The organism is Rhizorhapis sp. SPR117 (assembly GCF_021742065.1).
Map to the genome: position 1 here is coordinate 1 of NZ_JAKKIE010000006.1, position 56,440 is coordinate 56,440.

The window sequence follows — 56,440 nt, forward strand, 5'->3', positions numbered from 1 at the left end:
CCGCCGACGAGATCCTCGCCGCCGTCAAACGCTTCTGCCAGAAAACAATGAAGCGAACTTCGGATTCAGGTGACTAGATCTCACCCATGATCACGTCTCGCCCGGTCGCTTTCAACCGGGCGACAAGATCTTCGATACAGGCATGCAGGGCCGCAGGCTCGGTCGCCCGCACCACAAAATTTGCACCCACCCGGCCCTCACGAAAAAACGGATAACTGCCGATCTGGCATCCCTCATGCGCCTTTTCCGTGTCTCCCAGAAGAAGGGAGACCTCGCTTTCGGCGACCCAGCAACCGACAGTTTCGGACAGCAGCGGCCTGCCTCCCTCCAGCGTCCCGCTCAAGGCATCAAGCATCAGCGCCGTAATATGCGGCACGCCTGCCATGATGAAGACATTGCCGACCCGGATCCCCGGCGCGCCCGACATGCGGTTTTCGATCAGATCCGCCCCATCGGGCACCCGCGCCATGCGCAGCCGCTGATCATTCAGCCCGCCCCGTTCCGCATAATAGCCCTCCAGCGCCGCCCGCGCCTTGGGATGGATCATTACGTCCACGCCCAGCGCCGCCGCAATTGCATCGACGGTGATGTCGTCATGCGTGGGTCCGATGCCGCCCGTCGTGAACAGATAGTCATTGCGCGCACGCAGAATATTCACCGCTTCGACGATCGCGTCCATGTCATCGGCGACGACCCTGACCTCCTTCAAACGGATGCCCTGCACATTCAGCCAAAGTGCGATCTGCGAGACATTCCGGTCCTGCGTCCGGCCAGACAGGATTTCATCCCCGATGACGATCAGGGCAGCGGTCCAGATGCGGTTCTCGATCATGACATGAACCCTTAGCGCGCCGAGACGCGAAGGCAAAGTGCCCTCTCGCAAAATCGCTCTGCCTATCTTATACTATGCCCATGACCGAATATATCACCGCTACGCAAGACAGCCCCGCCGCACGCTCCGGCGCGATCAAGCTCCACGACGCCGCCGCATTCGAAGGCATGCGCAAGGCCGGGCGGCTCGCCGCTGAAACGCTGGACGCACTCGTCCCCCATGTCGTGCCCGGCGTGACGACGCAGGAACTGGACGACATGGTCCGCGACCATATGCTGCGTGGCGGCGGCGTACCGGCAACGCTGGGCTATCGCGGCTATACGCACAGCAGCTGCATTTCGATCAACAATGTCATCTGTCACGGCATACCCGGCCCCAAACAGCTGAAGGACGGGGACATCGCCAATATCGACGTGACCGTCATCATCGATGGCTGGCACGGCGATACCAGCCGCATGTTCATCGTCGGCGATGCACCGATCAAGGCGCGGCGTCTGGTCGATGTCACCTATGAATGCCTGATGCTGGGCATCGAACAGGCGAAACCCGGCAATACGATGGGCGACATTGGCCATGCCATTCAACAGTTCGCCGAAAAGCACCGTTACGGCGTCGTCCGCGACTTTTGCGGCCACGGTCTGGGCCGTGTCTTTCACGATACGCCCGAAGTCGTGCATGTCGGCCGGCCCGGCACTGGCCCCGAACTCAAACCCGGCATGTTCTTCACCATCGAACCGATGATCAACATCGGCAAGCCCGGCGTCAAGATGATGGAAGACGGCTGGACCGCCGTCACCCGCGACCGCAGCCTGTCGGCGCAGTTCGAACACAGCATCGGGATTACCGAAACCGGCTGCGAAATTTTCACGAAGAGCCCGGCCGGGTTGGATCATCCGCCTTATTGAAGGACGGACAGAAAGGTCCTTGTCTGCTTTGTTGCCGGGTGCCGACAGTCAGCTATCGAACGATAAGGCATCAAACCAGACGTTGTCGGGTCGGCGCTGGTACCAGACTTTGCAACAAGAAAGCTGGGTCTGCGCGATGGATTGCGACTCTAGCTGGCGGAGGCTGTCTGGCCTCGCTATGTTGCAGTGATGCTTCGTTTACTCATCGACACATCGGTTTGGTTGGACCTTGCCGCCGACCATCGGCAGTTGCCAATCATCGATGCGCTCACCCAGATGGCAGAGTTGGACGAACTCGACTTGATCCTGCCTGTCACCATCATCGAGGAATTCGCTCGGAACAAGGAACGGGTGATCGCCGCCAGCAAGCGAAGCCTCTCCAGTCAATTCCGCGTGGTGCGCGAAGCCATTGTTAAGTTCGCGCCCCAGAACGAGCGCGATGAGGCCCTGCGGCAGTTGCACGAGGTCGACCACAGGATCGCAGTAGGTGGTGAGGCAGTAAACGAGGCAGTGGAGCAGATCGAGAAGCTGTTCGACAAAGCGTCCAAGATTGAGCCGACCCAGGCGGTGAAGGCGAGCGCGGCCGACCGGGCTGTGGCGAAGGCTGCTCCGTGCCATCGACAGCGCAACAGCATTACTGACGCCCTTCTGATTGAAACCTATATAGCCGCCCTTGCCGAACGGAGGGACGTCGACGACGAATACGGCTTCGTGACTCACAACACGCGTGACTTCAGCGAAGAGCAAGGCGACACCCGTGAGCCGCACCCCGACATCGCAGCGGCGTTCGACAGTGCAGACTCGCGCTATGCTACTAACCTCGCAGTCCTACTGAGCGCCTACGCGCCAGATTTGGTCGAGGAGGTACGGTTTGAGCGCGAGTGGAGTCAGGAGCCGCGCAGACTGTCCGAATTATTGGAAGCCGAACACAAGCTGTTCAAACAGGTCTGGTACAACCGAAAGTGGAACATCATTGCGCGCGTTGAAAAAGGGGACGAGCGCCTTGTCAGCCAAGATGAGTGGAACAAAGCAGCGCCAGTCGAGCGACGGAGCATGATGGTCAAGTCGTCTTGGGATGGAATGCTGGCTGCGATGAAGAGGACGGAGAAGGAGCTAGGCCCGGACGACAGCGGCCCGTGGGATGATTTTGAGTGGGGCATGTTGAACGGCAAGTTATCGGCATTGCGCTGGGTGATGGGCGACGAATGGGACATGCTGGACACGTGAGCAGCTACCGAAACCCTTCGCTCCCTGTAAGGTAACAACAATTACAAGCGCTATTTGCACCCTGCTGCTGAGTTGGTAAGCAAGCCCAATGGCCACTGACATGATAGCGCTGATCTCAGCCGGAATCGCCCTGCTTGCCGCCGGTGGCGCTTGGGGCGCTGTGTTCGTCAACCGCCGGAACGCCACCGACACAATAAAGACTCAGGTAAACATTGGAGCCCGTAACTCACGCGCTTCTGTGGTGAGCGCCAACCGTCAAAAATGGATCGCCTCCATCCGCGCGGACGTTGCCGACTTCATCGCCACCCGCCAGCAATTGCTATTGCTCGCCGGCTCAGGGAGCTTTCAGAAGGCGGGAATGGACGCACTGCACGCAGAGGAGCGTATGCTCCACAAGCACGCCGCAATGCTGCGGGCGCGTGTCGAAATGAGGTTGAATCTTGAGAAGGAAGAGGACCATGTCTCCCGGACGCCTGTGGAGGTCTCTGGAAGCTGAAATGGAGGCCCGAGCCGGAATCGAACCGGCGTGCAAGGATTTGCAGTCCTCTGCGTAACCACTCCGCCATCGGGCCTCGTCCCGTCTTTCGCCGGGAATGGGGCTGCTACTCCAGAAAAGCGTGCAGCGCAATCTGATTAGGCCCGTGGCGGTGCAAAAAACTGCGCTAAGCCGCTTGGCCTTGCGCGTCATTCGGATTAGACAGCATTTGAACTATCCAGTGTATTGAACTTGCAATACAGTTGTGCGAAGCGAGAGTGATCGTGACCGAGCAAAATTTCAAATCGATGCGTAATGCCATGGTGGAAAGCCAGCTTCGCACCAGTGACGTCAATGATCCGCGTGTCATAGCCGCGATGGCGAGCGTCCCTCGGGAAGCTTTTCTGCCGGTGGAGCGTCAGGCGCTGGCTTATATCGATCGGCCGGTAAGACTGTCCGATGGGCGCTGGCTCAATCCTCCGCTCAGCACGGGACGGCTTTTGACCGCGGCGGAGGTTGTGCCCGATGACACTGTCCTCGTGATCGGCGCCGCGACCGGATATAGCGCGGCGCTGTTGTCGCAGCTTGCCGCCTCCGTCGTCGCAGTGGAAGAAGATGAAGCCTTGCTGCCACGGGCGAAGGCCGTGCTGGCGGGTTATGGCAATGTCAGGCTCGTTCCTGGCGCTCTTCACCAGGGAGCGCGCAAAGATGGGCCTTATTCGCTGATCTTTATTGATGGTGCGGTCGAAGTGATTCCGCCCGCCATCATCAAGCAACTGGCCGAGGATGGCCGCCTTGTCAGTGCTATTGTCGATAAAGGGGTCACGCGTTTGTCCTTGGGTCGCAAGAGCGGCGGCGCATTCGGCATAAGCAGTTTTGCCGATTGCGAATCCGTTATCCTGCCGGGATTCACGAAGCCGGAAACCTTTAAATTTTGAGGCACAGCCTATGACAATGCGCCGCATTTCCATGTCGGGGTCAGTCGCGCTCCTTGCCCTTGTGCTTTCCTCGCAAGGGTCGGCTGAAACGTTGCGTGAGGCACTGGCAAAAGCATATCGCACCAACCCCACGTTGACCGGCGCGCGCGCCGGTCAACGGGCCAATGACGAGAATGTCCCGATCGAGAGAAGCCGCGGATTACCCGATCTGGGCTTGAATGGCGGCTATACCGAGAATGTGAAGAAATCGAGCAACAGCTTCACCTCGCCGACCCGTTTTGTACAGGGTGGAGTCACCCTTTCCGTACCAATATACAGGGGCGGGGCCGTCGCCAACAGCATGAAGGCCGCCAAGGCGCGCGTCGAGGCCGGACAGGCCGATCTGCGTGGCACCGAAGCCAGCATTTTCAGCGCGACCGTTGCCGCTTATATGGATGTGATCCGCGACAGCGCCATTGTGGGGCTGAACCAGTCGAACGTCCGGGCACTGGAAGTCAATCTGGAGGCGACGAAGGATCGCTTTGAGGTGGGTGACCTGACCCGCACCGACATTGCGCAATCCGAATCGCGCCTCGCCGTTGCGCGCAGCGATCTGCGGGCGGCAGAGGCGCGGCTGATTTCCAGCCGGGAAACCTATGTTCAGCTTGTCGGGGACACGCCGGACGATTTGCAGCCGCCACCGCCTTTGCCCAATTTGCCAACCTCACCCAATATGGCGGTCGATATTGCCGTCAATAATAATCCGGATATCGCCGCGGCAAAAAAGGCGCGGCAAGCGGCTGCCTATGAAGTGAATGTGGCGCGTGCGACGCGCATGCCGACCGTATCGGCAACGGCGGATGGCGGATATGTCGATTATCTGAACACGCTGGACAGTACATTCGCGCAACATGCCACCACGGCGACCGCTGGCGTTACGGCTACTTTTCCCTTGTTTCAGGGCGGTTATCCGGCTGCTTTGACCCGGCAGGCGCAGGCGCGTGAAAGTCAATCGATCGAACAGACGCTTGAGGTCGAACGGAGTGTGGTCGCCCAAACGCGCGCTGCCTATGCCAGTTATCAGGCGGCAAATGCCGTTATTGAATCCAGTCAGGTCGCGGTTGACGCCAGCAGTTTGTCGTTGGAGGGCGTGCGGGCCGAAAATACTGTTGGCACGCGGACAATCCTCGACATTTTGAATGCCGAGCAGGAATATCTCAATGCACAGGTGACGCTCGTATCGGCCCGGCGGGATGCATATGTGGCGGGCTTTTCGCTGTTGGCGGCCATGGGGCAGGCAGAGGCGAAGGATCTGGGGCTGGACGGCGGCGCATTATATGATCCGGTGACAAACTATGAACGTGTAAAAGGACGCATTTGGGATTGGGACGAAGACCCGGCGCCAGTGCCGCAATCCACGAGCACCGTTGACACGCCTGCGCAAAACTCCACAGTAGGGCCGTTGGACAAGGATTGAGGCGGGAACATGGGGGATATGACGAAAGAACCCTCGATGGAGGAGATACTTTCTTCCATCAAGCGCATCATTGCGGAAGAAAGCGAAACACCGAAATCCGGGCCTCGCAGCCCTTTGCGCGGTAAATCGAAGGCGAAACTATCGGCCCAGTCCGCCGACTCCGCCGATGAGGAAATGCGTGCGCTCGAGTCGGCTGATACCGATGACGATACCGATGAAATTCTGGAACTGACCGATGAGGTCGCGCCCGAAGTCGAGGGTCAGGAGGCTGAACTGCACGGTCAGCCGGAAATCGTGGGGGACATGTCTGTGGGAACCATCTTGTCCAATGAAACGGCTGCTGCCAGCCGGCATTCGCTTGCCGCATTGTCGGCGCTTCTTATTCGACCGGACGATGCACCGTCGAATACGCTGGAAGGATTGGTGCGCGACATGCTGCGCCCAATGCTGAAGGAGTGGCTGGACGCCAACCTGCCTGATCTGGTCGAAAAGATCGTGGCAAAGGAAATCGCACGCCTGAGCGACGGGTCGTTCTGACGGCCTGTCCGTCCGGTCTTCACCGCGTCAGAAAGTCTTCCAATATCCGCATAGCGCTTTCGGGCGCTTCGACTGGCAGCATGTGACCTGCGCCGTTCACCACTTCCACCCGCCCATCGGGTGCCGCGCTGGCGATGGCTTCATGTTCGGCAAGCGGAGCCCATTGATCCTCGCTGCCCGTGACGGCGAGCAATGGACAACTGATCTGCGCGGGCAAGGCGCTACGGTCGGGCCGGGTCAGCAACGCCTGTTGCTGGAGAGCAAATGTTTCGGGCGAGCAGCGTTCGAGCATTTCGGTGATACCGTGAACCAGCCCGGTATTTTGCCGGTTGGTTGGCGCCAGCATGGGCGGCAGCCAGTCCCGCGCGACTGCTGCCATGCCTTCTTTTTGCGCGGTTTCAACCAGTTGCATCCGCCCCGCGCGTTCGCTTTCGCTTGGGCCGCGCGCGCCGCTGTCGAATATGATCAGGCTGGCCAGGCGATAGGGCGCCATCGCCGCTATTTCCAGCGCCACGCGACCGCCCATGGAATGACCGATAACGACAAGCGATCCGACCGTGCCCGTCACGATCCGTTCCGCCATTTCCTCCAACGTGCCGCAACCATCCGTTCGGGCAATGGTGACAGGCGCGAGGCGACTTAACCCGCCGACCTGATGCCGCCAGATCCAACCGTCGTTCATCAGTCCAGGGATGAGAATGATCTGCATGGGGGTTGCCTTTCCCGGTATCCTTGCCTTTCAGTGTAACAGAAATGACGGTCCTTTCGTGAGTGGAATCATTGTCCCTATTTGACCTCGCCCGCGCAACCGCTAAAGCGCCATGTCATGACTAGTGAACTGCCAAAAACCTTCGACCCCGCCGCCATTGAAGCGCGCTGGTATTCGCATTGGGAAGAGAACGGATTGTTCCGTCCGGAACGCCCCGATGCTGTGCCCTTCACCATCGTCAATCCGCCGCCCAATGTGACAGGATCGCTCCATATCGGTCACGCACTGGACAACACATTGCAGGACATTGTCGTGCGGTACGAGCGGCTGCGTGGCAAGGATGCGCTGTGGGTCGTGGGCACCGACCATGCCGGTATCGCCACACAGATGGTGGTCGAGCGGCAGATGAATGCCAAGGGACAAAAGCGCACCGATTTCACCCGCGAGGAATTCATCGCCAAGGTCTGGGAGTGGAAAGAGGAAAGCGGCGGAGAGATCACCCGCCAGCTTCGCCGCCTGGGTGCGTCGATGGACTGGGCCAATGAACGTTTCACCATGGACGAAGGCTTTTCAAAGGCCGTCATCAAGGTGTTTGTCGAACTGTATAATCGCGGCTTGCTGTACCGTGACAAGCGGCTGGTCAATTGGGACCCCGGCCTGAAAACCGCGATTTCCGATCTGGAGGTTGAGACGAAGGAAGTGCAGGGCAAGTTCTGGCACTTCAAATATCCGCTGGAGGATGGTTCCGGGCATATCAGCGTCGCCACGACGCGGCCCGAAACCATGCTGGCCGATATGGCCGTCGCGGTGAACCCGACGGATGATCGGTACAAGGCGCTGATCGGCCAAAATGTCCGCCTGCCCATTACCGGACGGCTGGTGCCCATCGTCGCGGACGAACATGCCGATCCCGAACTGGGTTCGGGCGCGGTGAAGATCACGCCGGGGCATGACTTCAACGATTTCGAGGTCGGCAAGCGGGCAGGGTTCAAGCCCGCCGATATGCTTAACATGCTGGATGCCGATGCGAAGGTGGTTCAGTGCGGGGGCATTCCGGAAGAATTGCTCGGTCTTGATCGCGTCGAGGCGCGCGGGATCGTTATTGGCATGATCGAGGATGCCGGCCTGTTGGAACAGGTCGAGGACCGCACGATCCAGACCCCCTATGGTGACCGTTCGGGCGTGGTGATTGAGCCGTGGCTGACTGACCAATGGTATGTCGACGCCGAAACTCTAGCGAAACCGGCCATTGAGGCGGTGAAGTCCGGCAAGATCGAGATCGTGCCCAAGACCTGGGAAAAGACCTATTATAACTGGATGGACAATATCCAGCCATGGTGCGTGTCGCGGCAGCTTTGGTGGGGGCATCAGATACCGGCCTGGTATGGGCCAGCGGTGATCGATGGAACTCCGAACTACATCGTCGGAGATGGACCAGTTGCGACTCCTGTTTTTGTGGCGCCAACTTTCGAAGAAGCGGTAAAGTTGGCCGATGCCTATTACGAGGGTAGTGCTACAGAATACTTTGAAGCCGCAAACCCACTATCGGCCTATATGGATACAGGTGGAGACCCTAAAAAGATCGGTTTGTGGCGTGATACCGACGTCCTCGACACTTGGTTCTCCTCCGCCCTTTGGCCCTTCGGCACGCTGGGTTGGCCTGATGCGGCCGAAAAGCCCTCTCCCCTTCAGGGGAGAGGGTTGGGAGAGGGGGCTGTAAGCAACGCAAGCGCAACGCCTGTGGTTCGGGACAGTCCCCTCTCCCCGGCCCTCTTCCCTGAAGGGGAGAGGGGGAGTATGTTGGCTCGCCATTACCCCAACGACCTGCTGATTTCCGGCTTTGACATCCTCTTCTTCTGGGATGCGCGGATGATCATGCAGGGCATCGAATTCATGAAGGAAGTGCCGTTCCACAAGCTCTATCTTCATGGCCTTGTCCGCGCGGCCGACGGGTCGAAAATGTCGAAGTCGAAGGGCAATACGGTCGACCCGCTGGGCCTGATCGATAAATATGGTGCTGATGCGCTGCGCTTTTTCATGGCCGCGATGGAAAGTCAGGGCCGTGACATCAAGATGGATGAGAAGCGCGTCGAGGGTTATCGCAACTTCGCGACAAAGCTTTGGAATGCTGCGCGCTTTTGTCAGGCGAACGGAATTGGGGCGTCAGCCCACTTGCGTGCGCCCGATGCTACGCTGCCGGTCAATCGCTGGATCATCGCCGAAACCATTGGATGCGTGCAGGCGCTGGACCTTGCAATGGCTGAATTGCGCTTCGATGCGGCAGCCAACGCGATCTATCATTTCGTCTGGGATCGGTTCTGCGACTGGTATCTGGAACTGATCAAGGGCCAGATGGATGACGAGACGAAGGCTGTCGCCGGTTGGGTGCTCGATCAGATATTGGTCATGCTTCACCCCTTCATGCCGTTCGTGACCGAAGAATTGTGGCATGCGATGGGCAAGCGCGATGGCGAATTGATTATCGCGCATTGGCCACAACCGGATGCCCATGCGCTGGATCGCACGGCCAGTGAGGAGATCGACTGGTTGATCCGGCTGGTATCGGATATTCGTGCGGTACGGGCGGAACTGAATGTGCCGCCTGGCGCGAAGATTCAGGCCTTTGTCCGCGACGCCAGCGACCAGACGAAAGTGCGCCTTGAAGAAAAGCAATGGGCGGCGCTGGCGCGCTTGGCCCGTATCGAATCCCTGTCATTCGATCCTGCACCAGAAGGGGCGGCGGCTCAAATCGTTGTCGATGAGGCGACCTACGTGTTGCCGCTGGAGGGCGTAATCGATCTTGCTTCGGAAAAGGCGCGGCTGGACAAGGCCTTGGGCAGCGCGATCAAGGAACGTGATGCATTGGCCAAGCGGCTTGAAAACCCCGCCTTTGTTGAGAAGGCCAAGCCTGAAGCAGTCGAAAAGGCGCGGGATGATTTTGCCGAGAAATCCGCTGAAGCCGAACGGTTGAAGGCCGCATTGATGCGATTGGGGTAAGGCCCAAAGTGCGCCAATATTAAAACCGTTTGTGTCGAGCGCAGTCGAGACACCGCGCATAAACGTCCCTCGACTGCGCTCGGGACGAACGGAAATGGTGTCGGCAAGCCTTTAACTGCCGCTTAAATCGTCTGCCGTTGCATTGCCGGAATCATTTGTTCCCATCCGTTCGTCGAGCATTTCAGCCGCTTCATTCAGCGCTTCGGCTTCGCCTATCGACACGCCGCCCGGCCCCGGATCATTGTCGTTACTGCCGCAGGACGGCAGGGCCAACAAACAGGCGAGAATGATGGAACGAGGCGTGTGAGGCATGGCTTTCCTCGTTTTTTCCGGATCAGATGCAGATGACAGGAAAAAAGGTCACGCCATGATGGCGCGACCCCTCCTCACTTCTCTGTTTAACGCGTGTCCTAAGTGATTACATCGCGTTATCGGCAGTGTTGGCCACCGCGTCGGCGGCATTTTCCGCCATGTTCATTGCAGAATCAGCAGCATTTTCGGTCATCATGGCTGCGTTTTCGGTGTCATTGGTGACACTTTCGGCAGTTTCCTGGCTGCATGCGGTCAAACCAAGCGATGCGGCGAGTACGAGTGAAAGTGCAATAGACTTCGACATGGGCAAAACCCCCTTCAGAGAACAGAACCTTTACAGACCGGCTCAAGCAAAAGCCCGACCCCGATTTGGCCTGCAGGCGCAACACGTAACGATTTGTCGTCGGTAACGCAATCCCCAGCATTATTGACAGATACTGAACGGTCAATTGTTTGCGGATATTTCCACCGATCCCGGGCTGGTCCGCCGGTCCCTGGCGCTGATCTCTTCAAAGTTCATTGACGGATATAAAGAATTCTTTATATGTAATATGCATGGCATCCATATTGGACATTTTCCGGGCCTTGGCGGACCCGACGCGGCTGCGCATCATATATTTGTTGCGCTCCATGGAACTGGCGATCGGCGAAATAGCGCAGGTTGTGGGCCAAAGCCAGCCGCGCGTATCGCGCCATGTCCGTATCCTGGTCGAAGCGGGACTTGCCGAGCGGCGGAAAGAAGGAAGCTGGGTTTTTCTTCGCCTTGATCAAGCCGTGTCCATTGCAGCGCTGATGCGCTTTATGGACGAAACGGCGCTGTCGGATAGCGAAACACTTTGGGTGAAGGCGGATCTGGCGCGACTGGCAGCGGTTCGCAATGACCGGGCGCAGGCGGCGGAACGCTATTTTGCCGAACATGCAGAGGAATGGGATGCGATCCGGTCACTCCATGTTCCAGAAGCAGAGGTTGAGGCGGTCATGCAGGACATGCTGGACGGCCACGCGATAGGCCGATTGCTTGACATCGGCACGGGTACGGGCCGGATGCTCCAGCTTTTTGGCGCATCGGCGGTACACGCGGTCGCCGTGGACCGCAGCCCGGAAATGTTGCGCTTTGCCCGCGCCAAATTGCCTGAAACAGGTTCGGACAAATATGAACTATTGCTCGGCGATTTTTACGCCCTGCCGCTGGAAAACGGGGTAAGCGACACCGTGATCGTGCATCAGGTGCTGCATTATGCGCAGCAGCCTGAATTGGTCATTGAAGAGGCGGCGAGGGTGCTGGGGCCGCAGGGGCGGTTGTTGATCGTCGATTTTGCTGCGCATGAACGTGAAGAGCTGCGCAGCCGCGACGCGCACGCGCGGCTTGGCTTTTCCGATGACCAGATTGGTCGCTGGTTTGACCATGCGGGATTTGAAACTGAGGTGGTTCGCACGCTTGAGGGTAGCGAACTCACCGTTAAATTATGGCTTGGGCGGCGACGTGAGGCGCAGGTCCTGCCGATCAAGGGACGCAATGCATCATGAATTTCACCCTTAACCAGCTTGAAGAAGCGCGCCGCGCGCTGGATGCGCCGCTGTTCGCCAATCTGTCAGGGGACGCACATGTATCCTTTGAATTTTTTCCGCCCAAGACGGAAAAGATGGAACAAACGCTGTGGAGCAGCATCCAGACGCTGGCACCTTTGGCGCCGCGTTTCGTGTCTGTCACCTATGGTGCGGGCGGCTCCACGCGCGAACGCACGCACGCGACCGTTGCCCGGATCGTCAAGGAAACAGATCTGGCACCTGCCGCGCACCTGACCTGCGTGGATGCAAGCAAGGCAGAAATCGAGGAAGTGGTTCGCGCCTATTGGGACGCGGGCGTTCGGCATATCGTCGCCTTGCGTGGCGATCCGTCCGAACCGGGAAAGCCGTTTGCACCGCACCCGGACGGGTATGCCAATGCGGCTGAACTGGTCGCGGGCCTTAAAGCGATTGCGCCTTTTGATATCAGCGTTGCCACCTATCCCGAAACGCATCCCGAGGCGGCGAGCAGTCAGACCGATCTCGATAATTTGAAGCGCAAGCTGGATGCCGGGGCAAGCCGGGCGATCACGCAGTTCTTCTTTTCGCCCGACACATTCTTTCGTTTCCGCGACAAGGTTGCGGCAGCGGGGATCAGCACGGAAATCCTTCCTGGAATATTGCCGGTTTCCAATGTTGCCCAGACACGGAAGATTGCCGCCATGTGCGGTGCGAGTATACCGTCCTGGATGGACCAGTTGTTCGAGGGGCTGGACGATCATCCCGCCACCCGGCAGTTGGTCGCCGCAACCATATCGGCCGAATTGTGCCGCCGGTTATATGCGGGCGGTGTACGGAACTTTCATTTCTATACGTTGAACCGGGCGGAGTTGAGCTACGCCATCTGTCACTTGCTGGGTCTTCGGCCCCAGACGGCAGCGAAGGAGGCAGCAGCATGAGCGCACGTATGCATTTGCAGGCCGAAGCGGCCAAGCGAATATTACTGACGGATGGTGCCTTCGGGACCGAAATCCAGTCCTACAAGCTGAATGAAGCCGCCTATGCCGGGAGTTTGGGCCTGTCAAAGGACCAGAAGGGCAATAACGACATATTGGCGCTGTCCCAGCCGCAAATTCTTGAAGAAATCACGGACCATTATCTGAAGGCCGGGTCGGACATCGTGTCGACGAATACCTTCAGCGCCAATCGGATCAGTCAGGCCGATTACGGTGCGGAACATTTGGTGCGCGACATCAATTTCGCTTCGGCCCGGCTGGCGCGTCATGCCGCCGATCGTGCGGCGCAGGATGGGCGCTTGCGCTTTGTGGCCGGTGCGATCGGGCCGACCAACAAGACTTTGTCGCTTTCGCCGGATGTGAATGATCCGGGCTTCCGCGAAATCACGTTCGATCACCTGAAAGATGTTTATCGCGAGCAAACCGATGCGCTGATCGAAGGCGGCGTCGATTTCATTCTGATCGAGACGGTGTTCGACACGCTGAACGCAAAGGCGGGGATCATGGCCGTGATCGAAGCGGCCCATGCCCATGGCAAGGACGTGCCGCTGATGCTGTCGATGACGTTGACCGATCTGTCTGGTCGCAATCTTTCGGGCCATACGGTCGAAGCCTTTTGGTACGCCGTGCGGCATGCCCGGCCTGTGACGATCGGCCTGAACTGCTCGTTTGGGGCGCAACAATTGCGCCCGCATGTGCAGGTGTTGAGCCATATCGCGGACACGCTGATCATGGTTTATCCCAATGCCGGTCTGCCCAATGAACTGGGCGAATATGACGAATTGCCGGACGAAACGGCTGCACTGGTGAAGGAATGGGCCGACAATGGTCAGGTCAATATTCTTGGCGGTTGCTGCGGTTCCACACCTGCGCATATTGCTGCGATGGCAAAGGCGGTGGAAGGATTGCCGCCGCGCGTCATTCCGCACCCGCCCGTCATGACCCGCTTGGCCGGGTTGGAACCGATGAATATAGCGGCATAATATGTTGCCCGTTCGTCCCGAGCGTAGTCGAGGGTCGTTCGCGCACGGTGTCTCGACTTCGCTCGACACGAACGGAATTTAGAATAAAATGACCCAGCAAACCACTGCCACCTTCGTCAACATTGGTGAACGCACCAACATTACGGGTTCCGCCAGGTTCAAGAAATTGATCATGGCGGACGACTATACCGCCGCCGTGGAAGTCGCGCGTCAGCAGGTGGAGAGCGGCGCGCAGATCATCGACGTCAACATGGATGAAGGGCTGCTTGACTCCGAATATGCCATGACGACTTTTCTGAAGCTGATTGCTGCCGAACCGGATATCGCCCGCATCCCGATCATGGTGGACAGTTCCAAATGGTCGGTGATCGAGGCGGGCCTGAAATGCGTGTCGGGCAAGCCAGTCGTCAATTCGATCAGCATGAAAGAGGGTGAGGACGGTTTTCTTCATCAGGCTCGTCTATGCATGGCTTATGGCGCGGCGGTGGTTGTCATGGCGTTCGACGAAACGGGGCAGGCAGATACGAAGGATCGCAAGGTAGAAATTTGCGAACGGGCCTATAATTTGCTGACCGGCATCGGGTTTCCGCCCGAAGACATCATCTTCGATCCCAATATCTTTGCGATTGCCACGGGCATCGACGAACATCGCCGCTATGCCATTGATTTTATCGAGGCATGCGCGGAGATCAAGAAACGCTGCCCGCACGTTCATATTTCTGGCGGCGTGTCCAATCTCAGCTTTTCGTTTCGGGGCAATGAGCCGGTTCGACGGGCGATGCACAGCGTCTTCCTCTATCACGCCATTCAGGCGGGCATGGACATGGGCATCGTTAATGCTGGGCAACTCGATGTCTATGACGCCATTGAACCGGAACTGCGTGAGGCGTGCGAGGATGTCATCTGGGATCGGCGCGAGGATGCGACGGAACGGATGATCACACTTGCCGAAAAATTTCGCGGCACCGATGCCGTGGCGGAAAAGGCGGCTGAGGAATGGCGCGGCTGGCCCGTGACCAGGCGGCTGGAACATGCGTTGGTCAAGGGTATCGACGCTTTTGTGGTCGAAGATACCGAAGAAGCCCGCCTGTCCGCTGCGCGGCCTATCGAGGTGATCGAAGGCCCGCTGATGGACGGTATGAATGTTGTCGGCGACCTGTTCGGTTCCGGCAAGATGTTCCTGCCGCAGGTGGTGAAATCCGCCCGTGTCATGAAAAAAGCGGTGGCCCACCTGTTCCCCTATATTGAGGCGGAAAAGGACGAGAATGCACGCGGCAAGGGCAAGATCATCATGGCGACGGTCAAGGGTGATGTACATGACATCGGCAAGAATATTGTCGGCGTGGTCCTGCAATGCAACGGCTTTGAGGTCATTGATCTGGGCGTGATGGTCGCATGGACCGACATATTGAAAGCGGCGAACGAGAATGATGCCGACATGATCGGCCTGTCCGGCCTTATCACCCCATCGCTGGATGAAATGGTAACGGTGGCGGAAGAAATGCAGCGCGCCGGGATGGCGATGCCATTGTTGATCGGTGGAGCGACGACATCGAAAGTGCACACGGCGCTGCGCATATCGCCCGCCTATACGGGGCCGGTCGTGCATGTGCTGGACGCTAGTCGCGCAGTCGGTGTTGCTTCCAATCTGGTCAGCGATACCCAGCGCGATCCCTTCGTTGTCAAAGTGGCCGAGGAATATGAAGCCGTTCGACGCTCGCGTGCAAACAAGGGGCAGAGCGAACTGGCCTCACTGGAAGAAGCGCGCGCCAATGCGTTCATCATCGACCCGGCGATGAAACCGCCTGCGCCAAAGCAACCTGGCCTGCATGTCTATCCCGACTGGGACCTGAACGATCTGCGTGACTATATCGACTGGACGCCTTTTTTTCGCGCCTGGGAACTGGCAGGCAATTATCCGGCAATTCTTGATGACGCCGTCGTGGGTGAAAGCGCGCGGAGCCTGTTTGACGACGCGCAGGCGATGCTTGACACCATCATCGCTGAAAAATGGCTGACCGCGAGTGGCGTCGCCGCACTGTGGCCCTGCCGCCGTGACGGCGACGACGTGCTGATCGAAACGGACAAGGGCGAAATTCGGATGCCCTTCCTGCGCCAGCAGATCAAGAAGCGGGAAGGGCGCGCCAATATGTGCCTGGCCGATTTCATCACGCCGCAGGACGACTGGATCGGCGGCTTTGCGGTAACGGCGGGACATGGCATCGAAGCTCAGCTTGAGCGTTTCAAGGCGGAGCATGACGACTATAATGACATACTGCTCAAGGCCTTGGCAGACCGGCTGGCCGAAGCCTTTGCCGAACGCCTGCATGCCCATGTCCGCACGACGCTGTGGGGCTATGCCGAGGGCGAGCAGTTGACGAATGAAGCATTGATCCGCGAGCAATATCGCGGCATTCGCCCTGCACCGGGCTATCCTGCCTGCCCCGATCATAGTCAGAAGCCGCTGCTGTTTTCCATGCTGAACGCTACGGAAAATACAGGGATCACGCTGACCGAAAGTTTCGCCATGTGGCCGACTGCGGCAGTTTCAGGTTTTTACTTTGGCCATCCGCAAAGCGAATATTTCGGCGTCGCTCGCATCGGGCGAGACCAGTTGGAGGAATATACGGGTCGGCGCGGCGTAGACATAGCCACAGCCGAACGCTGGCTGCGACCGAATCTGGATTGAGGTTGCCGTTAACCAAGATATCTCAGCGCGCCTTCATGGTTTCTGCTTAAAGGCATAGCCGTGATGAAGATGTTCCCGATTACAATCCTGGTCTGTATCGCCGCGGGCAGTGCCGCGCTTGCCGATGACGGCCAATCGCCTTTTGTCGTTCAGGAAACAGGCAAGAGCTTTAATCGTCTGGACCAGGCGGTAAAGGCCATCGGTGATGGCGATGGCATCGTCATGATCGCGCCGGGAACATACCGGCAATGCGCGGTGCAAGCGGCCGGAAGAGTGGTTTTCAAGGCACAGCAAGCCGGCACCGTAATCTTCGATGGCGTGACATGCGAGGGGAAGGCCGCGCTGGTGCTGCGCGGACGTGGCGCGGTGGTGGACGGTATCGTCTTTCAGAATATGCGGGTGCCCGATGCAAATGGAGCGGGCATCAGGCTGGAACGAGGCAATCTGGATGTGACCAACAGCCTGTTTCGAAACAGCGAGCAGGGCATATTGACCGCTGCCGATCCATCCGGCGAAATCCGCATCGACCAATCAAGCTTTCAGCATCTGGGACGGTGCGATCGGGGGCTGGCCTGTGCACACAGCATTTACGTAGGCGCCTATGGTAAGCTCAACATTACACGGTCACGCTTTGAAAGTGGGAATGGCGGCCATTATGTTAAATCCCGTGCTGCCATTGCAGATATCCGGGACAACAGCTTTGACGATACCCGCGGCCGCGAAACCAATTACATGATAGACCTGCCTGCAGGCGCAACCGGCGTCATTTCCGGCAACCAGATGGTGCAGGGAAAAGACAAGGACAATTACAGCGCCTTCATCGCCATCGCGGCAGAAGGGGTGGAGCACAGTTCAAAAGGTCTGTCCATCAGCGGTAACCGTGCCGCCTTTGCGCCCAGCATCAACCGCACCAGCGCTTTCGTGGCGGACTGGAGCGGCGACAGGATCGCCCTTGGGCAAAATATGCTTGGCGCTGGAATAACGCCTTATGAGCGGCGTTGACATCAGTTGAGGCAGAAACTGGCAGTTGTCGATGGCGATTCTTTGATAACTGCTGACCCTGGGATAAATACCTATTTCCCTGGCCTCCTGCCAGCCGCACTAAAGCTTGTTATTGACAAGTTAGGTAGGATGGAATGGTCTCTCCCAATACGGCCCAGCCCGCGTCGCAAGGAACCACGCCTTTTGACATGATTGGCGGGGAAGCACAGGTCAGGCGCTTCGTCGATCGATTCTACGATTTAATGGACAGCGATCCAGACTATTCCACATTGCGCGCACTACATGCCGAAGACCTGGAACCGATGCGTGCTTCGCTCGCGGATTTCCTGATTGCATGGCTTGGCGGGCCACGGCGTTGGTTCGAAGAAAGACCAGGAGCATGCATCATGTCGGCACATGGAAAGCTGACGATCAGCCGCGCTGCCGCGGAACAATGGACGCATGCCATGGCACGGGCGCTGGCCGATAGTGACGTCGACCCGGTCCTTGCAAGCCGAATGGGCGAAGCTTTCAGTGGTATGGCAAGGGCCATGATCAACTGCTGATCAGCCCGGTTCCGATATTTGTGAGGGGCCATAAGCGCAGCCGGAAGCTTACTGTATGTGAATCTGAACTTTCGGAAATCCCGTGGTGGGCGTGGCAAGGATTGAACTTGCGACCCCTGCGATGTCAACACAGTGCTCTACCACTGAGCTACACGCCCACACGGGGAAGGCAGCCATTAGCGGGGCTTCATCCGACACGCAAGGTGGAATCACTGCCGCGGTGAAAGAAATTCAGCTCAACCCTGTTGCGCTGTTGACACCGAACATCCGATCAACCTCCATCACCAGATCGCGCAGATGGAAGGGTTTGGACAATACTTTTGCCTGCGGCACGGCCTTCCCGGCCTTCAGCGTCACAGCGGCAAAACCAGTGATGAACATGACGCGCATGGAAGGGGCAACGACCGCCACATGTTGGGCGAGTTCAATGCCGTCCATTTCCGGCATGACGATGTCGGTCAGCAACAGGTCGAAATTTTCTGTTTCGAGCAACGGCAATGCCGCCGTGCCGCGATCGACTGAAATGACATCATAGCCGGACTTTTCCAGCGCACGCGCCAGATACTGGCGCATCACATCATCATCTTCGGCAAGCAAAATCCGGATCATCAATCGCCTCGACCAACAGGACGCGTTCCGATGTTTCGCGGAAGCCCCCATTTTCTTGTTTTCTCATGCTTTCCGGCCGGAAATCCGGTCGCTGTCCTGCAATATACTCCAGACAGGGCGTTCCGCAAAGCGCTTCAATCGCCGCAGGGCAATGAATTGCTTGTATCCATATGCGACAAGGCCTTAATATTTTCCAGCCAAAGCGACATTTTTTACGGACGCGGCATTTTTTTTGAGGGCTTATGAGTGGAAAGGATCACAATGTGCAATTTCCAGCACCAATAGCCCCCGTATATGCCTGCCCCGCCTATTATCGCTATGGGCCGGAATTGCCGCAAAGTCCGATCATTGTGTCAGTGCCCCATGCCGGACGGCACTATCCCGCCAACGTTCTGAGCCATGCGCGTGTCGACCGAGATGGGTTGGAACGGCTGGAGGACCGTTTGGCCGACCTACTGGTGCATAAGCTGATCGCCGCCGGTCAATGCGTTTTCATTGCGCGTCAGGCGCGGGCAGTCATCGATCTCAATCGCGCTGAAAATGAAATTGATGCAGCCATGATGGCAGCGTCATCATCTCGGCGCAGCGTGTTGGCCAGCGCCAAGGTGCGCGGCGGCCTCGGCCTCGTCCCGCGTCGTTTGTCCGCTCTGGGCGATTTGTGGAACGGTCCATTAGGCTGGGATGAACTGGACCGGCGAATATCCGAATATCACCGGCCGTATCATCAGGTCCTGCACGATGCATTGCATATGGCGCGTGACCGCTTCGGTCATGCCATATTGCTGGACATACACAGCATGCCGCCGCTGTTGGCTGCGAATGGCGCACCATCGCCGCGCATCATATTTGGCGACCGTTTCGGACGTAGCGCGAGTGGACGCCTTTTGGCTCTTGCTGTTGAAATATCCCGGGCGCATGGCTTGATTGCAGCGCAAAACCATCCTTATCCCGGTAATTACCTGCTGGAACGCCATGGCAACCCAGCCCATAATATCCACGCCATCCAGTGTGAGATCGATCGTTCGCTTTACCTTGATGCCGCCTTCCGATGGCCGACACCCGACCTGTCGCGGATTCAGCGTGTTGTTATGGATCTGGCCGAAGGACTTGCAGGTGAGTTGCCGCAAGGTGACTATGCGCAAGCAGCGGAATAAGCTGACAACGCGGCGGTCACGACGCTTTGGGTAAATGCGACAGCGGATCGACGGGTTTTCTGTCCTTGCGGATTTCGAAATGCAGCTTGGGTTCGGACACAAAGCCGCTGGCGCCGGACAGCCCGATGACCTGTCCTTTTGTCACTTTTTGTCCGCGCACGACATTCAGCGTGTCGGCATGGCCATAGGCGGTGACCCAGCCGCTGCCATGATTGATGAGGACAAGGCCGCCGAATAATTTGATTTCATCTCCTGCATAAGCGATCACACCATCGGCGGCCGCGTGGATCGGCGTGCCCTTTGGGGCCTGTATGTCCAGTCCGTCATTACGCTGACCGCCTGCACCCGGTCCGAAGGGCACAATTACCGGGCCGGACAATGGCCAGGTAAAGCTTCCTGAAAAGCTTGATGGTTCACTGATGGCCGCCGTGGTGGGCAAAGGTTTGGCCGCTGTAGATGCGGCTGCGGTGTGTTCGCCTTCCTTCAGTGCAGGCTGGCCGCCGGTCAGAATGTCGTCAATGTCTATGCGGAAAGCTGCGGCGCGCTGTTCCAGTGTCTGGTCGCGTGGATCGGTTTCGGATGGTATCAGCAGGCGTTGGCCGCGACGCAGGATGAAAGGGTCTTCCAGGCCGTTGAGCGCCACAATATCCCGCCAGGCAACGCTATAGGCACGCGCTATTGCGATGCCTGTTTCTCCTTCTGAAACCAGATGGTAGCGGCCGGCGGGAACATGCAATCTTTGCCCCGGATGGATGATGAATGGTGCCGGAATGTTATTGACCATGGCCAATATTTCGGAGCCTGCACCCGTGCGGTTGCCAATGCTGCGCAGTGTATCGCCGGATTGCACGACATAAGTGCTTTCCAATATAGTGTCGGCATCGGGAACGACTTGTCGCGCATTCCATATCGGCTCAGGTTCGATCAGGGCGACCAGATCCGTCGGAAGGTGCGGCGCAGGTGTTTGGCTGTTGGCCGTGGTTGGCGGTGGTACGGTTGCGGGGATGCAGGCGGAAAGGGCGCCTAACATGACCGGCACCGTGATATAGTGCGTTTTACGGATAGCCCGCTGCGTCAAATTCCTTCCCCCAAGGATGATGGTCAGCCCCGATCCGTGTAGCAGCTTGTCATTAACCGTCAAACGCTGCGCGAACCATATTCAGGCTTTCATAATGGGTTAGGTCCAGATGCAATGGCGTGATGGTGATATAGCCGTCCGCAATCGCTTCCAGATCGGTGCCATGATCGGGTGTATGAACCGTAGTTTCCAGACCAAACCAATAATAGCGATAACCGCGCGGGTCCGTCCCCTCTACAATGGAAGAACGGCCATAATCGTGAAAGCCCTGCCGTACCGTCTTGACGCCCTTTACAGTGGCCGGATCGATAGCGGGGAAATTGATGTTCAGCAGTGTGCGCGGCGTCATTGGCAGGTCGAGGAGCGGCTGGACAACCTTTTCACCCCATGCTTCAGCGCAGGCGAAGGGTATGGTATCGCCCATCCCCTCGCGGGCATAAAGCTGGCTCATCGCGATCGAACGGAAACCCGCCAGCGTTCCTTCCATCGCCGCCGATACGGTGCCCGAATAGGTTACGTCCTCGGCGATGTTCGCGCCCCGATTGACGCCCGACAGAATCAGGTCGGGGGGGCTGTCTTTCATCAGGTGACCGACAGCCATCAGGACCGCATCGGTCGGCGTGCCGGTGACACTGAAATGCTGTTCGCCATGCTTGCGGATACGGACCGGACGGGTCAGCGTCAGGCTGTGTCCCGCGCCTGACTGTTCCTCCGATGGCGCAACGATCCAGATGTCGTCCGACAAGGTGCGGGCGATCTTTTCCAGCACCTTGAGGCCGGGAGCGTAAACGCCGTCGTCATTGGTGAGCAGGATGCGCATTTTTTGGGCCTTTTCATCATTTCGTCGCCCCAGCGAAGGCTGGGGTCCATCTCTGTAGCTGAAAGCGATGTCCCAATTGGATAGAGACATAGGCCCCAGCCTTCGCTGGGGCGACGGATGTTTTATTTCGTAACTGGCTCCAGTTTCGTAATTCCGCCCATATAAGGAGCCAGCACCTCCGGCACGATGACGCTGCCGTCGGCTTGTTGATAATTTTCCAGCACCGCGACCAGCGTTCGTCCGACGGCCAGACCCGATCCGTTGAGTGTATGGAGGAAGCGCGTTGTCTTTTCCCCCTCCGGTTTGTAACGGGCATTCATCCGGCGCGCCTGGAAATCGCCGCACTGGGAAATGCTGCTGATCTCCCTATAGGTCTGCTGACTGGGCAGCCAGACCTCCAGATCGAACGTCTTGCGTGCGCTGAAACCCATATCGCCGGTGCACAGCAGCACGCGGCGATAGGGTAGGTTCAGCGCCTGCAATATGCCCTCGGCGGCGGCGCACATTTTCTGATGCTCGGTCTCCGATTCTTCGGGGCGGCAGATGGCGACCAGTTCGACCTTTTCGAACTGGTGCTGACGGATGAAACCGCGCGTGTCGCGGCCAGCCGATCCGGCTTCGGACCGGAAACAGGGGGTGAGCGCGGTAAAGCGCAGGGGCAAGCTGGCGTCGGGCACTATCTGTTCGCGGACCAGATTGGTCAGGCTGACCTCGGCGGTCGGGATCAGCCAACGGCCATCCCTGTCACGAAACCATTTTAGGACATCTAGTATTAGTTCTTCCCGCCGTACAGCTGGCATTTGCGCATCTGAAAATTCGCTTAGATTTTCCTCTAGAATTGACCGAAATCGTTCAGTGCTAGTCAGACTTGTTAGGAATAAATCCTCGGCGAACTTGGGTAACTGACCCGTGCCAAACAGCGCCTCTTCGCGCACCAGCAGCGGCGGATTCACTTCCTCATAGCCATTTTCGCCGGTTTGGCGGTCGAGCATGAACTGGGCCAGCGCCCTATGGAGGCGGGCCATCTGTCCACGTAAAGCAGTGAAGCGCGCGCCCGACATTGCCGCCGCTGCTTCGAAGTCAAGACCGAGCGCGGGGCCAAAATCAGCATGATCCTGCGGCGTGAAATCGAACGCGCGCGGTTCGCCCCAGCGGACCAGTTCGACATTGTCATTCTCGTCCGTTCCGTCCGGTACATCGTCGGCGGGAAGGTTTGGGATGGTGGCGAGCAGTTCGTCCCGCTGCTTTTGTAGGGATTCGGGGTTTTGGTTCGGATTGTCCGTAAGGATGGCAAGCCTATCTTTTATGTATTTGATCTCACTGAGCAAGTTTTCAGGGACGGGCTCGCCGCGCCTCTTGTATTCACCGATCTCGCGGGATTTTACATTGCGGTCCGCCAGATGCCGCTCACGTTCCTGAAGATAGCCGCGCAGTTGGGTATCGATATTCAGAATCGGATCGATTGAGAATGTTCCACGCCGTTTCAGCGCGGCGTCGAAGGCGGCGGGGTTTTCGCGGATCAGTCTGATGTCGTGCATGGATCAAGCCTATTAAGCCCGATTGCGACTGTGGCAAGTCTGCCGAACCGCTGTCTTGTCTAATATGCAACCTGCGCGCATCCTGCTCGTTCATTTCCTGTCATCCAAAATTGGGAGAAGCGATATGAAATTGGCGCGCGATACCCGTGTCGTCGTTCTGGACGGCGACAAGGCGCTGTTTTTCTGCAACGGAGGTCTGGCAGATCGGCCTAAACTGGAGCTGGAGCGGGAGATTGTTCAGGAAAATCCCCCGGATCGCGAGCAAGGTAGCGACCAACCCGGTCGGGCATTCAGCAGCGTAGGCGCGCATCGAAGCGCTTTTGAAGAAACCGACTTCCATCAGCTCGAACAGGACCGCTTCGCCGCACAAATCGCCGAATTACTCAAGAAAATGGCGTTAGCCAATGAATATGACCGGTTGATCGTTGTTGCGCCGCCCCGAACATTGGGCATGTTGCGCAAACATTATCACAAGGAAGTCGAGGGGCGTCTTATCGGCGAAATTGGCAAGGATCTGACAGGCCATCCCGTGCCGGAAATCGAAAAAATTATCCTGCAGTCGTAAACCGCGTGTCTCTATCGTGGAATTGGCGGCTACGGTTTGGCCGTCGTCCTCGTGGCCAGCCGTTTGCGCGCAACCAGTGCGGCTGCGGCGGCGCCGAACAGCAGGACCATCGGGGGGGCAGGTACTGGCGTGCCGCCCGTTGAACTACCTGTAGAGCCACCGCTGCTGCTCGAACTTGATGACGTGCTGCTGCTGGTTGATGAGGATGTGGACGAACTGGACGATCCACCAAAGCTCGATGATCCGCCGGTCGCGCCCGAAGAGGTGCTTGACGAACCGCTCGAGCCCGAGCTGCCGCTTGACGAGCTGGACCCTGAGCTGCCGCCGTTCGATCCGCCATGATGTCCACCGCTTCCACCGGAACTGCTGGACGAAGATGAAGAGGACGAACTGGACGAGGAACTGCTTGAGGACGAAGAAGAGCTGCTTCCGCCACTGCTTGTGCTGGTGGAGCCGCCACTGGTGCTGGTCGATCCGCCGCTGGTGGTTGAAGAGACAACGACATTGCCGCCGCTCGACCCACCGCCAAAGAAGCCGCCGAAGAATCCTCCGCTACCGCCAAAGCCGCCGCTGCCGCCGATCACGATGGGCACGCCGCCGCCGCTGGATGTAACAGGTATTTCGCTGTGAAATTCCGCCGGAACAGGAGGCAGGGGTATCGGGGCAGCCTGACTGGCGATCGTGACCATAGCGGGGGCGCAGGATGTCGTCGTTACGGTACGGCGCACTTGTTTCGCGTGCTTGGTATATTGTCTTTTGGGATAAGGCTTTTTCGTTTGCTTCAACATCCGGACATGCTCGGTCTTGGGCGTTTCGGCGACATGCACCGCTCCCCCGCCGATAATCGCTCCGCCACAGGCGCAAGCGCATAATTTAGCCATGGCCATCCGTACTGACATTATTCCATACTCTTTCCATTGCCATGCGAATGACAGGCCCCCTGCCATTACGCATCCGATCTGGACAAAAGTGCAGAATAAAAGATTAACTGCAATCGTATTAACTTTGATTTTATAGCGAAAGGTTAAGAAATAATTATCAAATCATAACTATATTTGGTTAATGTCCCCCTATGGGGCGGGCGCAAAGAAAATATAATAGTGGTTGCCCCTGTTGCCGTGCCCGCTTCTGTATACGCCGGTCCTGTGGACGAATGAATGGGTGGTCGGATTGATTCTCAACAAGTTGACCGAAATTTGGATGCGGGCATGTTCCAGCGGAATGGATCGTCCGGCATTGTTCAATGGTTCTGCGGAATATTCAGGAAACTGCAAGGGCTTGGAGCAGATATATGCCCGCCGTCGCACAAGGATGCTTGTGCGGTTTGTGGAGCCCGGTTATAGGCGCCCCAAATGATCAAAAGTCCGTACGGCCGACGCGGTCGCCGGACGCTATGGCGGAGGCCCTATGGCATCGATTGTAAATTCGCCTGACGGCACGGATCCCTTGAAAAACGCGGAGCTGTCTTTGCCCGATGGTTACCGTCCATCTGCCGATGAAGAATTTATGAACAAACGGCAGCTTGAATATTTTCGGTTGCTGCTGCTCACTTGGAAAAAGAATATTTTGACCGAAGCGGAAGGCACGCTTGCGGTGCTGCAAAACGAACCGCTGCGCGAACCGGATCTGAATGATCGTGCGTCGAGCGAAACGGACTGGTCCATCGAATTGCGCACCCGCGATCGTCAGCGCAAGCTGATTTCAAAAATCGATGCAGCGCTGCGCCGGATCGACGATGGCGAATATGGCTATTGCGAAGTGACGGGAGAGCCGATTTCGCTTGGTCGGTTGGAAGCGCGTCCTATCGCCACCATGACCGTTGAAGCGCAGGAACGGCATGAGCGCCAGGAAAAGATTTCTCGCGACGATTAATCCTGACGGAATACTATGCAGACGCACGTTCCGATGTCGGGAAATCCATACTGATTTTTAATCCCGCTGGTTCAGCGATTTCTATTCAATCACTGAACCGCAGCGGGATAAGAAAGGGGCTTAACGGTCAGTGCGCCGTCAGCTCTTCCTTGATTCGCAATTTTTGTTTCTTGAGAGTCGCCAGGACAGTTGCATCAGGCATGGGTCGGCTTTTTTCCGCTTTGATACGTGCATCCAGGCCAGCATGTTTGGCCTGTAAAGCGGAAATATGGCTGTTGTCCATATAGTATCTCCTGGCTGATGAAGGGTCATGGAAAGGCAAGTAAATCATGATTCTTCCTTCCTGTCTCCCCTATCTTTGTACTGAATAAGAGTGGTGATGCAGGATTTGCGATGGCCCGTTGCGCCGATCTTGCCTATAGTTGAAAAATCGCCATTTTCCTGTCAGGAATCCTGCCCATATGCACCCTGAAGACATCATGCGCCGCCTTGAAATACTGCGCGTGGAGCATCGGGATCTCGATGCCGCGATCATGGCCTTGGTCGAATCGGGTGGACGGGACCATCTGCAACTCGCGCGACTCAAAAAGCGCAAGTTGCGTTTGCGGGACGAAATCGCGATCCTTGAGGACGCGCTGATCCCCGATATTATCGCGTAAGCAAGTCGATTCGGCTCAATTCGGGACGATCAACCTCTACAGGTGACAAGAAATATCCTTAACGCACCTGACAGACGCGGGTCGTTATGGCAGTTGAACGAAATGCATAATAGCACCGTATCGAGCCGGATGAGTCGCAAGCTGGTCGACAGTCTGTATATCGAGGCCATGGTCATGGCCGACGAAGCGCGTGCCTATTTCGATCAGCAAGGCGATCAGGATCGGGATTCGCTCGACATCATGGTTCGCGTCAGCTTTTCATGTGAATCATTGAAGGTAACGACGCGGTTGATGCATGTCATCGCGTGGCTGTTGACCCAGCGGGCCGTGCATAATGGCGAACTGCACCGCAGCGAGCTTTCCGATCCCCGGCATCGGTTTGGCGCGGCAGCCAAATCCGATCCCGCCGTTGTCGCGCGTTTTCCCTTCGTCGCGCGTTCTTTGATCGATGCCAGTCAAGACCTGTACGAGCGGGTTGCGCGGTTCCAGAGCGCGATGGATACGGACCCGATGGTCGACGATCATCCCGTCCGTTCGCAAGGTCCTGTCCGGCAATTACTTGATCGGCTGGAAAGCAGTTTATAGCGGTGACGGACAACATCGAAGCGACAATGCGCTTCGGTGCAACGCTCAATGGCTTGATCAGCCTAAAACTGGGGTGGCGTGGCGCAAGTCAATTGGTCTAGTAAGTGCAAATGTTCCGTGGCCCAACGACCTGTCGATTTCGCTTGGCCTTGTTGAATTATTGCGGGGTATTGCTAGCGATTGTGCCGTCTGCGGCCTATGCGCGCGATCAGCCACCACCGGAGCAGGAATCAAGCAATTCCATGCCGTTGGGTTCGACTCTGCTTGATCCCCAATCCCCGACTGAATCTCTTCCCGACCTTGGTGTCGAATGGCCTGACATGAATCAGCCCGATAATATAGAACCCATGGAAGCCGAAGAGGACGCGGCTGGAATGAATGCGGAGGATGCCCCACCTCTCGAAACTCCTGTGCCTGTGGCGCCTGTCGATTACGTTGCCGAGCATGACTATAAAGTGGTCTTGCGCGGGTTGGATGGGATTGAGGACGATCAATTCAGGAATCGCTTCAATGAGTTGTCGGTTTTGCGCGAAGGCGATGGTGACAAGGCCAATGTTGCGCAGATCAACCGTCGTGCAAAGGAAGATATCGCCCTGTTGCAACGGCTGCTCCGCGCCAAAGGCTATTATGACGCGCGGGTGGTGAGTGATATCCTGCCAGCGCAGGATGGCGGGCGGTTGCAGGTCATGCTCGATACAGTGCCGGGTCCGCAATATATATTGGACGAGGTGAACCTGCCGGGCCTTGAGAACGCCCATGAAAATTCGGATGCCTTGTACAAGGCTTTCTCCGTAAAGTCCGGAGATCCTGTCGACGCTGACCAGATCATCGCCGCGCAATTGGGGTTGACGGTGGCCCTTGGTGAAAATGGTTATCCATTTGCGAAGGTCGATGAACCGGTTGTGCAGATCGATCATGAGGCGCGGCACGGCGATCTATCGGTGACGGTAGACCCCAAAGGTTATCGTCGTTTTGGCCGGATCAACATTGCGGGAGATGATATTTTCAGCGCCCGCCATATCCAGCGCATTGCCCGCTTTCAGCCGGGTGATCCCTACAATGCGTCTGACATAACCGACCTGCGCCGCGCGCTCATTGCGACGGGGCTTATATCCTCTGTTTCCTTGACCCCGAAGGATGCAGGGGATGGGGAGACGGTCGATCTGGCCGTCGCGTTGGAGCCAGCGCCGCCGCGCACAGTCGCGGGTGAACTGGGCTATGGCACGGGAGAAGGCTATCGCGTGGAGGCAAGCTGGCAACACCGCAATTTCTTTCCACCTGAAGGCGCGATGACCTTTCGTGGCGTTGCGGGCACGCAGGAGCAGTCGCTCTCTGCGATTTATCGGCGCAACAATTACAAGCGGCGAGATCAGGTTCTTCACGCGCAGGTTTCCGCCAGCAACATCAACCGCGCGGCCTATGATGCAAAGACGCTTCAGGTTTCAGCAAGCATAGAGCGGCAAACGAACATCATCTTTCAGAAGGCGTGGACATGGTCTGCCGGAGCGGAACTGCTGACTTCCGATGAGCGCGATAGTATCGGCGTCGATGCAATATCGCAGCGGCGGACCTTCTTCATCGCGGCGCTGCCGCTTAACCTCATTCATGATGGTAGCGACGATCTGCTGAACCCTGCCCGGGGCTTCCGGTTGGGGATGCGGATTTCGCCTGAATTGTCCTTTCAATCGGGAACATTCGGTTATGGCCGGGTGCAACTCGACGGTAGCGTTTATCAGCCGATGGGCAATCGTGTCGTCCTGGCAGGACGGGTGCGCGCAGGCACGATTGTCGGCGCTCATCGTAACCAGATCGCACCATCGCGGCGCTATTATGCTGGCGGTGGCGGATCGGTGCGCGGTTATGGGTATCAGGATATTGGCCCGCGCGATGCGAATGGTGATCCCATTGGCGGTCGGGGCTTGGCTGAAGTGTCGCTGGAAGCGCGTATCCACTTTGGCAATTTCGGTATCGTGCCATTCGTCGATGCAGGGAATATTTCGACGGATTTTCTGCCTGATATCAAGAATTTTCAGGTCGGCGCCGGACTTGGTGTGCGTTATTATAGCAGCTTTGGGCCTATTCGCATCGACGTTGGCACGCCCATAAACCCACGGTCGGGTGATCCCAGGGTGGCGGTCTATGTCTCGTTGGGGCAGGCGTTCTGATGACGGAGGATGAGGCGCAGGATCAGGTCGAACCGCCACGCCGTTTCCGCTTTCGCTGGCAGCATTGGGTATTCAGCGGCATGGTTGCGCTATTGCTGTTGGCCATTGCTGGTCTTGCATGGCTCGATACGGGCATGGGACACCGCTTTGTTGCTAACAGAATTGCCGCGTTATCGCCTTCTTCGGGATTGAAAATCCGGATCGGCCGGATTGACGGCAGTATCTACAAGAACGCGGTTCTGTACGATGTGCGCTTCTATGATCCCAAGGGGCTGTTCCTGTCATCCCCCCGCATTGAACTCGACTGGTGGCCACTGGCGTGGTTTTCGAACCGGCTTGACGTTGATCGGTTGGGCGTTGCGACCGCGACGTTGCATAAGTGGCCCAAATTTCAGCCCAGCGAGAAAAAAGGACCGATTCTTCCCAACTTTGACATTCGGCTTGTCGATCTTGATGTGGGTCGCCTTACCATTAACCCGCGCGTTGCGGGCGAAAGGCATGTTGCCACGCTGCATGGTCGGGTGGAGATATTTTCGGGGCGTGCGCGTGTCGATCTGAATAGCCGGGTGCTTGGCGGGCAAGACAGGATTGTTCTTAGAATCGATTCCCGTCCGGACGATGACACGTTCGATCTACAGGCCAATGTAAACGCGCCTGCAGGCGGTCTGATAGGATCGCTTGCGGGTCTGAAACAACGGGCCGCCACATTTAAACTGGATGGCGAGGGGAGTTGGACGAAATGGCAGGGGCATGTGCTGGCGACTGTCGATGAACATGCTCTTGCGGATGTCGGCATGGAAGTGGCCAATGGACACTATCGGCTTTCAGGGACATTGCAGCCGCAATGGCTGCGCGGGGGACTGATCGGTCGCTTGTCGATGCCCGAAATCCGCGCTGAGGCCAGTGGAACGTTCGAAAAACGGGTTGTTTCGGGTGAATTGACGCTCCGGTCGGCTGCGCTGCAACTGGTGGCGAAGGGCGGCGTGGATCTGGGTCACAATCTGTTCGACGATCTGCGCGTGGATGTGCAGTTGTTGCGGCCCGCGGCCTTTGTCAAATCGGCAAGCGGCAAGAACGTGTCGGCGAAGTTGCGCTTTGACGGCCGGTTTGATGCTGCCCGTTTTCAGTATCTGCTGACGGCGCAGCAACTGGCTTTCGATTCAGCCCGCTTTGTGGATCTGCGTGCAAGTGGAGAGGGTCGGATCGGGGATCAAGCGCCGACGCTGATTCCCGTCGCCATACGTGCCCGACAATTGGCGGGGCAGGGGCCGGTGGTGGAAGGAATTTTCACCCATGTGACGCTTGATGGCATGCTGCAGCTCCAGGGACAGGTGTTGACCAGCAACACGATGAAGCTGCGGGCGGCAAAACTGGACAGCCAAATTGTCCTGTTGGCCGATCTCGCCACGGGGCGGTATGATGTTGCGCTGACTGGACATATCCGGAACTTGCTGATCCCGGGGTTGGGCATCGTGGATATAGAATCCGATATCCGTGCGGTTCCGGCAAAGAGTGGCGGCTTGGCCCTTACAGGCAAGGCTCTGGCCAATGTTCGGCGGATGGATAATGCATTTTTGGGTGGTCTGGCAGGTGGCCTGCCCCGCCTCACCACAAATCTCAATCTGGGTACGGACGGCCAGTTGCAATTGCAGGGACTAAAACTGGTCGCCCCCGATCTCCAGCTGTCAGCCCATGGGTATCGACGAAAGGATGGAACTTTCCATCTGGCGGGAGAGGGCGTGCATGATCGTTATGGGCCGGTACAGATGGTGCTCGATGGCAAGATCGACCGGCCTGAAGTCGATGTGGTGCTCGCGCGGCCAATGGATGCGGCGGGATTGGCGAATGTAAGCGTGCATCTGTCGCCTGTGGTGGAAGGGTTCACTTTTACCGTAGAAGGTGGGTCGACGCTTGGCCCCTTTGATGGGGAAGGCATGATATTGCTTCCGCGCGGTGGCCAGGCGGTGATCGACGTCGCACGGCTGACCGTATCGGGCACCCGCGCGCAAGGGCAGATCAGGCCGGTCACGGGTGGGCTGGACGGACGGCTGGAGATTTCCGGGGGGGGAGTCACAGGCTTTGTCGCTTTGCAGCCTGTCAATAATGTTCAGCAGGTTCGTACCGAACTCAATGCCCGTAATGCCGATTTTATCGGGCCACCCGCGTTCCGGGTGCGCAGAGGTAGATTGAGCGCTTCCATCCTGCTTGACCCCAACGGGACAAGCATCGATGCCGCCATGCAGGCGCGCGGCGTGCGGCGGGGAACCATGCGGATCGGACAGATCACTGCCAATGCTCAATTGGTTGCCGGACGTGGGAGCGCGCATGCCAGTCTGTCTGGCCAGCGCGGGCGCTTGTTCGATATGGACGTGGATGCGGATATTCAACCGGGCCGGATCACGGTGACGGCAAAGGGCACATTGGATCGAAAACCGATTCAGCTTGTCCGGCCCGCCATATTGACGGGCAAGGACGATGGCGGCTGGGCACTTGCGCCAACCATCGTCGCTTTTGCTGGTGGCCGGACCCAATTGTCGGGCGAACTGGGTGGCCCCAGCACGCAGATACAGGCCCGGCTTGACCGGCTGCCGCTCAGCATATTCGATGTATATAACGAAGATCTGGGCCTTGGCGGTGTGGTGACGGGAACGGTGAGCTATGCCCATCCACGGGGGCAATTTCCGACTGGCAAGGCGGAGTTGCGCCTGAGAGGCCTGACCCGGTCCGGGCTTGCTGTATCCTCTCATCCCGTCGATGTCGGGGTGAATGCCCTGCTTCATACGGGCGATGCCGTGGCGCGGGCGGTCATTGTCAAGGACGGCAAAACCATTGGCCGGGCACAAGCGCGCCTGGGGCCGCTCGGTGATGGCTATATTCTGGACCGGCTGAACAATGCGCCGCTGTTCGCCCAGTTGCGGTATAACGGCCCGGCCGACACGCTCTGGCGGCTGACCAACGTCGAAACGTTCGACCTGTCTGGCCCGGTCGCCGTCGGCATGGATGCCCGCGGAACATTCGGCAGGCCTGTCATCCAGGGATCGGTAGTGGCCGACGATGCTCGCTTTTCCAGCCCTGTGACTGGCATGGCTCTCAAGGGGGTGAAGCTGCGGGGGACGTTCAGCGGTTCGAGACTGGTGCTTTCCAGCTTCAGCGGCACATCCAAGGGCGGCGGCACGGTGACAGGCAGCGGCAGTTTCGATTTGTCGGTCCCAAGGGGCATAGGCATTGACCTTGCACTTGCGGCGGACAATGTTGTGCTGCTCGACCGGGACGATATCGGCGCAACGGTGACCGGCCCCATGACCGTTCAGTCAAATGGTGTGGGGGGAGTGATCTCGGGTGATATCCAGCTGAACCGCAGTCGTTTCATGCTCGGTCGCGCGAGCGCGATTGCCGAAATCCCGGAATTGAAAATTATTGAAGTGCGCCGCCGCGGGGACGAGGATGATGATGAGGCCATAGTCTCTCCCTGGAGACTGGATATTCACGCCAACGCGCGCAACCGCCTGACCGTCACTGGCCTTGGTCTTGACAGCGAGTGGCGAGCGGATCTGAAAATTGGCGGCACAATCAGCAATCCCACCATAATGGGGACAGCAAATCTGGTGAAGGGCAGCTATGAATTCGCTGGCCGGAGCTTTGATCTGGAAAAGGGGCAAATCCGTTTTGCCGGTAACAGCCCGGTGAATCCCAATCTGGACATAGAGGCGTCAGCCAATGTCACCGATCTGAGCGCGATCATTCATGTGACCGGCACTGGCCTGCAACCCAATATCAGCTTTACCAGCACGCCCGCGATGCCGGAGGATGAACTGCTCTCGCGTCTGCTCTTTGGCAGTTCGATCACCGAACTGTCCGCGCCCGAAGCGCTTCAGCTTGCCGCCGCGGTTGCATCCTTGCAGGGCGGGGGAGGCGGTCTTAATCCCATCAATGCGGTGCGCAAGGCTGCGGGACTGGATCGGCTACGGATATTGCCTGCCGATACAACGCTGGGTCAGGGGACATCGGTGGCGGCGGGCAAATATATCACCCGCCGCACCTATGTGGAATTGATCACCGATGGTCAGGGCTATTCGGCTACGCGCATCGAGTTTCAGATCACGCGCTGGCTTTCACTGCTGTCGAGCATATCGACCATGGGCCGGCAAAGCGCAAACCTGCGCATTTCCAAGGATTATTGAGGGCGCCCTAAACGGCGCAACTTTTGATCTGGTATGGCCATTTGTCGCCATCGGGTTCCGTCAATGTCAGGTATTCGCCGACGCGGATACGATGATTTTCGAGGTGAAAGACTTGCTCGTCATCCTCGTCTCCAAGCGCATAGGAAAAGGCCCAACCACTATTTTTTCGGACGATATAGCCGGATTGATCGGGTTCGTTGGGCCAGAAGCGGCGGACAGTGGCGCGTTCCGGATGTGCGCTGAATTCATCCGGGTCGATCAATCCCTGCTCGGTCAGGGGAAGCCGCAAGGTGTAGTTGCGCGCAGCCGACCCATTGGGGAACTGTGGGGTGCGAGCGAGTTCGATGCGTATAGTTGTCCATGTCATGAAGCCAGTATTGGAGCGCTTCGCCGGTTCAAGAAATAGGGAGATTTACGGATGCAGGGGATTTTCTTGCGTGCCTATAAAGCTGGCCATGGAGAAAGGTGACAGGACCATATGCCGATTCATCATCTGCGTGTTGTTGCAGGTGGGCATTGCCGCGTTTGTCCTGCTGATGCCGGGGCCGGTTGACGCACCAAGCACCCCCCAATCAGTCGCATTAGCCGCGTCACGCTAGCCACCGGCAAATGTCACTCTGCTTTGCTTATGGGGTCGACCACCAACACACCGTCCCGGACGCCTGTGACTTGCGCACTCGCCCCTTCGGGCAGGTCGGGACCAGAGGCAGGCCATACCCCGTCACCGACCTTTACGCGGCCTTCGCCATGCACAATCGCTTCCACCACTGTTACGGTGCGTCCGATGATCCGGGCGGCGCGGTCGTTCAACAACGGATCGCTCGATACCACCGGATTTTTGAGATACCAGCGTCGTCCAAACCAGGTGATGCCAGCGGAAGCCAGCGCAAATATCACCAGTTGCACGGCAAGCGGCCCGCCTACCAGCATGGTGACGACGCCGGTAAAGGCCGCTGCCACCGCAATCCAGATCAGAAATACGCCCGGAATGATGATCTCGCCGATGCCGAGCACCACGGCAAAGATCAACCACCACCAATGCGCGTCCAGCTCGATCTGGCTCATCATTTCCATCGGCGTTACTCCGCAACAGGTTCGAAAGGACCGCGGCGGGGTTTGGGCGGCGGTGGTGCAGCGGTGCCATTTGAATCCACGCCCAACGCATCTCTCGCCAGTGCGCCTATACCGCCCAATGTGCCGATAAGCTGGGTCGCTTCCACAGGGAACAGGATTGTTTTGGCATTGGGTGACGTTGCGAATTTGCCCACGGCTTCGACATATTTCTGCGCGATGAAATAGTTGATCGCCTGCGAATTGCCGCCTGCGATGGCGTCCGACACCATTTGCGTCGCCTTGGCTTCCGCTTCGGCGGAGCGTTCACGCGCCTCTGCATCGCGAAAGGCGGCTTCGCGTCGGCCTTCGGCCTCCAGGATTTGCGACTGTTTTTGCCCTTCGGCGCGCAGGATTTCCGATGCGCGCAGCCCTTCGGCTTCCAGAATGTTGGCGCGCTTTTCACGTTCCGCCTTCATCTGGCGACCCATGGAATTGATGATATCCTGCGGCGGACGAATGTCCTTCACCTCGACACGTGTGATTTTCAGGCCCCAGGGGGACGTCGCATCATCGACGACATGCAGCAATCGCGCGTTGATTTCGTCCCGTTTAGACAGGGTTTCATCCAGGTCCATCGATCCCATGACGGTACGCAAATTAGTCGTTGCCAGGTTCATGATCGCGACAAAAAGTTCTGACACTTCATAGGCCGCTTTGGCCGCGTCGAGCACCTGAAAGAAAACCACGGCATCGACGGCGATCATCGCATTGTCGCGGGTGATGATTTCCTGGCTCGGAACATCGACCACCTGCTCCATCATGTTGACCTTGCGGCCGACGCGATAGAAGAATGCCGGATAGAAATTGAAACCCGGCCGCGCGACATCCGTAAAGCGCCCAAAATATTCGATCGTGTAATGGTATCCCTGACGGACGATCTTGATACTCGCGGCCAGATAGATGAAGACCAGAATTACGAGAAAAAAGGCAACGGTAGCACCCATTATCTAACTCCCCCCAGTTGGAAGCGGGGACTATGGCGGCTAATGGCCTGACGGGGAAGTGGAATCGGAAAGATGGGTGTGATGAAACTGGAATATGCGCGCTCGCTATTGTTCCTGCCCGCGTCCAACGGCCGGGCGATTGAAAAGGCGCGCGGTCTGTCCAGCGATATGGTCATCCTTGATCTGGAGGATGCGATTCCCGATGCGGACAAGGACCGCGCGCGCCGATCCGCTGTCGCTGCCATCGATGAAGGCTTTGGCACGAAGCTGATTGCCGTGCGCCTTAATATGGCGGGGACGCGCTGGCATCAGGAGGATATTGCGGCCTTTGCCGGAACAGCCGCCGATTATCTGGTGCTGCCCAAAGTGGAAAGCGCCGCGCAGGCCGAACGGGTATATCGTGAGTGCGGCAGGCCAGTGATCGCCATGATCGAATCGGTCAAGGGTTTGATGGAGGCGCAATCAATTGCCGCTGCGGCTGGCACGGCGGCGCTGTTTGTCGGAACCAACGACCTGCGCATCGACCTTAAAATTCCGGCACAGGCGGGCAGGGAAGGGTTGGTGACGGCGTTGCAGATGATCGTGATGGCGGCGCGGCTATCCGACAAGGCGGTGTTTGATGGCGTCTACAACCAGCTTGACGATGCGGATGGCTTTATGGCGGAATGCCGGGAAGGTTATGCCTTTGGTTTTGACGGAAAAACGCTGATCCATCCCAACCAGATAGCCGCGGCGAACACGGTTTTCGGCCCGTCTTTGCCCGATGTGGAAAATGCCTATCGGTTGATCGCGGCGGCCAGTGGTGGCGCGGAGCGGTTTGAGGGGCGGATGATCGAATCCATGCATGTCACCGGCGCTCGCGCATTGATTGCCCGCGCAGAGGCGTGCGGCATGGGACGCTGACCTTATTCGCGCACGCAAAAATATCCCGTTTGCTGGACTAGCGCCCCGGGGGTTAAATGGTTACATGGACCGCCACGAAACCTCCCGCGAAAGAAAGTGGCGCTTCTCATGGACATCCGCTTAGGCCTTACATTCGATGACGTCCTGCTTCAGCCGGGCGCATCCGACGTTCTGCCGAGCCAGGCCGATACGCGCACCCGGGTAACCAAGGAAATCAGCCTTAATATTCCGATTCTATCGTCGGCGATGGATACCGTGACCGAGGCCGATATGGCGATCGTCATGGCGCAGTTGGGCGGCCTTGGCGTTCTTCATCGCAATCTTTCCATCACCGAACAGGCCGATGCGGTCCGCGCCGTGAAGCGTTTTGAATCGGGCATGGTGGTCAATCCGATCACCATCGGCCCGGATCAGACGCTGGCGGACGCACAGGCATTGATGGCGCGGCACCGGATTTCCGGAATTCCCGTTGTGGAGGGCAGTGGCAAGCTGGTGGGTATATTGACGCATCGCGACGTGCGTTTTGCCGAAAATCCGGCACAGCCTGTGCGCGAATTGATGACCAGAGATAATCTGGCGACCGTGCCAGCAGGAGTGGGGCAGGAGGATGCCCGTCGCCTGTTGCACCAACGGCGGATCGAAAAATTGCTTGTCGTCGATAACGACTATCATTGTATCGGCCTGATCACCGTCAAGGATATTGAAAAGGCAGTGACCTATCCGAAGGCGACCAAGGATTCCACAGGCCGCCTGCGTGTCGCGGCCGCGACAACGGTGGGCGATTCGGGGCTGGAACGGACGGAAGCGCTGATCGATGCCGAATGTGACCTTATCGTCGTCGATACGGCGCACGGACACAGCAAAATGGTGGCCCTCGCGGTTGAACGGATCAAGAAGCTGTCGAACAGCATCCAGATCGTTGCGGGCAATGTCGCGACGGCGGAGGCTGCCCGTGCACTTATCGACGCGGGTGCGGACGGTATTAAGGTCGGTATTGGTCCTGGCTCTATCTGCACCACCCGCGTTGTTGCGGGCGTCGGCGTTCCGCAACTGACGGCGGTTATGGATTCAGCTGAAGAAGCCATGAAATCAGGCGTTCCCGTGATCGCCGATGGCGGTCTGCGCACATCGGGCGATGTCGCCAAGGCGTTGGCGGCGGGCGCGGGCGCGGTCATGGTGGGATCGCTGCTTGCCGGAACGGAGGAAGCTCCGGGCGAAACCTTCCTGTATCAGGGGCGGGCCTATAAAAGCTATCGCGGCATGGGGTCGGTTGGTGCAATGGCGCGTGGTTCGGCCGACCGCTATTTCCAGCAGGACATCAAGGACCAGATGAAGCTGGTGCCCGAAGGCATTGAGGGTCAGGTCCCCTTCAAGGGCGCGGCAAAGGATGTCATTCACCAGCTTGTCGGCGGGGTGAAGGCGGCCATGGGCTATACCGGATCGCGCACGATTGAAGAATTGCAACAGCGCGCACGCTTCATTCAGATCACTAATGCCGGCCTTTCGGAAAGCCACGTCCATGACGTCACCATCACCCGCGAGGCCCCCAATTACCCGACGCGGTGAACCAGCGATGCGGCCCTCCGTCCGGGGAGGACAATGACTCCATCTGCCCGCATTCAGGCCGCGATTGATCTGCTTGATGAGATCATCCGCGCCGCGCGCGATGGCGGTCCTGCCGCCGACACGCTGATTGCCGGCTATTTCAAGGCGCGCCGTTATGCCGGATCAAAGGATCGACGGGCAGTACGCGATCATGTTTATGCAGCGATCCGCCGTGCGGGAGAATGTCCCCGGAACGGTCGTGCCGCGATGGTGGGAGTCGCCCGGGAGAACCCCGAAATTGCTGCGCTCTTTGATGGATCGGCACATGGACCTGCGCCCCTCGTCCCTGACGAACCCGCTGCACCGGCCAGTGTCGTGCCGTCATGGATTCAGCCGTTGCTTGCCGATCTGGTGGATGAACAAGAGCAGGAGGCGCTTCTGGAGCGTGCGCCTCTCGATCTTCGGGTCAATCGTTTGAAGGCGGATCGTGACACTGTGCTTGCGCAATTGCCCGATGGCGTAGCTACGCGACTGTCCCCCGATGGGATCCGCTTGCCCGAAGGCTGGCCAATCGCGCAAACAAGCCTGTGGATCGACGGCCTTGTGGAAGTGCAGGATGAAGGCAGCCAGCTTATCGCCCGCCTATGTGACGCACGTCCCGGGCAGACCGTCATTGATCTGTGTGCAGGTGCCGGTGGGAAGACATTGGCGCTCGCTGGGGACATGCAGGCGCAGGGCCGGCTTATTGCCGCCGACACGATCCGCAACCGTCTTGCACGCCTTGAACCACGCGCGGCGCGGGCGGGCGCTGCTTATATTGAAACACTCTTACTGGATCAGGGGCATGAGGATCGCGCGCTGTCGACATTGGCGGGCATCGCCGATTGTGTGCTGATCGACGCGCCCTGTTCGGGAACGGGAACCTGGCGGCGTAACCCGGAAGCGCGCTGGCGTTTGACCGCAGTGCGACTCGAACGTCTGCTTGCAGAGCAGGCCCGGATCATGGATATTGGTGCTGAACTGGCGGCAAAGGGTGGAACCATGGTCTATGCGGTATGCTCCCTGCTCGACCGCGAAGGCCGTGATCAGGTGGATGCGTTTCTCGACCGGCATCCCGGCTGGAAGTGTGATCTTTCAGGCGATATGCCCGGTCGCCGCCGGGGCCAGGGCATTATGCTTTCGCCTGCCCATGACGGAACCGACGGCTTTTTCTTCGCACGGATGAAAAAGTCATGATAAAAGGCCCGAATTCAAGTGCGGTTGAAACGACCGAAACACTGTTGGAGAAGATTATGCGTTTTACCCCTGCTTCTGTTGCTCTGGCTCTGGTGCTCGCGACGGTATCGAGTGCGGGAAATGGGCAGAAGCCGGATATGCAGATCGATCCACTGTCTGTCGCATGGGTGCAAAAAGGTGAAGCCGCGCAAAAGCTCGGCAAGCTGCAGGATGCGATTGACGCTTATGAAACGGCGCTGGCCGTCGATCCGCGTAACCGTGCGGCCTTTAGCGCGTTGGGAGAAGTGGCGCGTATCCAGGGCCTCACGGGCAAATCGATCCGCCTATATCGTGAAGCGCTGTTGATTGATCCTACCGATCTCAATGCCCTCGGCGGGCAGGGCGAAGCGATGGTCGACAAGGGTGCCATTGAAAAGGCGAAAGAAAATCTCGCCAAGATGAAAACGATCTGCCGTTCGACCTGCGGCGAAGTCGTCGTGCTGGCCACTGCGATTGAAAAGGGCAGCGCCGCGACTCAGCTTACCGCCAAGGACGTAGGATCGCCGCCTGCCGTTACCGCTGCGCCCAAGGCGGAAAAACCCTGACAGCAGTCATACGGTGCTACCCAGCGCCTGTGCGAGCTTTACGAATTCCGTGACGCTTACCGTTTCGGCACGCCGTTGGGAATCAATCCCAATCGCGTCCAGCGCCGCCAATGCTCCCGGAATGGTCTTCAGGCTTTGCCGCAGCATCTTGCGCCGCTGTCCAAAGGCCGCGGCGGTCAGCTGTTCAAGCAGTTTGGGCGTGACGCCTTCGGGTGCATCCGTGGGTCGGATATGGACCACGGCGGACATCACTTTGGGCGGCGGAGTGAAGGCGGAACGGTGGACTTTCATTGCCAGCCTGGCCTCGGTTCGCCACTGCGCCAGTACAGATAGCCTGCCGTAATGATCAGTATTCGTTTGTGCGACGATCCGTTCGGCAACTTCCTGCTGGAACATCAGGGTCAAGGAGGTCCACCAGGGCCGCCATTGTGCCGCCGTCAGCCATCCCACCAGTAAAGCCGTGCCGACATTATAAGGAAGATTGGAAACGATATGTGCCCCGTCACCGACCAGCGTGCGGGCATCGACTGCCATGGCATCGTCCTCCACGATACGCAGCTTGCCGGGAAAAGCCTCCTGCAACTCTGCCAGTGCGGGCCGGCAGCGCCGGTCGCGTTCAACCGCAACGACATGCGCCCCGGCGCGGAGCAGCGCGCGTGTCAGTCCGCCGGGGCCCGGCCCCACTTCGTACACGGTTTTTCCTGCAAGCGGCCCGGGAATCGCCACGATTCGGTCAAGCAACTGCTCATCCAGCAGAAAATTCTGGCCGAGTGCCTTGCTTGCACGCAATCCATGGCGAGCGATGACCTCTCGTAACGGCGGCAAGGTCATGCGATCAGCAGCAATAGCTCAGCCGGTTTTCGGCCGAAATGGCGGCAACTTCAATGGCCGCGATCATGGCGCCGGGATTGGCCTGTCCTTTGCCGGCAATACCAAAGGCGGTGCCATGGTCCGGGGATGTGCGGACGATGGGCAACCCCAGTGTCATGTTGACGCCTTCGTCGAAATGCAGCGTCTTGACCGGGATCAGCGCCTGATCATGATACATGCACAGCGCCACATCATATTCGGCACGGGCACGTGCATGAAACATCGAATCGGCGGACAGCGGGCCAACGATGTCGATACCTTCGGCGCGAAGCTGTTCGACGGCGGGAATGATGATCGTAATTTCTTCCATCCCCAGTTCGCCGCCCTCGCCAGCGTGCGGGTTAAGGCCCGCAATGGCAACCCGGGGTGTGGGAATGGCGAAATTCTTCTGCAATCCCTTGACCGCGGCATGGACCCGCGCCTTGATCAATTCGATGGTGAGCGCACCCACTACATTTTTGAAGGGCATATGTGTGGTAATCGGTACGACCCGCAAGCTGGGGCCGACCAGCATCATGACGGCGTTTGACCGCGCAATGCCGCAGCGTTCGGCAATAAATTCGGTCTGGCCGGGATGCGTGAAACCGACCGAATAAAGCTGTTTTTTCGATACAGGCGCTGTGACTATCGCGCCTGCCGATCCCGAGCGGGCAAGTCCGGCGGACAATTCCAGCGATTGCAGCGAACAACGCGCGCCCTCATAGCTTGGCTGACCGGGAACTACAGGTCCGCCGTCATCGATGTGCAGGCATGGCAGGGCATCGTTAAAGGCGGCAGAGGCATTGGCCGGTTCTTCGATCCGGGCGATCGGACCGTCCCAAACCGCAGAAAGCGATGCAACGTCCCCTACCGCGAAAAAATGCGGCAACGCCCGTTCATGTCGAAGTTCCCATGCCTTCGCCACGATCTCAGGCCCGATACCCGCCGGATCGCCCAGAGATACAGCAAATGGGCCAATCGTCATTCTATCGAACTCCGGCCATAGGGTCAGGACCCATTAATTACGAGGATCGAGACATGGTTGTCTGGGATGCTGTGGGAGGAGAGGCGCGAAAAGCGGGCATGATTGCCCGGTTGAGCGGTTCGACGAACCACAGCGCCCGGACAATCATGCCCCTTCCAATGGCCTTTCCCGTCTCCATCTCGACCTCGCAATTCATGGGTCCTGACCCTAGTTATAGTCAATAACCGCATCCCGTCGCAGGTCGCGCAAATAGATGCGCGCCCGCTTGTTGACGCGTTCATCTTCCAATTGCGTCATGATTTGATCGAATGAAGGCGTTCCTGCGTCCTGCGGATCATCCCGGCCGCATAGTACCAGTACGCGTACGCCGTCCTTGACCGATCCAAAGGGGGGACTGGCCTCCCCTACCTGCAGGTTAACCAACATATCCTGCAATGGCAGCGGCAGGTCTCGGATTTTTACCTGATCATTGTCCACGACGTCCGCGCCAACCTGCGCGGCGATGTCATTGGCGGTACCGCACCCTTGTATTTTTTTTGTGGCATCGGCGAATGCACCGGCACGGCTGGACGCCTGCGCCTGGGTAGTGCCTTCGGGGAAGGCGATGCTGAGCTGTTTCAGGCTGAGCAGCGCGTCACGTGGATCGGCGGTCAGGATTTTTCGCTTGTCCATGACCAACAGAATGGAAAAGCCGCCAGGAACCGGAACCGGGCCTGCAATCTGCCCTACCTGCATTTCGCGCGCGGCAACGGCCAATTCATTGGGAATCTGCGCCAGTCGTACCCAGCCAAGGTCGCCACCGACGGCTGCCGTGGATGCCTCTGAAAACTGGCGGGCATAGGCCTGAAACGAAGCACCCTGCTTGATCTGTTCAATGATGTTGCGGGCATTGCCGAGAATTTGTTGCGTGTTTTCGGGTGTTGCCGACAGGTAGATTTCCCCGATACGATATTCATCTTCGCCCTTGGACGCCTTCATTCGTTCGATGATTGACTGGACTTCTTCTTCACCGACATTGACGAATGGCTGAACATTGCGGCGGAGCAGGCGGCCCCATGCCAATTCGCCTTCAATCTGACGCTTTATGCTGGCGGGCGAACTGTTGTGCTGCCGTAAATATTCCGTGAAATGATCGGGACTCTGCCCAAAATTCTGGGCGACTCTGGCATAGCTCTGTTCCACCTCAGCGCGATCAACGACGATGTCGTGGGCCTTGGCTTCCTGAATCTGCAAGGTTTCGTCGATCAGGTTACGCAGCACCTGAAGCCGCAACCGTTCTTTTTCCTCGTCGGCAATTTTGCCGCCATTGGCTGTAATGATCAGCGCCAATCGCTGATCGATATCGGTGCCGGTGACGATTTCACCGTTGATGATGGCGGTTGCTTTGCGAATGTTTGGATCGCTCTTGCCAAACAGGGTAACGTCGTCCGGGATATTGAGGCTGTTTTGTGCGGGAGGGGCCTCTCGCGCCTGTGCTGCCGCTTCGGTTTGTGTTGCAACCATGGTGCTGGCGCTACAGGCCAGAACCAGCATCATTCCTCCGAAATATGTTTTATACCCATTCGAAGCGTGCAATTTTTGCTTCATTGTCGCAACATTCTCCAACATTATTGGCCTGTGCCCTGGTCTTGCTTAACCTCAGCTTAGCAACGGAACGCCATGGCGCATGTAATAGGGCGCATCCGGCAAATACGATCTGGAGCCTCTTTTATATACCAAGATTGCGAAAAGCCAGCCGCAGCAGGAAAGAGTTGCCGCGACGTGCATCGCCAGCTTCGCTATAGTCCCGCCGCCATGTCAGGCCCAGTTCAACGCAGTCGTCCTGATAGGCAATCCCAAGCCGATGGCGAATAGGTTCATAGCCATCGGATGCAGAGGCTGGATCTTCTTTCGCATCGGTCAGGTCGACGACCGTCGATCCGAATACCGACCAGAAGCGCGTAATCTGCACACGTGCGCCCAGCCGGATTTCCTCGCGGTCCTGCAAATCTTCCAAACCCGGACCAATGTTGCGGTTAAGCCTTAAATAGCCAGCCATGACATAGGTGCTGCGTGATCCCACGGTGGCGTCGATTTCATTTCTGCGAATCGCGAGACTGTCTTTGTCCAGCCGGAAACGATGCGTCAGGCTGATGAAATCCTTGTAGCGGACAGTCGCGCGACCAACGACGTCCGACACACGTTCCGACAAGCCGGTGCCATCGGGGAACAGGGTTGGGCGGCTGTTGAGCCGATAGCTCTGACCCACAACTGCATCGATTGCGAGTCCAGGCCGATCAAGCGCATACTCCAGACCGTATGTAATGCGCGTGCTGTCTTCAAAACGATCATAGCCGGGAAAGCGGTTGAGCGCGAACAGGTTGCTGTCCTCCAGTTCGACCGCACGGGCATCCTCATTGGGGACGTTAAGATTGGCGAGCTTGGGTGCGGCGACGATCTGAACCCGAGGGGTAATTTTCTGTGTCCCGCCAAACGCCTCGCCAATAAAGGGCCACCGCACGTCCACGGACGCAGCCGCGATGCCGCGGGCTTCCCAACCGCTCGTGCCCCGATAGATAACCGTATCGGTAAGCAGGTTTTCATCACTGTGATAGATGTCGCCGCGCAGGTAGCCGGTGAAGGTGACCTCCTGTCCCCAGGCGGTGATTTTGCGCAGATCCCACTGCGCCCCGGCAAAGGCGCGTTGCGTATCCTGTCCTTCGGCTCGGGTAATGCCCAGACTGTTCATCTGCAGTTGCAGCTTTCCGCCCAGCAATGGATCAGTAAACCGCCTGCGATAGTCAATGACGGGCAGTGCGACGGGAACAGTGCCCTGATCAGTATCCGTGCGCAACGTTTGCACGGCCCAGCCCGCAATGGAAAAATAGCTGTTGTCGCCGATCCGTTCGGCTCCGATGGTCGAACGCAGCCGGTCATCGCGACTGATGTCGTAACGGCGCAGAAATGTGCGATCGGTTGCGACGCGGGCTGAACCGCTGATGCTCCAATACGGATCAAGCTGGAATTTGCCGCTGGCTTCCAAATAGCCGCGTAGATCGTGATGGGCCGTTTGCGTCAGGCCGGTGGAGGTGGGTACGCGCGAACCATAGGTCGCATATCCGGTAATTTGGTAGGCGCCCTTGTCCAGCAGGCTTTGGTAACTGGTCTTCACCATAGGCAAGGCGTCGGAATAAAGGTGCGGTGTGATCGTCAGGCTGCGGTTGCTCGCGATCTGAAGATAATATGGCAATGAGAATTCAAAGCCGTTGACTCTGTCATACCCCACATCAGGCACCAGCAGGCCCGAGCCGCCGGCACCGTTTACCGGATGCGAGAGTCCCGGCAACGGGATAAGCGGCAGGCCAAACAGTTCAACGCGCGCCCCCTTGTAGCTGACGCGTCGGCGATTTGGATCATAGATCACACGGACAGCCCGGATCTGCCACGTAGGTTCCTTGGGGCAGCCATTATGATCTTCCACAGCGCAAGGGGTATAGGCGGCGCGGTTCAGCGTAATGATTCCGTTGTTACGCACGCCCGACCGCGCAGCCAGCCTGCCACCCCTTTCCAATACCAGTAACAGATTATCGACAGCACCGTCTTTCAGAGAATCCGTAAGCTCGATCGAATCGCCATAGGCAATGTCGCCTTCGGGATTGGTGACAGAGATGTTGCCGTTTGCATGGACCTGTCCCGTGGCGCGGTTCCATATGATTTCGTCGGCGCGCAAGCGATTCCCATCCCGCACCAGTTCCACATTGCCGCTGGCGGTCACCACCTCGCTTGCGTCATCATATTCCAGCCGGTCGGCGGCAAAGGCAATCTCTTCGCCAGTCGCAGAGTCATTGGCAGGCGGAGGTACGGTGGGCGGGGCGAGTTCCTCGACGGGGCGGGAAATGTCCTGCGCGTCCGCATCCGAACTTGATGCGACCATGCAAGCCAGTGCCGTCAGGGCCATGGCGCCATGCGTGACAGGGTTATTCAGCTTTGGCGTCATGCATACTCTGGATGGTCACAATAGTTCGATGGCAGCCTATCGCATTGCTTTGCCCTTGCCGCAATCTGCAAAGACCGCTTTATTTGGTCAAACCGCTTTGCCTATGCGGCAAATGCTTCCTATGTGTCGCTTCATAATATTGCTGAAATACTATATTCGAAGGATCGACCATGCGCATCTCCATCAGCTCTACCCGGCGCGCCGACGCCGACGCCATTGCTTTTGCCGTGGGCAAGGATGCGTTGAAGGAACTGCCGATCTCGGCTTCGAAAATCGTTGTTGAAGGCGCAAAATCGGCGCGTTTCAATGGAGAATCGGCCGCAATTTTCGAAACGTTCGTTGATGAGGGCGGCAAGACAATGCGCGTCCTGCTCGTCGGCACCGGCGTAGCAGGCGAAGCGGATTTTGAAAAAGCTGGTGCGGCGCTTGCCGCGAAGTTGCTTACATCGGGTGCGACGACTCTGAATGTCGAATTTCCCGGCGGTGCGAATGGCGATTGTGTCGCCCGTCTGGCCTTTGGTATGCAATTGCGGGGATGGCGGATGGATGCCTATCGCACCCGCCTGTCGGAAAAGCAGAAGCCGACATTGCAAGATGCCACACTGGTCAGCGATGCATCGGGCGCAAGCGAGGCCTGGGGGCGTCTGTCGGCGGTGGCCGATGGGGTGCTGTTCGCCCGGGAGCTGGTCGCAGAGCCTGCCAATATTCTTTACCCTGAAAGCTTCGTGGAACGATGCGCGTCGTTAAAGGACATGGGCATCGAGATCACGGTGCTTGATGAAAAACAGATGGCGGACCTTGGCATGGGCGCACTGTTGGGCGTGGCGCAGGGTTCGGACCGCAAGCCCCGCCTGCTCGCCATGCGTTGGGACGGCACTGGCGGTGCGCAGAAAAAGCCTGCCGTATTTGTCGGTAAGGGCGTGACGTTCGACACGGGCGGCATTTCGATCAAGCCTGCCGCCGGCATGGAAGACATGAAATGGGATATGGGTGGCGCAGGCGCGGTCGCAGGCATGATGAAGGCGCTCGCCGGGCGCAAGGCAAAGGCTCATGTCGTGGGCGTGTGCGGCCTTGTCGAAAATATGCCCAGCGGTAATGCGCAGCGTCCGGGCGACATCGTTACCTCCATGTCCGGTCAGACCATCGAAGTCATCAACACCGATGCCGAAGGGCGTCTGGTCCTGTGCGATGCGATGCATTGGGCGCAAAAGACCTATTCGCCAGAAATTCTTGTCGACCTGGCGACATTGACGGGCGCGATCATCATTTCGCTGGGCAGTGAACATGGCGGACTGTTTTCCAATGATGATAAGCTGGCCGAAGAGCTGTTGGCCGCGGGCAAGGCGGCGGGCGACCCGCTTTGGCGCTTTCCGTTGTCCGATGCCTATAACAAGCTGATCGACAGCCCGATTGCCGACATGAAGAATGTCGGTGCGCGCGGGGCAGGCTCGATCACGGCGGCGCAATTTCTACAACGCTTTGTTGAAAGCGGCGTCAAATGGGCGCATCTGGACATTGCCGGGATGGTGTGGGCCGATAAACCGGGCGCGACATGGGACAAGGGTGCGACCGGCTATGGCGTGCGCCTGCTCAATCAGTTCGTGGCGGACAGGCTGGAGCAGTAATGCCCGGAGCAGTTTCGGGAGCACGCCGGGGATGCAGGTCGACTTCTATCAGTTAAGCCATGATCCGGTAGAGCGCGTGCTGCCGGTCATTGCTCAGCGCATATTGGACGGTGGCGGACGGTTGCTGGTTGTTTCGGGCGACGATGTGCGTCTGGAAAGCATGTCCCAGGCGCTGTGGAACGCCGCGCCGGAGAGTTTTCTGGCGCATGGCATGGCCGGTGGCGACTCTCCCGATATTCAGCCCATCCTATTGTCGGCGGACTGCACAGCGGCCAATGGTGCGCGCCACATCGCGCTGGTCGATGGCATATGGCGCGATGAGGCGTTGCAATTCGACCGCGCTTTCTATTTCTTCGACGCGGAAAGCATTGACAATGCGCGAACGAGCTGGCGCATCCTGTCGAAGAAAGAGGGCGTCGAACCGCGCTTCTGGCGTCAAGACGGGCGCCGATGGGTGCAAGGCCCCTGATCCGGCTTGCAGCGGCGGGCAAGCGCGGCTAAAGGCCGGGCCAGCCAAATTCCATCCACATATATCGGAGCTTTGTTCGCCATGACCGCGACACGCACTTTCTCAATCATCAAACCCGACGCCACCCGCCGCAACCTGACCGGCGCAGTCACCAAAATGCTGGAAGAAGCGGGCCTGCGCGTCGTCGCGTCCAGGCGCATCCAGATGAGCAAGGAACAGGCCGAAGGCTTCTACGCAGTCCACAAGGAACGCCCCTTCTTCAACGATCTGGTCAGCTTCATGATTTCCGGCCCCGTCGTCGTGCAGGTTCTGGAAGGCGAAGACGCCGTCAAGCGCAACCGCGACATCATGGGCGCCACCAATCCCGAAAATGCCGAACCCGGCACGATCCGCAAGGAACTGGCCGAATCTATCGAAGCCAATTCGGTGCATGGTTCGGATAGCGACGAAAATGCGGCGATCGAAATCGCCTATTTCTTCAAGCCGGAAGAAATCGTCGGCTGATTGATTTTGGCATCAAGGCAATGAAGAGGCCGCCGGTTGATCCGGCGGCTTTTTTGTGGGATCTGCTAGGTTGCAACAATTGTTTATGATTTTGGGCGACGGCAAACGACCACGTTGCGGACAGCACCGAGATCAGGCATTTAAGGCTGATGATTTCGAAAACGCAATTTAGGGTGGCGTTGGCTGGCGCAGTATTCTTAGCTGCTTGTGCTTACGTCGGATACGCCAATGAACTGCTGAAAGACGCAATTCCCCCGTTGCATCGAGTCATTTTAATGATTGGTTTCCTATTGGGAGCCGGATGCGTATCGCGTTGGCTTATGGCCCGCGATCTGAACCGCAATATGGAAAGAATCAAGCGTGCCCGATCCGAGCGGGGGAATGGCCGCTAATCACAATATAACAGACATTGTTGGTTCAAATTTGATCGATAACGTCCAGCAGCTTGGTGAGCCGCTTGGGCGCCGACATTCGCCAGCTTTTGGCTAGCCATTCCCCCACATGCGCCCAATCCACTGGCCGCTGGTCCAGGCTTATTCCGATCCAGCCCGATGGGCCCAGATAGGCGGGGCGGTAATAAAGGGCGGGATCGCTGTCGATCAGCATTGCCTGTTCTTCCACGCCGCTGGTTTTCACCAACAGGCCGGTGATGCCATTCTGGTGATGGTTGTGGCTGAAATAGGCGAAGAATTTGCCGCCTTCGACAAAGAAACCGGGGCTGCCGTGGGACGGTTTCTCTGCCGTTTCGGGCAGGGCGAGGGCGATCTCCCGGATATTGGCGAGCAGCCAGTCCGGGTTCGATTCGCGCGTTACATAGTCCGCCAGCTCGCGGCTGTAGAGTTGGTGCTCGGCAATCAGCGTGCGGTCGGCCAGCGTTGCGGGCGTGTCGCCGGGCAGGATTGCCACCTCGGTCTGGCCCAGCACCGGGCCGTCGTCCAGTTCGGCGGTGACGACATGGACTGAACAGCCCGCGACTGTGTCGCCTGCCGCAATGGCGCGCTCGTGGGTGTGCAGGCCCTTATATTTGGGTAGCAGGGAGGGGTGGATGTTGAGCATCCGGCCCTCCCACTTGCCGACGAATTCAGGGGATAGCAGCCGCATATAACCGGCCAGCGCGATATAGTCGGTGCCTGCCTTGCGGACTTGGGCATCGATGAGGGCATCGAATTCGGCGCGCTTCATGCCCTTGTGGTCGAGCGCGAAGGTGGGGATGCCCTCCGCCTGCGCGAATTGCAGACCCGGCGCTTCCGGGTCGTTGGCGGCGACCAGCACGATTTCGAAAGGGCAACCGGGGTGTTTGGCGGCATAGACCAGAGCCGCCATGTTGGACCCGCGACCGGAAATCAGGACGGCGACCCGCGCCTTAGCCATGATGCGTTGCGGTCCACGCTTCCCGCGCGCTCCAGCATTCGGCGTTGCCGCGCACGGTGCAGCCTTTTTCGCCCGCTTCGATCTGGCCGATGCGTTCGACCGTTTCGCCTGCCGCCTTCAGTGCTTGCGTGACATCGGCCACATCCGCTTCCCGCACGACCAGCACCATGCCGATGCCGCAGTTGAAAGTGCGCGCCATCTCTTCGGACTCGATATTGCCCTGCGCCTGCAGGAAGGCCATCAGGCGTGGTTGCTCCCAACGGTCGGCATCGACGATGGCGTGCAGGCCATCGGGCAGCACGCGGGGGATATTTTCCAGCAAGCCGCCGCCGGTTATGTGCGCCAGCGCGCCGATCCTGCCCGAACGGATGAGCGGGAGCAGCGGCTTCACATAGATGCGTGTCGGCGCCATCAGCGCGTCGATCAGCAGCACGTCCTGATCGAACAGGGCGGGGCGCTCCAGCTTCCATCCTCTGTCGGCGGCAAGGCGGCGGACCAGCGAAAAGCCGTTCGAATGCACGCCTGACGACGCGAGGCCCAGCAGCACGTCGCCTGCCGCGACACGGCTGCCGGTCAGTGCCTGTTCACGTTCGACCGCACCGACGCAAAATCCGGCAAGATCATAGTCGCCTGCTGCGTACATGCCCGGCATTTCTGCCGTTTCGCCGCCTATCAGCGCGCACCCCGCCTGTTTACAGCCATCGGCAATGGACGCGATAACGCGCTCGGCGACACCGCTTTCCAGCTTGCCGGTCGCATAATAATCGAGAAAGAACAGGGGCTCTGCACCCTGCACGATCAGGTCATTGACGCACATGGCGACAAGATCGATTCCCACCCCGTCATGCCTGTCATGGTCAATCGCAAGCTTCAGCTTGGTGCCCACGCCATCATTGGCAGAGACCAGAAGGGGGTCTTTGTATCCGGCGGCCTTCAGGTCGAAAAATCCGCCGAAACCGCCAAGTTCGGCGTTCGCTCCGGCACGGCTGGTTGATTTGGCGAGCGGCGCGATGGCGCGGACCAGCGCGTTGCCGGCGGCTATCGACACGCCCGCCTTGGCATAGCTATAGGACTCGGGAGCAGCTTCTTTTTGGGTCATATGTCGCGCCTACCTATATCTCTCTTGGATTTCTACGCATTTGTCGCCAAAAGGGCGCCGTGCGCATGACCGTGACCCCACTTCGCAAGATCGCTATTGCCGTGTTGCTGGCCGCAAGCGGGCTTGGCGCTGCGCTTTATGCGCAGATCGAGGGGGATCGCGGCGTCCCGCCGATCAGCAATGATGGCGATTTTGAAGTGCAGGGCGTCAAGGTGGATGTCTATGCAAAAACCGCCGAAATGGCGCGTGATGGCGCCTGGCGGGAGGCACAGCGCAAGGGCTGGCCCATGCTCTGGAAAAAAATGAACCCAGGCACGGCGGTGCCCGGACTTACGGATTCGATGCTGGAAAACATGGTTTCAGGCGTCGTCGTCGAACGGGAACAGATCAGCGCCAACCGCTATATCGCCACACTCGGCGTATTGTTTGATCGCGCCCGCGCAGGCCAGATATTGGGCGTGCGCGCAACCGCGATGCGTTCGCCGCCGCTGCTGGTGATGCCCATCATTTGGGAAGGCGGTACGCAGCAGGTGTTCGAAAATCGCACCGAATGGCAGAAAGCCTGGGCGCGTTTCCGCACCGGCGACAGCGCAATCGATTATGTCCGCACCAGTGGGACCGGCCCGGACCCGTTGCTGCTCAACGCGGCGCAGGCGGAACGGCGCGGGCGGCTGTGGTGGCGGGTGTTGCTGGACCAATATGGTGCGGCGGACGTGATCATGCCCGTTGCAAGGTTGGAACGGCACTGGCCGGGTGGTCCGGTGACTGGCCGGTTCGCGGCGCGCTTTGGCCCCGATGACAAGCTGCTTGGCACCTTCGCACTGCGCGTCAAAAGCAGTTCGGGTATCCCGCAAATGATGGATGAAGCCGTCAAGCGGATGGACGATCTGTACACAAGGGCGTTGATGAACGGCACATTGCGCCCCGATTCCTCGCTGATTATTCAGGAACCCGTCAATCCAGACGATCTCAAACTCGAAGAAGGAGAGGGTTTGACCCTGGAGACCGGGGTCGATGGTGAAGCCACGATGCCGGGCCTCACTGCATTTCTGATCCAGTTCGATACGCCGGACGTAAACTCTATCGGGCAGGGCGAAGCGGCTTTGCGCGCGATACCAGGTGTACGCAGCGCAACAACAAACAGTCTGGCACTTGGTGGAACATCGGTGATGGCGGTCAGCTATACAGGAACGGTGGAATCGCTGCGCGCTGCCTTGGCGAGCCGGGGCTGGAGCGTATCCGTTTCAGGGAATACGTTGCGGATTCAGCGTCGGGGACAAAGTGCGGAGGCGATGGCGAACGGGCAATGAGTCAGATCAGCCTTCCGCTTGATTGGGCTTCGCGCGGCAAGGATGGAATATTCCTGTTGAGCGAAAGCAACAGGTTGGCGGTTCGGCATCTCGACCACTGGGGCGTTTGGCCGGTGCGTACCAGCATTTTGACGGGACCCGCCAAGTCGGGCCGATCCACGCTGGGCCGACTGTTCGTCCGCAAGACCGGCGGCAAGATGATCGACGATGCGCGCGGTGTCGATGAAGAAATGCTTTTTCATGCGTGGAACGATGCCCAATTGGGGCATTATCCGCTGTTGCTGATCGCGGATTGCGCGCCGGCCATGTGGGATATCGCGTTGCCCGATCTCAGGTCTCGCCTTGCCGCTGCGCCCCATGTTGCAATTGAAGGGCCGGACGATGCATTGACGCTGGCGCTGATTGAAAAGGGACTTTCCGACTGCGGGGCGGCCTGGTCGCCTGACCTTCCAACCTTTCTGCATCGCCGGGTAGAGCGTAGCTATGCGGGCATTGCCGCGGTAATTGCCTGCCTGAATGATGCGTCATTGTCGCAATCTCGTAAAATTTCAGTCCCATTTGCCAAAGAAGCGCTGCAAAAAGCAGGGTTGGCGGATATATAGTCTGATAGACGGCCTGTTATGCGCCGGGGCGTATGATAAGCATTAAGGATTTTTGTGTGGCAGAAGCCGACCCATCAGCATCGTTGACATTTCCGGGCGAACGCTATTTCAATCGGGAACTGAGCTGGCTGGCATTTAACCGGCGCGTGTTGGAAGAAGCTGGCAACACCGCCCATCCTTTGCTGGAGCGGCTCCGTTTCCTTTCGATTTCAGGCGCTAATCTGGACGAATTCTTCATGGTCCGCGTGGCTGGGTTAAAGGGCCAGCAATTGCAGGATGTCGATTTGCCATCCGCTGATGGTTTGACACCGGGTCAGCAACTTGTGCTGATCGCCGCCCAGGCGGATCGGCTGATGGCCGAACAGCAAAAGATGTGGCACACGCTTCACCATGAACTTGCCGATGCCGGAATAGAGGTGATCGGCGAAGGTTCGATGGGCACGGAAGCCGATGCGTGGCTTGAAACCCATTTTATGACCCAGATATTTCCGATCCTGACGCCGCAGGCGCTCGATCCGGCTCACCCCTTCCCCTTCATCCCCAATCAGGGGTTGAGCGTTGTTTTCGATCTGGTTCGCTTGTCGGACAAGGAACCAGTACGCGAACTCGTCATGATCCCGCCAACGGTATCCCGCTGGGTCCGTATTCCGGGTGAACCGGCGCGCTATATGGCGATGGAGGCGATATTGCGGCGCTTCTCCGGCCTGTTATTTCCAGGGTACAAGGTCCACGATAGCGGCGTATTTCGTATCCTGCGCGACAGCGATATTGAAATAGAGGAAGAGGCAGAAGATCTTGTCCGCTATTTCCGCAGTGCCATCAAGCGCCGCCGTCGCGGCCGCGTCATCCGCATGGAAATTGAAACCGGCATCCCTCCCGCAGTTGAGGGAATGCTTCAGGACATGCTGCAGGGGCATGAGGCGACCATCGCCGACATTGATGGCTTTGTAGGCATTGGCGAACTCGCGGGCATTGTCGAGGAAGACCGGCCCGATCTGAAATTCGAACCCTATGCGCCGCGCTTTCCCGAACGAATTCGCGAACATGGCGGTGATTGTTTCGCCGCTATCCGGTCGAAGGACATCATCGTCCATCACCCCTATGAAAGCTTTGAGGTCGTCATCGCTTTTCTGAAACAGGCTGCCGATGATCCCGATGTGGTGGCGATCAAGCAGACACTCTACCGTGCCGGAAAGCAGTCTGCGATTATCCGCGCCCTGATCGATGCTGCCGAGGCAGGCAAGTCAGTGACGGCGGTTGTGGAATTGAAGGCCCGGTTCGATGAGGAGCAGAATCTCCTTTGGGCCAGCGCACTGGAACGTGCGGGCGTGCAGGTGGTCTATGGTTTTATCGACTGGAAGACGCATGCGAAAATGTCCATGGTCGTCCGGCGTGAAGGCGGACAATTCCGCACCTATTGCCATTTCGGAACGGGCAATTACCATCCGGTGACGGCGCGTATCTATACCGATCTCAGCTTTTTCACCGCCGATCCGCGCGCGGGCCGCGATGCCGCCGCGCTATTCAACTACATTACAGGCTATGTCGAACCACGGAAGCTGGAACTGCTGACGATGTCGCCACGCGACATGCGCAATTCGCTGTGCGACCTGATCGACACCGAAATCGTCCATGCGCGCGAAGGACGGCCCGGCGCAATCTGGGCCAAGATGAATTCGCTGGTCGATCCCGCGATTATCGAAAAGCTTTATGCTGCCAGCAATGCGGGCGTGAATATCGAACTGATCATCCGGGGTATATGCTGCCTGCGTCCGGGCGTGGCTGGCATGTCCGAGAATATCCGCGTAAAATCGGTCGTCGGACGTTTCCTGGAACACAGCCGCATCTGGGCCTTTGGCCATGGCAATGCCCTGCCCAATCGCGATGCCAAGGTCTATATCAGTTCGGCAGACTGGATGCCGCGCAATTTCGACCGGCGCGTTGAATATATGCTGCCCATCGAAAATCCGACGGTGCATGATCAGATCCTCGATCAGGTGATGGTCGCCAATCTGATCGATAATGAGCAGAGTTGGGAACTGGATAGCGATGGTACTTTTCATCGTGTTAATCCCGGGGACAAGCCCTTTAACCTTCACCATTATTTCATGACCAACCCGTCGCTTTCCGGGCGCGGTGCTGCGTTGCGAAAAAGCGATGCCGTGCCCAAGCTCAGCCTCGGTAGGCGCAAGTGAGTACGGCGGCGCCACAGGCCCTAGCCCGACGACTGAACTATTTTCAGGCAGATGAGCCTATGCCGGCGGTGACGGCTCGCACGGCCATCATCGACATTGGTTCCAACAGTGTGCGTCTGGTCGTTTATGATGGGCCGCTGCGCATTCCCTTCATTCTGTTCAATGAAAAAGTCATGGCTGGCCTTGGTTCATCGCTGGCGAAAACCGGCGCGATGGAGGAAAGCGCGATGCGGCGCGGGCTTTCCGCGCTCGCCCGTTTCCATCATCTGTGCCGCGACATGGGCGTCAACGATGTGCGCTGCGTTGCCACCGCAGCTGTCCGCGAATCCAGCAACGGCCCTGAATTCATTCGGCGTGCGGAAGCGCTGGGTCTGAAAATTCGCCTGCTTTCGGGCGAGGAAGAGGCGCAAGCGGCCGCCTATGGCGTATTGTCGGCTATTCCAGACGCCGACGGTATTGTCGGCGATCTTGGAGGAGGCAGTCTGGAACTGGTGCGTGTGTCGGGCGGACAGGTGTGCGAATCGGTGTCGCTACCGCTTGGCGTGTTGCGGATTCCTGACATTCGCGCAAAGGGTCCGGCGGTTCTTGAGCGTCAGGTCATAAAATTGCTGAAAAAGACCGGCTGGAATCAGATGACGCCCGGCCTGCCTTTCTATCTTGTTGGCGGGTCCTGGCGCGCGCTGGCGCGACTGGACATGCATCTGGCCGGATTCCCGCTGCCCGTCATTCATCATTACGACATGACAAAGGAAACGCCCGCGCGGCTGGTCCGCGTGCTTGCCAGCACGCACAAGGCGAAGTTGCGAGCCATATCGTCATTATCGCCCAGCCGCATTCCGACCATGTCCAATGCTGCCCTGCTGTTGTCGGCGATGGTGCGGCAATTGGGCAGTTCCAACCTCGTCGTGTCGGCATTCGGTCTGCGCGAGGGGCTTTTGTTCAAGGACCTGCCGCCCGGAATCAGGGCGCTTGATCCGTTGCTGACTGCTGCGGCAATGGAGGGGGAAAGCCAGGGCCGCTTTCCGGGACATGGCGACCTGATCGACCGATGGATTGCGCCGCTATTCCATGATGACAGCGCGCAGCAGCGGAGGATCAGGCGCGCGGCTTGCTTGTTGGCCGATGTCGGCTGGCGTGCAAACCCGGAATTCCGTGCCGAGCGGGGCCTTGAAATCGCGCTGCATGGCAACTGGGTCGGCATCGATGTGTCCGGACGGGCCATGCTTGCCCAGGCGCTCTATTCCCATTTGGGGGGTGGAGCGACCATGGCTCCGCAACTGACCGGCCTCGCGTCGTCAGAGGCGTTGATGCAGGCGATCCGTTGGGGCCTCGCGATCCGGCTTGGCCAGCGGCTGAGCGGCGGCGTCGCGGGTCCACTGGAGTTGGGGGGATTGGAGCGGGATGGCAATATTCTTCGCCTGATGCTGACAGAGCATCATCAAGGACTGTTCGGGGAAGCGGTGGAACGCCGGTTGCGTCAACTTGCCAGCGCGATGGGCCTGAACGGCGAATTTGCAGTGGTCAGCCGCAATTCGCCTGAGTGATCCGATAATCGGCGTCATAGACCACCGTCAGCCGGTCTGGCCGAAAGTCCATTGTCACGGCCATGCCGGGCGCGACCCAGCGCAGGGTTCTGGCGCCTGAAACTTCCAGCATTTTCGCGCCCAATGCGGCATCGGCCTTTTGACCGACAAATTGATTCAATGCCTCGCTACGGCAAGCGCCTTCACCGCCTGCCTGCTTCGCGACTTCACCGACCTGAGTCGAAGCGCAGG

General features: G+C 58.3%; 52 protein-coding genes and 2 tRNA genes (1 of these 54 cut by a window edge). 33 read left to right on the forward strand and 21 right to left on the reverse strand.

Going from position 1 to position 56,440, the window contains the following annotated elements:
- Positions 1–73: 73 nt before the first annotated feature.
- Positions 74–832: a competence/damage-inducible protein A gene (locus L3X40_RS03825; protein ID WP_237364472.1), complete on the reverse strand. Its 759-nt coding sequence runs from the start codon at positions 830–832 to the stop codon at positions 74–76.
- 80 nt (positions 833–912) lie between these two features.
- Here L3X40_RS03825 and map point away from each other — a divergent pair, with 80 nt between their 5' ends.
- The 3 genes from map to L3X40_RS03840 all read left to right on the forward strand — a co-directional run bounded on the left by map (position 913) and on the right by L3X40_RS03840 (position 3,460).
- The gene (map, locus tag L3X40_RS03830) at positions 913–1,737 is read left to right on the forward strand and encodes a type I methionyl aminopeptidase (RefSeq protein WP_237364473.1); all 825 of its coding nucleotides are present in this window, start codon (positions 913–915) and stop codon (positions 1,735–1,737) included.
- Positions 1,738–1,926: 189 nt separating this feature from the next.
- A complete protein-coding gene (locus tag L3X40_RS03835; RefSeq protein WP_237364474.1) occupies positions 1,927–2,964 on the forward strand; it encodes a PIN domain-containing protein in 1,038 nt (345 codons plus the stop codon).
- An 88-nt stretch (positions 2,965–3,052) separates the two neighbouring features.
- Positions 3,053–3,460, forward strand: coding sequence for a hypothetical protein (locus tag L3X40_RS03840; protein ID WP_237364475.1), 408 nt, complete (start codon positions 3,053–3,055; stop codon positions 3,458–3,460).
- Positions 3,461–3,462: 2 nt separating this feature from the next.
- Here L3X40_RS03840 and L3X40_RS03845 read toward each other — a convergent pair.
- A tRNA-Cys gene (locus L3X40_RS03845) sits at positions 3,463–3,536 on the reverse strand.
- Between the two features lie 187 nt (positions 3,537–3,723).
- Between L3X40_RS03845 and L3X40_RS03850 the strand changes: the two genes are divergently transcribed.
- Genes L3X40_RS03850 through L3X40_RS03860 form a run of 3 tightly spaced genes read left to right on the forward strand, consistent with a single transcriptional unit; the run spans position 3,724 to position 6,370 of the window.
- Positions 3,724–4,377: a protein-L-isoaspartate O-methyltransferase family protein gene (locus L3X40_RS03850; RefSeq protein ID WP_237364476.1), complete on the forward strand. Its 654-nt coding sequence runs from the start codon at positions 3,724–3,726 to the stop codon at positions 4,375–4,377.
- A gap of 10 nt (positions 4,378–4,387) precedes the next feature.
- Positions 4,388–5,833, forward strand: coding sequence for a TolC family outer membrane protein (locus tag L3X40_RS03855; RefSeq protein WP_237364477.1), 1,446 nt, complete (start codon positions 4,388–4,390; stop codon positions 5,831–5,833).
- A gap of 9 nt (positions 5,834–5,842) precedes the next feature.
- Positions 5,843–6,370, forward strand: a complete 528-nt coding sequence (locus L3X40_RS03860) for a DUF2497 domain-containing protein (protein ID WP_237364478.1) — start codon at positions 5,843–5,845, stop codon at positions 6,368–6,370.
- Between the two features lie 19 nt (positions 6,371–6,389).
- Here L3X40_RS03860 and L3X40_RS03865 read toward each other — a convergent pair whose 3' ends face one another.
- Positions 6,390–7,079 carry an alpha/beta fold hydrolase gene (locus tag L3X40_RS03865; RefSeq protein WP_237364479.1) on the reverse strand — a complete coding sequence of 230 codons (690 nt, stop codon included), beginning with the start codon at positions 7,077–7,079 and terminating at the stop codon, positions 6,390–6,392.
- 117 nt (positions 7,080–7,196) lie between these two features.
- On the opposite strand from L3X40_RS03865, the gene L3X40_RS03870 reads away from it, so the two are divergent.
- Entirely contained in the window at positions 7,197–10,076 is a 2,880-nt protein-coding gene (locus tag L3X40_RS03870; RefSeq protein WP_237364480.1) for a valine--tRNA ligase, read from the forward strand.
- A 111-nt stretch (positions 10,077–10,187) separates the two neighbouring features.
- On the opposite strand, the gene L3X40_RS03875 is transcribed toward L3X40_RS03870, so the two are convergent.
- Complete coding sequence (locus L3X40_RS03875; RefSeq protein WP_237364481.1) at positions 10,188–10,388, reverse strand: hypothetical protein; 201 nt, start codon at positions 10,386–10,388, stop codon at positions 10,188–10,190.
- Between the two features lie 106 nt (positions 10,389–10,494).
- Positions 10,495–10,692 carry a circumsporozoite protein gene (locus tag L3X40_RS03880; protein ID WP_237364482.1) on the reverse strand — a complete coding sequence of 66 codons (198 nt, stop codon included), beginning with the start codon at positions 10,690–10,692 and terminating at the stop codon, positions 10,495–10,497.
- A 251-nt stretch (positions 10,693–10,943) separates the two neighbouring features.
- On the opposite strand from L3X40_RS03880, the gene L3X40_RS03885 reads away from it, so the two are divergent.
- The 6 genes from L3X40_RS03885 to L3X40_RS03910 all read left to right on the forward strand — a co-directional run bounded on the left by L3X40_RS03885 (position 10,944) and on the right by L3X40_RS03910 (position 18,129).
- Positions 10,944–11,915 (forward strand): metalloregulator ArsR/SmtB family transcription factor, encoded by a 972-nt coding sequence (locus L3X40_RS03885; RefSeq protein ID WP_237364483.1) that lies wholly within the window; start codon positions 10,944–10,946, stop codon positions 11,913–11,915.
- On the forward strand, positions 11,912–12,853 hold the full coding sequence (metF, locus tag L3X40_RS03890) for a methylenetetrahydrofolate reductase (protein WP_237364484.1): 942 nt from the start codon (positions 11,912–11,914) through the stop codon (positions 12,851–12,853). Before L3X40_RS03885 ends, metF begins: the two co-directional genes overlap by 4 nt.
- Complete coding sequence (locus L3X40_RS03895) at positions 12,850–13,893, forward strand: homocysteine S-methyltransferase family protein (RefSeq protein ID WP_237364485.1); 1,044 nt, start codon at positions 12,850–12,852, stop codon at positions 13,891–13,893. The genes metF and L3X40_RS03895 overlap by 4 nt, the downstream gene beginning before the upstream one ends.
- A gap of 88 nt (positions 13,894–13,981) precedes the next feature.
- Positions 13,982–16,582 (forward strand): methionine synthase, encoded by a 2,601-nt coding sequence (metH, locus tag L3X40_RS03900; protein WP_237364486.1) that lies wholly within the window; start codon positions 13,982–13,984, stop codon positions 16,580–16,582.
- Positions 16,583–16,645: 63 nt separating this feature from the next.
- Complete coding sequence (locus L3X40_RS03905; RefSeq protein ID WP_237364487.1) at positions 16,646–17,584, forward strand: right-handed parallel beta-helix repeat-containing protein; 939 nt, start codon at positions 16,646–16,648, stop codon at positions 17,582–17,584.
- Positions 17,585–17,718: 134 nt separating this feature from the next.
- On the forward strand, positions 17,719–18,129 hold the full coding sequence (locus L3X40_RS03910; protein ID WP_237364488.1) for a group II truncated hemoglobin: 411 nt from the start codon (positions 17,719–17,721) through the stop codon (positions 18,127–18,129).
- Positions 18,130–18,212: 83 nt separating this feature from the next.
- On the opposite strand, the gene L3X40_RS03915 is transcribed toward L3X40_RS03910, so the two are convergent.
- Together L3X40_RS03915 and cpdR are read right to left on the reverse strand one after the other, a co-directional pair.
- A tRNA-Val gene (locus L3X40_RS03915) sits at positions 18,213–18,287 on the reverse strand.
- A gap of 73 nt (positions 18,288–18,360) precedes the next feature.
- Positions 18,361–18,738, reverse strand: coding sequence for a cell cycle two-component system response regulator CpdR (cpdR, locus tag L3X40_RS03920; protein ID WP_237364489.1), 378 nt, complete (start codon positions 18,736–18,738; stop codon positions 18,361–18,363).
- Positions 18,739–18,980: 242 nt separating this feature from the next.
- On the opposite strand from cpdR, the gene L3X40_RS03925 reads away from it, so the two are divergent.
- The gene (locus L3X40_RS03925) at positions 18,981–19,892 is read left to right on the forward strand and encodes an N-formylglutamate amidohydrolase (RefSeq protein WP_237364490.1); all 912 of its coding nucleotides are present in this window, start codon (positions 18,981–18,983) and stop codon (positions 19,890–19,892) included.
- A gap of 16 nt (positions 19,893–19,908) precedes the next feature.
- Here L3X40_RS03925 and L3X40_RS03930 read toward each other — a convergent pair whose 3' ends face one another.
- The 3 genes from L3X40_RS03930 to serS form a co-directional block, all read right to left on the reverse strand.
- Positions 19,909–20,970: a peptidoglycan DD-metalloendopeptidase family protein gene (locus tag L3X40_RS03930; protein WP_445177148.1), complete on the reverse strand. Its 1,062-nt coding sequence runs from the start codon at positions 20,968–20,970 to the stop codon at positions 19,909–19,911.
- Positions 20,971–21,022: 52 nt separating this feature from the next.
- The gene (gene surE, locus L3X40_RS03935) at positions 21,023–21,790 is read right to left on the reverse strand and encodes a 5'/3'-nucleotidase SurE (RefSeq protein ID WP_237364564.1); all 768 of its coding nucleotides are present in this window, start codon (positions 21,788–21,790) and stop codon (positions 21,023–21,025) included.
- 122 nt (positions 21,791–21,912) lie between these two features.
- Entirely contained in the window at positions 21,913–23,328 is a 1,416-nt protein-coding gene (gene serS / locus L3X40_RS03940; protein WP_237364491.1) for a serine--tRNA ligase, read from the reverse strand.
- Between the two features lie 124 nt (positions 23,329–23,452).
- On the opposite strand from serS, the gene L3X40_RS03945 reads away from it, so the two are divergent.
- The 4 genes from L3X40_RS03945 to dksA all read left to right on the forward strand — a co-directional run bounded on the left by L3X40_RS03945 (position 23,453) and on the right by dksA (position 25,765).
- Entirely contained in the window at positions 23,453–23,893 is a 441-nt protein-coding gene (locus tag L3X40_RS03945; RefSeq protein ID WP_237364492.1) for a host attachment family protein, read from the forward strand.
- Positions 23,894–23,929: 36 nt separating this feature from the next.
- On the forward strand, positions 23,930–24,235 hold the full coding sequence (locus L3X40_RS03950; RefSeq protein ID WP_237364493.1) for a hypothetical protein: 306 nt from the start codon (positions 23,930–23,932) through the stop codon (positions 24,233–24,235).
- A gap of 105 nt (positions 24,236–24,340) precedes the next feature.
- Positions 24,341–24,523: a hypothetical protein gene (locus tag L3X40_RS03955; RefSeq protein WP_237364494.1), complete on the forward strand. Its 183-nt coding sequence runs from the start codon at positions 24,341–24,343 to the stop codon at positions 24,521–24,523.
- A 777-nt stretch (positions 24,524–25,300) separates the two neighbouring features.
- Positions 25,301–25,765 (forward strand): RNA polymerase-binding protein DksA, encoded by a 465-nt coding sequence (gene dksA, locus L3X40_RS03960; RefSeq protein WP_237364495.1) that lies wholly within the window; start codon positions 25,301–25,303, stop codon positions 25,763–25,765.
- A gap of 127 nt (positions 25,766–25,892) precedes the next feature.
- On the opposite strand, the gene L3X40_RS03965 is transcribed toward dksA, so the two are convergent.
- Positions 25,893–26,048 carry a YdcH family protein gene (locus tag L3X40_RS03965; protein WP_237364496.1) on the reverse strand — a complete coding sequence of 52 codons (156 nt, stop codon included), beginning with the start codon at positions 26,046–26,048 and terminating at the stop codon, positions 25,893–25,895.
- Positions 26,049–26,226: 178 nt separating this feature from the next.
- On the opposite strand from L3X40_RS03965, the gene L3X40_RS03970 reads away from it, so the two are divergent.
- The 4 genes from L3X40_RS03970 to L3X40_RS03985 all read left to right on the forward strand — a co-directional run bounded on the left by L3X40_RS03970 (position 26,227) and on the right by L3X40_RS03985 (position 33,355).
- Positions 26,227–26,424: a YdcH family protein gene (locus L3X40_RS03970; protein WP_237364497.1), complete on the forward strand. Its 198-nt coding sequence runs from the start codon at positions 26,227–26,229 to the stop codon at positions 26,422–26,424.
- 102 nt (positions 26,425–26,526) lie between these two features.
- Positions 26,527–27,009, forward strand: a complete 483-nt coding sequence (locus L3X40_RS03975) for a DUF1465 family protein (protein WP_237364498.1) — start codon at positions 26,527–26,529, stop codon at positions 27,007–27,009.
- Positions 27,010–27,119: 110 nt separating this feature from the next.
- Positions 27,120–29,174, forward strand: a complete 2,055-nt coding sequence (locus L3X40_RS03980; RefSeq protein ID WP_445177149.1) for an autotransporter assembly complex protein TamA — start codon at positions 27,120–27,122, stop codon at positions 29,172–29,174.
- Positions 29,174–33,355, forward strand: coding sequence for a translocation/assembly module TamB domain-containing protein (locus L3X40_RS03985; RefSeq protein ID WP_237364500.1), 4,182 nt, complete (start codon positions 29,174–29,176; stop codon positions 33,353–33,355). The genes L3X40_RS03980 and L3X40_RS03985 overlap by 1 nt, the downstream gene beginning before the upstream one ends.
- A 7-nt stretch (positions 33,356–33,362) precedes the next feature.
- Here L3X40_RS03985 and L3X40_RS03990 read toward each other — a convergent pair whose 3' ends face one another.
- The 3 genes from L3X40_RS03990 to L3X40_RS04000 form a co-directional block, all read right to left on the reverse strand.
- Entirely contained in the window at positions 33,363–33,722 is a 360-nt protein-coding gene (locus tag L3X40_RS03990; RefSeq protein ID WP_237364501.1) for a hypothetical protein, read from the reverse strand.
- A 245-nt stretch (positions 33,723–33,967) separates the two neighbouring features.
- Positions 33,968–34,429 (reverse strand): NfeD family protein, encoded by a 462-nt coding sequence (locus tag L3X40_RS03995; protein ID WP_445177150.1) that lies wholly within the window; start codon positions 34,427–34,429, stop codon positions 33,968–33,970.
- Between the two features lie 5 nt (positions 34,430–34,434).
- Positions 34,435–35,412 (reverse strand): SPFH domain-containing protein, encoded by a 978-nt coding sequence (locus L3X40_RS04000; protein WP_237364502.1) that lies wholly within the window; start codon positions 35,410–35,412, stop codon positions 34,435–34,437.
- An 81-nt stretch (positions 35,413–35,493) separates the two neighbouring features.
- Here L3X40_RS04000 and L3X40_RS04005 point away from each other — a divergent pair, with 81 nt between their 5' ends.
- From L3X40_RS04005 to L3X40_RS04020, 4 genes are all read left to right on the forward strand, one after another.
- Complete coding sequence (locus L3X40_RS04005) at positions 35,494–36,315, forward strand: HpcH/HpaI aldolase/citrate lyase family protein (RefSeq protein ID WP_237364566.1); 822 nt, start codon at positions 35,494–35,496, stop codon at positions 36,313–36,315.
- A 108-nt stretch (positions 36,316–36,423) separates the two neighbouring features.
- Entirely contained in the window at positions 36,424–37,881 is a 1,458-nt protein-coding gene (gene guaB, locus L3X40_RS04010) for an IMP dehydrogenase (protein ID WP_237364503.1), read from the forward strand.
- A 33-nt stretch (positions 37,882–37,914) separates the two neighbouring features.
- On the forward strand, positions 37,915–39,096 hold the full coding sequence (locus L3X40_RS04015) for an RsmB/NOP family class I SAM-dependent RNA methyltransferase (RefSeq protein ID WP_237364504.1): 1,182 nt from the start codon (positions 37,915–37,917) through the stop codon (positions 39,094–39,096).
- Between the two features lie 56 nt (positions 39,097–39,152).
- A complete protein-coding gene (locus L3X40_RS04020; RefSeq protein WP_237364567.1) occupies positions 39,153–39,680 on the forward strand; it encodes a tetratricopeptide repeat protein in 528 nt (175 codons plus the stop codon).
- 6 nt (positions 39,681–39,686) lie between these two features.
- Here L3X40_RS04020 and rsmA read toward each other — a convergent pair whose 3' ends face one another.
- The 4 genes from rsmA to L3X40_RS04040 all read right to left on the reverse strand — a co-directional run bounded on the left by rsmA (position 39,687) and on the right by L3X40_RS04040 (position 45,490).
- Positions 39,687–40,511: a 16S rRNA (adenine(1518)-N(6)/adenine(1519)-N(6))-dimethyltransferase RsmA gene (gene rsmA / locus L3X40_RS04025; RefSeq protein WP_237364505.1), complete on the reverse strand. Its 825-nt coding sequence runs from the start codon at positions 40,509–40,511 to the stop codon at positions 39,687–39,689.
- Positions 40,512–40,515: 4 nt separating this feature from the next.
- Entirely contained in the window at positions 40,516–41,514 is a 999-nt protein-coding gene (gene pdxA / locus L3X40_RS04030) for a 4-hydroxythreonine-4-phosphate dehydrogenase PdxA (RefSeq protein WP_237364506.1), read from the reverse strand.
- A gap of 207 nt (positions 41,515–41,721) precedes the next feature.
- The gene (locus tag L3X40_RS04035; RefSeq protein WP_237364507.1) at positions 41,722–43,050 is read right to left on the reverse strand and encodes a peptidylprolyl isomerase; all 1,329 of its coding nucleotides are present in this window, start codon (positions 43,048–43,050) and stop codon (positions 41,722–41,724) included.
- A 172-nt stretch (positions 43,051–43,222) separates the two neighbouring features.
- Complete coding sequence (locus L3X40_RS04040) at positions 43,223–45,490, reverse strand: LPS-assembly protein LptD (protein WP_237364508.1); 2,268 nt, start codon at positions 45,488–45,490, stop codon at positions 43,223–43,225.
- Positions 45,491–45,660: 170 nt separating this feature from the next.
- Between L3X40_RS04040 and L3X40_RS04045 the strand changes: the two genes are divergently transcribed.
- The 3 genes from L3X40_RS04045 (at position 45,661) to ndk (ending at position 48,088) form a co-directional block, all read left to right on the forward strand.
- Positions 45,661–47,115 carry a leucyl aminopeptidase gene (locus tag L3X40_RS04045; RefSeq protein ID WP_237364509.1) on the forward strand — a complete coding sequence of 485 codons (1,455 nt, stop codon included), beginning with the start codon at positions 45,661–45,663 and terminating at the stop codon, positions 47,113–47,115.
- A 31-nt stretch (positions 47,116–47,146) separates the two neighbouring features.
- A complete protein-coding gene (locus L3X40_RS04050; protein ID WP_237364510.1) occupies positions 47,147–47,584 on the forward strand; it encodes a DNA polymerase III subunit chi in 438 nt (145 codons plus the stop codon).
- A gap of 81 nt (positions 47,585–47,665) precedes the next feature.
- Positions 47,666–48,088 (forward strand): nucleoside-diphosphate kinase, encoded by a 423-nt coding sequence (ndk, locus tag L3X40_RS04055; protein ID WP_237364511.1) that lies wholly within the window; start codon positions 47,666–47,668, stop codon positions 48,086–48,088.
- Positions 48,089–48,505: 417 nt separating this feature from the next.
- Here the strand turns inward: ndk and purN are convergent, their stop codons facing one another.
- Positions 48,506–49,459 (reverse strand): phosphoribosylglycinamide formyltransferase, encoded by a 954-nt coding sequence (gene purN / locus L3X40_RS04060; RefSeq protein ID WP_237364512.1) that lies wholly within the window; start codon positions 49,457–49,459, stop codon positions 48,506–48,508.
- Positions 49,452–50,558 carry a phosphoribosylformylglycinamidine cyclo-ligase gene (gene purM / locus L3X40_RS04065; protein WP_237364513.1) on the reverse strand — a complete coding sequence of 369 codons (1,107 nt, stop codon included), beginning with the start codon at positions 50,556–50,558 and terminating at the stop codon, positions 49,452–49,454. Before purM ends, purN begins: the two co-directional genes overlap by 8 nt.
- A 65-nt stretch (positions 50,559–50,623) precedes the next feature.
- Between purM and L3X40_RS04070 the strand changes: the two genes are divergently transcribed.
- From L3X40_RS04070 to L3X40_RS04085, 4 genes are read left to right on the forward strand one after another with little or no spacing between them, the layout of a single operon-like run.
- Positions 50,624–51,868 carry a heavy-metal-associated domain-containing protein gene (locus L3X40_RS04070; RefSeq protein ID WP_237364514.1) on the forward strand — a complete coding sequence of 415 codons (1,245 nt, stop codon included), beginning with the start codon at positions 50,624–50,626 and terminating at the stop codon, positions 51,866–51,868.
- Positions 51,865–52,470 carry an HdaA/DnaA family protein gene (locus tag L3X40_RS04075; protein ID WP_237364515.1) on the forward strand — a complete coding sequence of 202 codons (606 nt, stop codon included), beginning with the start codon at positions 51,865–51,867 and terminating at the stop codon, positions 52,468–52,470. The genes L3X40_RS04070 and L3X40_RS04075 overlap by 4 nt, the downstream gene beginning before the upstream one ends.
- A 56-nt stretch (positions 52,471–52,526) precedes the next feature.
- Positions 52,527–54,665: an RNA degradosome polyphosphate kinase gene (locus L3X40_RS04080; protein WP_237364516.1), complete on the forward strand. Its 2,139-nt coding sequence runs from the start codon at positions 52,527–52,529 to the stop codon at positions 54,663–54,665.
- Between the two features lie 59 nt (positions 54,666–54,724).
- Positions 54,725–56,209 (forward strand): Ppx/GppA phosphatase family protein, encoded by a 1,485-nt coding sequence (locus tag L3X40_RS04085; RefSeq protein ID WP_237364517.1) that lies wholly within the window; start codon positions 54,725–54,727, stop codon positions 56,207–56,209.
- Here L3X40_RS04085 and L3X40_RS04090 read toward each other — a convergent pair.
- Positions 56,187–56,440: the 3' portion of an I78 family peptidase inhibitor gene (locus L3X40_RS04090; RefSeq protein ID WP_237364518.1), read on the reverse strand. It continues 40 nt past the right edge of the window; the window shows 254 of its 294 coding nt (coding positions 41–294); the start codon falls outside the window, past its right edge; the stop codon is at positions 56,187–56,189. The two genes, L3X40_RS04085 and L3X40_RS04090, sit on opposite strands and share 23 nt — an antisense overlap.

What these genes read in the sequence shown, in the direction of transcription:
- L3X40_RS04020 (WP_237364567.1), top strand. Translation starts at nt 39,153, where the DNA reads ATGCGTTTTACCCCTGCTTCTGTTGCTCTGGCTCTGGTGCTCGCGACG.
- L3X40_RS03855 (WP_237364477.1), top strand. Translation starts at nt 4,388, where the DNA reads ATGACAATGCGCCGCATTTCCATGTCGGGGTCAGTCGCGCTCCTTGCC.
- L3X40_RS03870 (WP_237364480.1), top strand. Translation starts at nt 7,197, where the DNA reads ATGACTAGTGAACTGCCAAAAACCTTCGACCCCGCCGCCATTGAAGCG.
- L3X40_RS03975 (WP_237364498.1), top strand. Translation starts at nt 26,527, where the DNA reads ATGCATAATAGCACCGTATCGAGCCGGATGAGTCGCAAGCTGGTCGAC.
- L3X40_RS03980 (WP_445177149.1), top strand. Translation starts at nt 27,120, where the DNA reads ATGTTCCGTGGCCCAACGACCTGTCGATTTCGCTTGGCCTTGTTGAAT.
- L3X40_RS04015 (WP_237364504.1), top strand. Translation starts at nt 37,915, where the DNA reads ATGACTCCATCTGCCCGCATTCAGGCCGCGATTGATCTGCTTGATGAG.
- surE (WP_237364564.1), bottom strand. Translation starts at nt 21,790, where the DNA reads ATGCGCATCCTGCTCACCAATGACGACGGCGTTTACGCTCCCGGCCTC.
- L3X40_RS03905 (WP_237364487.1), top strand. Translation starts at nt 16,646, where the DNA reads ATGAAGATGTTCCCGATTACAATCCTGGTCTGTATCGCCGCGGGCAGT.
- L3X40_RS03985 (WP_237364500.1), top strand. Translation starts at nt 29,174, where the DNA reads ATGACGGAGGATGAGGCGCAGGATCAGGTCGAACCGCCACGCCGTTTC.
- L3X40_RS03925 (WP_237364490.1), top strand. Translation starts at nt 18,981, where the DNA reads ATGAGTGGAAAGGATCACAATGTGCAATTTCCAGCACCAATAGCCCCC.
- L3X40_RS04040 (WP_237364508.1), bottom strand. Translation starts at nt 45,490, where the DNA reads ATGACGCCAAAGCTGAATAACCCTGTCACGCATGGCGCCATGGCCCTG.
- L3X40_RS03965 (WP_237364496.1), bottom strand. Translation starts at nt 26,048, where the DNA reads ATGGACAACAGCCATATTTCCGCTTTACAGGCCAAACATGCTGGCCTG.
- L3X40_RS04000 (WP_237364502.1), bottom strand. Translation starts at nt 35,412, where the DNA reads ATGGGTGCTACCGTTGCCTTTTTTCTCGTAATTCTGGTCTTCATCTAT.
- L3X40_RS04075 (WP_237364515.1), top strand. Translation starts at nt 51,865, where the DNA reads ATGAGTCAGATCAGCCTTCCGCTTGATTGGGCTTCGCGCGGCAAGGAT.
- dksA (WP_237364495.1), top strand. Translation starts at nt 25,301, where the DNA reads ATGGCATCGATTGTAAATTCGCCTGACGGCACGGATCCCTTGAAAAAC.
- rsmA (WP_237364505.1), bottom strand. Translation starts at nt 40,511, where the DNA reads ATGACCTTGCCGCCGTTACGAGAGGTCATCGCTCGCCATGGATTGCGT.
- ndk (WP_237364511.1), top strand. Translation starts at nt 47,666, where the DNA reads ATGACCGCGACACGCACTTTCTCAATCATCAAACCCGACGCCACCCGC.
- L3X40_RS03945 (WP_237364492.1), top strand. Translation starts at nt 23,453, where the DNA reads ATGAAATTGGCGCGCGATACCCGTGTCGTCGTTCTGGACGGCGACAAG.
- L3X40_RS03865 (WP_237364479.1), bottom strand. Translation starts at nt 7,079, where the DNA reads ATGCAGATCATTCTCATCCCTGGACTGATGAACGACGGTTGGATCTGG.
- L3X40_RS03880 (WP_237364482.1), bottom strand. Translation starts at nt 10,692, where the DNA reads ATGTCGAAGTCTATTGCACTTTCACTCGTACTCGCCGCATCGCTTGGT.
- L3X40_RS03825 (WP_237364472.1), bottom strand. Translation starts at nt 832, where the DNA reads ATGATCGAGAACCGCATCTGGACCGCTGCCCTGATCGTCATCGGGGAT.
- L3X40_RS03970 (WP_237364497.1), top strand. Translation starts at nt 26,227, where the DNA reads ATGCACCCTGAAGACATCATGCGCCGCCTTGAAATACTGCGCGTGGAG.
- L3X40_RS04005 (WP_237364566.1), top strand. Translation starts at nt 35,494, where the DNA reads ATGAAACTGGAATATGCGCGCTCGCTATTGTTCCTGCCCGCGTCCAAC.
- metH (WP_237364486.1), top strand. Translation starts at nt 13,982, where the DNA reads ATGACCCAGCAAACCACTGCCACCTTCGTCAACATTGGTGAACGCACC.
- L3X40_RS03875 (WP_237364481.1), bottom strand. Translation starts at nt 10,388, where the DNA reads ATGCCTCACACGCCTCGTTCCATCATTCTCGCCTGTTTGTTGGCCCTG.
- L3X40_RS04050 (WP_237364510.1), top strand. Translation starts at nt 47,147, where the DNA reads ATGCAGGTCGACTTCTATCAGTTAAGCCATGATCCGGTAGAGCGCGTG.
- L3X40_RS03895 (WP_237364485.1), top strand. Translation starts at nt 12,850, where the DNA reads ATGAGCGCACGTATGCATTTGCAGGCCGAAGCGGCCAAGCGAATATTA.
- L3X40_RS03840 (WP_237364475.1), top strand. Translation starts at nt 3,053, where the DNA reads ATGGCCACTGACATGATAGCGCTGATCTCAGCCGGAATCGCCCTGCTT.
- purM (WP_237364513.1), bottom strand. Translation starts at nt 50,558, where the DNA reads ATGACCCAAAAAGAAGCTGCTCCCGAGTCCTATAGCTATGCCAAGGCG.
- L3X40_RS03885 (WP_237364483.1), top strand. Translation starts at nt 10,944, where the DNA reads ATGGCATCCATATTGGACATTTTCCGGGCCTTGGCGGACCCGACGCGG.
- L3X40_RS03995 (WP_445177150.1), bottom strand. Translation starts at nt 34,429, where the DNA reads ATGGAAATGATGAGCCAGATCGAGCTGGACGCGCATTGGTGGTGGTTG.
- L3X40_RS04070 (WP_237364514.1), top strand. Translation starts at nt 50,624, where the DNA reads ATGACCGTGACCCCACTTCGCAAGATCGCTATTGCCGTGTTGCTGGCC.
- metF (WP_237364484.1), top strand. Translation starts at nt 11,912, where the DNA reads ATGAATTTCACCCTTAACCAGCTTGAAGAAGCGCGCCGCGCGCTGGAT.
- map (WP_237364473.1), top strand. Translation starts at nt 913, where the DNA reads ATGACCGAATATATCACCGCTACGCAAGACAGCCCCGCCGCACGCTCC.
- guaB (WP_237364503.1), top strand. Translation starts at nt 36,424, where the DNA reads ATGGACATCCGCTTAGGCCTTACATTCGATGACGTCCTGCTTCAGCCG.
- cpdR (WP_237364489.1), bottom strand. Translation starts at nt 18,738, where the DNA reads ATGATCCGGATTTTGCTTGCCGAAGATGATGATGTGATGCGCCAGTAT.
- L3X40_RS03835 (WP_237364474.1), top strand. Translation starts at nt 1,927, where the DNA reads ATGCTTCGTTTACTCATCGACACATCGGTTTGGTTGGACCTTGCCGCC.
- L3X40_RS04045 (WP_237364509.1), top strand. Translation starts at nt 45,661, where the DNA reads ATGCGCATCTCCATCAGCTCTACCCGGCGCGCCGACGCCGACGCCATT.
- serS (WP_237364491.1), bottom strand. Translation starts at nt 23,328, where the DNA reads ATGCACGACATCAGACTGATCCGCGAAAACCCCGCCGCCTTCGACGCC.
- L3X40_RS04085 (WP_237364517.1), top strand. Translation starts at nt 54,725, where the DNA reads ATGCCGGCGGTGACGGCTCGCACGGCCATCATCGACATTGGTTCCAAC.
- L3X40_RS03910 (WP_237364488.1), top strand. Translation starts at nt 17,719, where the DNA reads ATGGTCTCTCCCAATACGGCCCAGCCCGCGTCGCAAGGAACCACGCCT.
- L3X40_RS03860 (WP_237364478.1), top strand. Translation starts at nt 5,843, where the DNA reads ATGGGGGATATGACGAAAGAACCCTCGATGGAGGAGATACTTTCTTCC.
- L3X40_RS04035 (WP_237364507.1), bottom strand. Translation starts at nt 43,050, where the DNA reads ATGATGCTGGTTCTGGCCTGTAGCGCCAGCACCATGGTTGCAACACAA.
- pdxA (WP_237364506.1), bottom strand. Translation starts at nt 41,514, where the DNA reads ATGACGATTGGCCCATTTGCTGTATCTCTGGGCGATCCGGCGGGTATC.
- purN (WP_237364512.1), bottom strand. Translation starts at nt 49,459, where the DNA reads ATGGCTAAGGCGCGGGTCGCCGTCCTGATTTCCGGTCGCGGGTCCAAC.
- L3X40_RS03990 (WP_237364501.1), bottom strand. Translation starts at nt 33,722, where the DNA reads ATGACATGGACAACTATACGCATCGAACTCGCTCGCACCCCACAGTTC.